Genomic DNA, 56,334 nt, shown 5'->3' with positions numbered 1-56,334 from the left:
CTTCGTCGTCCATCACAGCGATATCGCCGGTGGCCAGCCAGCCGTCTTTGATGATTTCGTCGGTGGCGTCCGGGCGCTGCCAGTAGCCTAACATCACCTGCGGCCCGCGGATGCACAGCTCGCCCGGCTCGCCGTGCGGCACTTCGTTGCCCTCGTCGTCGATAAGCTTCGCTTCCGTAGACGGCACCGGCAGGCCAATGCTGCCGCTGTGGTAGTCGATATCATGCGGGTTGACGCTCACCAGCGGCGAACACTCGGTCAGGCCATAGCCCTCCAACAAAAATTGCCCGGTGAGTTTCTCCCAGCGCTCCGCCACCGCCTGCTGAACCGGCATCCCGCCGCCCGCAGAGAGATGCAGTGTAGAAAAATCGAGCTGGTGGAATTCTTTGTTGTTCAGCAATGCGTTAAACAGGGTGTTAACGCCGGTCATGGCGGTGAACGGGTATTTCGCCATCTCTTTCACCAGCCCCGGAATATCGCGCGGGTTGGTGATCAGCAGGTTCTGGCCGCCGAGTTCAATAAACAGCAGGCAGTTCATGGTCAGCGCGAAGATGTGATACAGCGGCAGCGGCGTGATCACAAACTCTTTGCCCTGGAACAGCAGCGGCCCGTAGGTGGCCTTCACCTGCTCAAGGTTGGCGAGCATATTGCGGTGGGTCAGCATCGCGCCCTTGGCAACGCCGGTGGTGCCGCCGGTATATTGCAGAAAGGCCAGATCGTTGCCCGTCACTTCCGGCTTGATGTACTGCATCCGGTAGCCGTTGTGCAGGGCGCTGCGAAACGATATGGCATCCGGCAGATGGTATTTCGGCACCAGACGCTTGATGTATTTAACGACAAAGTTGACCACTGTGCCTTTAGCGGTGGAGAGTTGATCGCCCATACGGGTCAGGATCACGTGCTTCACCTGGGTGCGGTCGACCACTTTTTCCAGGGTATGGGCAAAGTTGGAAACGATCACAATGGCGCTGGCGCCGCTGTCGTTCAACTGATGTTCAAGCTCGCGCGGGGTGTACAGCGGGTTCACGTTCACCACGATCATCCCGGCGCGCAAAATACCGAACAGCGCCACCGGATATTGCAGCAGGTTAGGCATCATCAACGCGACGCGATCGCCCTTCTGCAATCCCAGCCCTTCCTGAAGATAGGCGGCAAACGCGCGGCTGCGCTCTTCCAGCTTACGGAAGGTCATCACCTCGCCCATATTAATAAACGCGGGCTGGTCAGCGTAACGCGTCACGGCCTGCTCAAACAGTTCTACCAGGGATTGATAACGATCGGGGTCGATTTCAGCCGGAACATCGGCCGGATAACGGTTAAGCCAAACCTTCTTCAATGCATCACCTCTGAAAGTAGTATTCGTCGTCATCGCAACCCCAGTAATAAAAACATGTCGTTAACATAATATTAACTCAGCGTACCAGTTTATTAATTAGGCTGATTTAAGGATGCGAAGCGCGTCACTATTTATTTTTCTTATGTCCTGAAAACGAACAAACAGCGGACCTGCCGCTGTTTGTTATTACCGCAAAACAAAGGTTTACTCGGTCACAATGGTCTGGACCTGAGCCGGGCCGGGATTATACCAGCCCCAGGGACCATATCCATAGCGCCACGGGTACGGGCCAAACCAGGGATCGATGGGCTGCGGCGGCATAATCACCTGCTGAGTGATATGCCAGCGCTTATACCCCGTCACGTCCAGGGTCATAAATTTGTAGGGCGTTGCGCCGACCTTACCGTCTACCGCGCCGGTGATGGTCCCAAGAACCGTCACCAGTTGCCCGCGAAAGTCCACCGGGTCGAGGAAGCCGTTTACGTCGGCATAAATGCGTCCGCGAGAAGGCTCGCCCAGCACCGGGCGCGCGCCGCTGTCGAGCGGCACAGTGGCGATTTCCAGCCGGGTTTTACCCTGCTGATTCTGGATACTCACCACTTTCCCGCCGAAACGCGCTTCCTGACCAACGTACAGGCGCGGCGCGTCCATCACGGCAGCCAGATCCTGCTGGGGCATCTGGCTGGAGCCTTTGATGGCATCCGGAATCGTGACGCATCCGGAGAGCGCCAGCGCACCGATGGCCACCAGCCATATGCGAAACATCGTTTTTTGCATCGCCATTGTTGACTCCTTAACCCGACGCGCGGCGTCAGGCGATTACGCTCTGCCTGGCAGTTTTTTCCAGGCGACTTCATTGCGCAGATAAACCGGCTCGGCCTGTTCAACCGGCACCGTTTTCTGTTGTTCAAAAGCCCTTGCCGCCAGCGGCAGCATATCTTCAGCGGCGGGCAGTTGAATGCCGCCGTCTACCAGGGTTACGCTGCTGCCGTTAGCCATCTCCGGCCAGGCCTGCCAGCCGGTACCGACCATCGCCCATTCTCCGCTTAATTCCATCAACCGGGCGTTAACCGCTTGCGGCGTTAACACGGCTTCAGTGTGTTCGCCATGCCAGACGCCGTGCGCATCGCGCTGGTACTCAGCCCAGTAGACTTCGCCCATGCGCGCGTCGATGGCGGCCAGGACGCGGGTTGCGCCAGTTTTGCGGTACGCGCCCTGCGCCATGGTGGCGAGGGTCGACACGCCGATCATCGGCAGTTCCGCGCCCAGCGCCAGGCCCTGAGCGATGCCGATGCCGATGCGCACGCCGGTAAAACTGCCGGGGCCGCGGCCAAACGCCAGCGCGTCAATCTGAGACAAGGAAACAGCGCACTGGTTCAGAAGTGTCTGAACCAGCGGCAAAATTCGTTGAGTGTGCTCACGTTGGCACAGCTCGAAATGAGCATGAATGGTGTCGTTATCCTGAAGCGCTACGGAACAGGCTTCGGTGGCGGTGTCTATGGCCAGAATTCGCATATCTTTTCGCACTCTCGCGAGGTGGGGTCATGTAAAAATGGCGCGCATCTTACCATAGTCTGGCACAAATTACTCCGTCACGGGGCGGCGAGAAACGCGGCGGCGCGGCTAATGTCGCGGGTGCGCGGCGCAGGCGGCAGGCTCGCCAGGAACACTGCGCCATAAGGACGCATCACCAGACGGTTGTCGCAGATCACCAGCACACCGCGATCGTCAACGTCGCGGATCAAACGCCCGACGCCCTGCTTGAGGGTGATAACCGCATCCGGCAGTTGAACTTCGTCAAACGGATCGCCGCCGCGCAGGCGGCAATCTTCCATGCGCGCTTTGAGCAGCGGATCGTCCGGTGAGGTAAACGGCAGTTTATCGATGATCACCAGCGACAGCGTATCGCCGCGCACGTCCACCCCTTCCCAGAAGCTGCTGGTCGCCACCAGCAGGGCATTGCCGGCCTCGACAAACTGTTGCAGCAGCTGGCCTTTACTGGTTTCGCCCTGCAGCAGCACTGGCAGCGTCAGCATGGCGCGGAACTGCTCCGCCAGATCGCGCATCATGGCGTGGGAGGTGCAGAGCATAAAGCAGCGCCCGTTGTTGGCCTCGATCATCGGTTTCAGCATTCTGGCCAGATGACGCGCCGCGCCGGGCTGGTTGGCCATTGGCAGGCCGCGCGGCACGCAGAGCAGCGCCTGTGTCTGGTAATCAAACGGGCTGGGCAGCAGCAGCGTTTCCGCTTCGCTGATGCCTAACCGGTCGGTAAAGTGGTGCAAATCGTCATTCACCGACAGCGTGGCGGAGGTGAAAACCCAGGTGCCGGATTTTTGCGCCATCACGTCAGTAAACTTATCCGCCACGTTCAGCGGCGTCAGCGCCAGGGTGAAATGGCGCGAATTACATTCGTACCAGTAACTGAAGCCCGGGGTGTTGATCTCTTTGAGCCGCTTCAGGCGGGCGCGGTACAGTGTGGCGCGTTCGAACGCCGCATCCAGCAGCGCCGAGCGCCCCAGCGACAGCTTCGCCACGTCGTAGCACAGCTCCAGCGCATCATCGAGCAGCACCAGCGCCCGCTGGATGGCGGGGTCCGCCAGCAGCTCGCGCAGATTGCCGCGAAAGCCCGGCTCCCCCAGCTGCAGACGGAAATCCTGCGCGCTCTGGGCCAGCCGGTCGGCGCATTTTTGCAGCTGCTGGGTATCTTTGACTTCGGTGCGGTAGGCGATGGTGATGTCTTTTGCCAGATCCTGAAGCTGGCGGCTGGACAGCGACTGGCCGAAATACTGACTGGCGATATCCGGGATCTGGTGCGCTTCGTCGAAAATAGTGACGTCCACTTCCGGGATCAGCTCGGCGAACCCGCTCTCTTTCACCACCATATCGGCCATAAACAGATGATGGTTAACCACCACCACGTCGGCCTCCATGGCGTTTTTACGCGCTTTCACCACGAAGCAGTCTTTATACAGCGGGCAGTCGGCCCCAAGGCAGTTATCGTTGGTGCTGGTGACCAGCGGCCAGACCGGGGCGTCTTCCGCCACGCTGGCGCAGGTGCTGATATCGCCATCAAAGGTTTGATTGGCCCAGCTGCGCAGCAGGATCACGTCGCTCAGGGTTTGTACCGGCAGATCGCCTCCGGCCAGCGCCTGTTGTTCCAGACGTTCGAGACACAGATAGTTAGAGCGCCCCTTGAGTAGCGCCAGTTTGCCTTTATAGTCCAGAGCGCGGGCGACGGTGGGCAGGTCGCGGCTGTAGAGCTGATCCTGAAGGGCCTTTGAACCGGTGGAGATAATGACTTTCTTCTCCGAACGCAGCGCAGGGGCAAGATAGGCGTAGGTTTTTCCGGTGCCGGTGCCGGCTTCGACCACCAGCGGGGTTTGCGTCTCGATCGCCTTCGCCACGGCCTGCGCCATCAGACGCTGGGGTTCACGCGGTTTAAAGCCCGGTATCGCTTTTGCCAGTTGCCCGTCGGTTGCGAAATCGTCCGTCACATTTTCTTCAGCCACACTGATGTCCGTCACACTACCCCCTGGATAAATTGCCAGTGATTATGTCAGGGGCGCGCGGCTTTCGCCAGCCAAAGAGATGACGCGACGCTCACGATATGGCAGTCTGGCACTCTTTGAAAACCATAAGGACATAACGATGACAATCCTTCGCATCAACCCGGAAGCCCGCTGGTCCGACGCCGTGATTTACAATCAGACCCTCTACTATACCGGCGTGCCGGAAAATACCGATGCCGATGCGCGTGCCCAGACCGCGGATATTCTGGCGCAGATCGATGAAATGTTGCAGGCCCAGGGCAGCGACAAAACCCGCATTCTCGACGCGACGATCTTCCTCGCCGACCGTGCCGATTTTGCCCGGATGAATGAAGCCTGGGACGCCTGGGTGGCGGCGGGACATGCGCCGGTGCGCTGCACCGTGGAAGCGAAACTGATGAAGCCGCAATACAAAGTAGAAATTAAAATTATTGCGGCGGTGTAAGTCTACTCGTCTTCATCTTCAAAACGGGCGACGATGCGGTCGCCCTTATGGGTCGCGCGAATTTCTTCCGCCACCTGGGCGATTGCCTGGCCGCTGCTTAATCCCTGCGCCATCAGTTCCTGAATCCGCTCGACCGCCTGCTGTTGCTGTTCATGGGTGAGTGAAGGTAATCCTGCAAACATGGTTGACTCCTGTTACATTGCTGGCGGTTATTATTTCACGTTGCCCGGATTGCGCCAACCACGGCGCGCGGGCAACCCGTGTTGATGAGTTTAGCGATGCAAACAATCCACTCCTCCGGCCTGAAAACCGTTACGCTGCCCTGGCAACCTGATGCGCTGTTGACCCGTTTTGCCCCCCTGCACCCTCAGCCCTGGGCGATGCTGCTGCATTCCGGTTTTGCCGACCATGCCCATAACCGGTTTGATATTCTGGTGGCCGATCCAAAAATCACCCTGCAAACCGTCGGTTGCACAACCGTTATCGATACTGGCGACGAGATCCAGACCTCATCTGAATGCCCGTTAGCGCTGCTGAAATCAGCGCTGGCGTCGCTGAATATCCATCCTGACGTTGTCCCTGACCTGCCCTTCCAGGGCGGCGCACTGGGATTGTTCGGCTACGATCTCGGACGACGCTTCGAAACGTTGCCGGTGATAGCCAGACAGGACGTTAACGCGCCTGATATGGCGGTGGGGATTTACGACTGGGCGCTGATTGCCGACCATCATCGCCAGACCCTGACGCTGCTGAGCTGGGGCGACCCGGAGGCGTGCCTCGCCTGGCTGGAACAGCAGTGTGGGCCGCAGCCTGCGCCGTTTGAACGCACCTCCGACTGGTCCGCTAATATGAGCCGCGAGGAATACGGCGCCAAATTCCGCCAGATTCAGGCGTATCTGCAAAGCGGCGACTGCTATCAGGTCAATCTGGCGCAGCGTTTTCAGGCGACCTATCAGGGAGATGAGTGGCAGGCGTTTTTGCGGCTCAATGCCGCCAATCGCGCGCCGTTCAGCGCCTTCTTGCGCCTGCCGGAACAGGCGATTCTCAGCCTGTCGCCGGAACGTTTTATTTTGCTGGAAGGCGACCAGATCCAGACTCGCCCGATTAAAGGCACGCTGCCGCGTCTGGCCGATCCTGAGCAAGATGACCTTCAGGCGCAAAAACTGGCCGCATCGCCCAAAGACCGGGCGGAAAATTTAATGATTGTCGATCTGCTGCGTAACGATATCGGACGCGTCGCGCTGCCGGGCAGCGTCAGGGTGCCGGAGTTGTTTGTGGTGGAGCCCTTCCCGGCGGTGCATCATCTGGTGAGCACCATTACCGCTACCCTGCCCGCCCCTCTTCATGCCACCGATCTGCTGCGCGCCAGTTTCCCCGGCGGCTCGATTACCGGCGCCCCTAAAGTGCGGGCGATGGAGATCATCGAAGAGCTGGAGCCCCAGCGGCGTAACGCCTGGTGCGGCAGCATCGGCTACATCAGTTTCTGCGGCAATATGGATACCAGCATCACCATCCGCACCGTCACCGCGCAGGACGGCACGCTGTACTGCGCGGCGGGCGGCGGCATTGTGGCGGACAGCGACGAAGCGGCGGAATATCAGGAAACTTTTGATAAAGTTAATCGTATCCTTAATCACCTGTGAAGGAGCCCCATGAGTAATCCGCCGATGACGCTGGACAGTTTTTTAGCCCGTTTTCAGTTATTACGCCCGGAGATCAGCCGCCATTCGCTTAATCAGCGCCAGGCGGCGGTGCTGGTGCCGATTGTCCGCCGCCCGGTGCCCGGTTTACTGCTCACCCAACGTTCAACGCGGATGCGTAAACACGCCGGACAAGTGGCCTTCCCCGGCGGCGCGCGGGATCCGGAGGACAGCTCTCTGATTGCCGCCGCGCTACGCGAAGCCCAGGAAGAGGTGGCTATTCCGCCGGAGTCGGTAGAAGTGATCGGCGTGCTGCCCACGGTGGACAGCGTCACCGGTTTTCAGGTCACGCCGGTGGTGGGGATTATCCCGCCTGACCTGCCCTATCACGCCAGCGAAGAAGAAGTGTCCGCGGTGTTCGAGATGCCGCTGGATGAAGCGCTGCGCCTTGGACGCTACCATCCGCTGGACATCCACCGGCGCGGAAACCATCACCGCGTCTGGCTGTCGTGGTATGAGCACTACTTTGTCTGGGGCATGACGGCGGGCATTATTCGTGAACTGGCTCTGCAAATCGGCATGAAACCTTAACTATAATGACAGCATAATCCCTGTTTTTTATGGGGTCTGGCGACACTTTATTAGGGAATATTGTCTGAGGCATTAGTTTTATTCATGTGAATAATTAACTGTGCCGAACAATAAACTCTTAAAATAAGCGTTGTTCTAACATCGTCACCCAAAAGGGTGCCCCTGGCAGGAGTTTTTACTGTGATTAGTATATTCGACATGTTTAAGGTGGGCATTGGTCCCTCCTCTTCCCATACCGTTGGACCGATGAAGGCAGGGAAGCAGTTCGTCGATGATCTGGTCGAAAAAGGATTACTGGAAAACGTCACCCGCGTAGCGGTCGACGTTTACGGCTCGCTTTCTCTTACCGGCAAAGGCCACCATACCGATATCGCCATCATTATGGGCCTGGCGGGTAATCTACCTGATACCGTTGATATTGACAGCATCCCGGCGTTTATCCGCGATGTTGAAACCCGCGAGCGCCTGCTGCTGGCTCAGGGCCGCCATGAAGTGGATTTCCCGAAAGACAACGGCATGCGTTTTCAAAGCGACAACTTACCGCTGCATGAAAACGCGATGCGCATTACCGCTTATAGCGGCGACAAAGAAATCTACAGCAATACTTACTATTCCATCGGCGGCGGATTTATCGTCGATGAAGCCCATTTCGGTAAAGACGCCAGCGGCGACGTTAGCGTCCCGTATCCGTTTAAATCCGCCCAGGCGCTGCTGGATTACTGCAATGATACCGGTTTGTCTGTCTCCGGTCTGGTGATGAAAAACGAACTGGCGCTGCATACGAAGCAGGAAATCGAAGACTATTTCGGCAACGTCTGGCGCACCATGCAGGCGTGCATCGATCGCGGTATGAATACCGAAGGCGTGCTGCCCGGCCCGCTGCGCGTGCCGCGTCGCGCCTCCGCGCTGCGCAGAATGCTGGTATCCAGCGATAAGAACAATAAAGATCCGATGACCGTAATCGACTGGGTCAATATGTTCGCGCTGGCGGTGAATGAAGAAAACGCCGCAGGGGGCCGCGTGGTGACCGCGCCGACCAACGGAGCCTGCGGTATCGTCCCGGCGGTGCTGGCTTATTACGATCACTTTATCGAACCGGTGACGCCGGATGTGTATATCCGCTACTTCCTGGCCTCCGGGGCGATTGGCGCGCTGTACAAAATGAACGCGTCGATCTCCGGTGCTGAAGTGGGTTGCCAGGGCGAAGTGGGCGTCGCCTGCTCTATGGCAGCAGCCGGTCTGGCAGAAATTCTCGGCGCCAGCCCGGAACAGGTTTGCGTGGCGGCGGAAATCGGCATGGAGCACAACCTCGGTCTGACCTGCGATCCGGTCGCGGGACAGGTGCAGGTGCCTTGCATTGAGCGTAACGCTATCGCGTCGGTTAAGGCAATTAACGCCTCCCGTATGGCGATGCGCCGCACCAGCGCGCCGCGCGTCTCGCTGGATAAAGTCATCGAAACCATGTACGAAACCGGTAAAGATATGAACGCCAAATACCGCGAAACGTCGCGTGGCGGGCTGGCGATTAAAGTCCAGTGTAACTAAGCATCCAGCGCCGCATTCGCGGCGCTTTTTTTATCTGTCGCGGTTTCGTCATAAATAATCCCCACTACACTTTCAATGTTCACTTCTCCACCCTCTGGGGAAGTCCTGAGAGGCTACGGAGATGCAAACAGCCCAGCGCATCATTTACCACTATCGGCGTAGACGATTCATTCTTTGTATAGTGCTTGCTATCCTGACCCTTATCGTGACGCTGGGCCTGCGTTATGTCACTGAGCGCAGCGATAACCGGCATGAAATAGTCGAGTACAGTCAACGCGCGATTGCCTCGCTGGAAAAAGTGTTAGAGCCTATCGAGGTCGCACGAAAATCGCTGGTGACACTGCCCGGCATCCCCTGTGATATGACGCAGTATCAGCTGCGCGAGCAGGCGGCGCGTCTGCAAACGGTTCGTTCTATCGCGCTGGTGAAAGATGGCACGCTGTACTGCTCCAGTATTTTTGGTCACCGCGATATTCCGATTAATCAGTTGCAACCCAAACTACCGTCGTCGTATCCGCTGATGACGTTATCCACTGCCGGTTCGCTGTTAAAGGGTTCGCCGATTTTGCTGCTGTGGGAGCCGTCGAGCCTGGATGGGCAAAGCGGCGTAATGCAGGTGGTGAATATCGAATTGCTGGCAGGGCTGACGCTTCAGCCGCGCCCGCCATTAATCACCCAGGCGGTGCTCAATGTGGCGAATCAATATCTGGTCGGGCAGACCATTTACGATAATCAACTGCCGCTCGCCAGAGGCCACGCTGAGCATCGCTATCACTCCAGCCGCTACCCGTTTGCGGTGATCGCCACCGGTCCGTCACCGGAAAGCGTGGCGCTGCGAAGCTTGCCCGCCCAATTGCCGCTGGCGCTAATGCTCAGCCTGCTGATCGGCTATATCACCTGGCTTGCCAGCGCGACGCGCATGAGCTTTTCCTGGGAAATCAATCTGGGCATCGCCGCCCGGGAGTTTGAAGTCTTTTGCCAGCCGCTGGTGCGGGCGCGCGACCGGCACTGCGTCGGCGTGGAGATCCTGCTGCGCTGGAACAATCCGCGCCAGGGATGGATCTCCCCGGAGGTGTTTATTCCCCTTGCCGAGCAGCAGGATCTGATCGCCCCGCTCACCCGCTACGTACTGGCAGAAACCGTGCGCCAACTGCCTCTCTTCCCGGCGTCGGAGCAGTTTCATATCGGCATCAACGTGGCGGCCAGCCATTTTCATAACGGGGTGATTATTGATGATTTACGCCGCGTCTGGTTCGCCAGTCAGCCTAAACAACAGTTGATACTGGAGTTGACTGAACGCGACGCGCTACCGGACATGGATTACCGCGTGGTGCGCGAACTGCATCAGATGGGCGTGGAACTGGCCATTGACGATTTCGGCACCGGGCAGAGCTCGCTGGCCTACCTTGAGCGCCTGCATCCCAATGTGCTGAAGATCGATAAAAGCTTTACCGCCGCGATTGGTACCGACGCGGTGAACTCTACGGTGACGGATATTATTATCGCGCTGGGTAAACGGCTGCGGATTAATCTGGTGGCGGAAGGGGTAGAGACAGAACAGCAGGAAGGCTATCTGCGCCGCCACGGCGTGGCGATATTGCAGGGATATCTTTATGCGAAGCCCATGCCGATTGCCGATTTCCCGCGCTGGCTGGCAGGTGGCTTACCGCCACCTGCCATTAACAACGATCGACATATGTCAGCGTTAACGCTGCGCTGATTACTCTTCTTCGTCGTGTTCGGGTTCGTCTTTGACGACCCGAACCAAATCCACGCGGTAATCGTTGGCTTCAACGATGGTGATGCGCAGCGGCGCAACGTCCAGCACGTCGCCGACGCGCGGGATCTGGCCGTTAACCGCAATCACCAGACCGGCCACGGTGGCAATGTCGTCTTCGTCATTGACCAGCGTAGACACGTTCACATGCTGCTGCAAGGCGTGCAGGTCGGTACCGCCTTTGACCAACCAACCGTCGCCATCCGCGACGATTTCCGGGGTTTCGTCCGCGTCCGGGAATTCGCCGGCAATCGCTTCCAGCACGTCCAGCGGCGTCACCAGACCCTGCACCACGCCAAATTCGTTAGTAACGATAACGAAGCTGCCACGGGCGCGACGCAGTACGCCTAACAGGTTGATCGGATCCAGGGTTTCCGGCACGACAATCGCCGGGGACTGCGCCGCGATCGCCGCCACGTCCACGCCCTCTTCCAGCGCCACCAGCAATTCTTTGGCGCGCACGATGCCGATAACTTCATCCAGCTCGCCACGGCACACCGGGAACAAACTGTGCGGGGATGACAGCAGTTGCTCGCGGATTTCATCCACGCTCAGTTCCGCATCCACCCAACTGATTTCGCCGCGCGGCGTCATGATGCTGCGCAGGGAACGCGACGCCAGAGTCAGAACGCCGTTAATCATATAACGTTCTTCATGGGCGAAAGCTTCTTCCGGGATCGGCACCATCGCGCTCCCTTCCGCTTCCGGCTGGACGTTGCCTTTCTTGCTGCCGCCCATCAGGCTCAGGATGGACTGCGCGGTTCTGGCGCGCAGCGGCAGCCGCGACTGATGCTTAACGAAGTTGCGACGGGCAATCTGGTTAAACAGCTCGATCAGGATCGAGAAGCCGATAGCCGCATACAGGTAGCCTTTCGGAATATGGAAGCCGAAGCCTTCCGCCACCAGGCTCAAACCGATCATCAGCAGGAAGCTCAGACAGAGCACCACTACCGTCGGATGCTGGTTTACGAAGCGCGTCAGCGGTTTGGATGCCAACAGCATGACCGCCATGGCAATAATTACCGCCGCCATCATCACCGGCAGATGGTTCACCATCCCCACTGCGGTGATCACCGCATCGAGAGAGAACACCGCGTCAAGGATCACAATCTGTACCACGACCACCCAGAAGCTGGCATAGCCTTTACCGTGGGCATCATCATGCTGCTTGTTCTCAAGCCTTTCATGCAGTTCGGTAGTGGCCTTAAACAGCAGGAACAGGCCCCCGAGCAGCATAATCAGGTCGCGGCCAGAGAAGGTGAAATCCATCACGCTGAACAGCGGGCGCGTCAGCGTGACCATCCAGGAAATCAGCGACAGCAGGCCCAGACGCATAATCAGCGCCAGGGACAAGCCGATCAATCGGGCTTTGTCTCGCTGCTTTGGCGGCAGTTTGTCCGCAAGGATGGCGATAAATACCAGGTTATCGATACCAAGAACGATTTCCAGTACGACAAGCGTCAGCAAACCCGCCCAAATCGAGGGGTCCATTAATAATTCCATAACAGGCTCCTGCTGAAGGAATGACTAAACGGCACCGCACAATTCGCGGGCGCAAGAACAGTAGCTAACATTAGGTGTGATGCGTCGGGATGACGAGTGGCCTGAGGACAGGCGGAAGTGAAATGACGTCGGTGACGGTCCATACGGTGGGCTGCTGCCCGCTACTCCTGATCGTTAATAGGAAGCATACATTAGCAAAGGGAATCAGCCTTTTGCAAAGATTTACCAGAATTTGCAATTTTGCTGACACAGTCAGGGTTCATCATTTTTTGCAGCCATTTTTACGGGCCGGCTTAAGCTAAATTACGGATCTTCATCACATAAATTATTTTTTCACTATCTAAAATAAATCACGGATTAGGAATTTGTCTTAATAAACCCCTTATCTGAATCGATTCGGTAAGCCAGTCATGATTCGCGATGCTCTCGTTATGAGGGTGTTAATACAATAAAGGAGGTAGCACATGACTATTGCTATTGTCATAGGCACTCACGGTTGGGCCGCTGAGCAACTGCTCAAAACCGCCGAGATGCTGTTGGGCGAGCAAGAAAATGTGGGTTGGATTGATTTTGTTCCCGGCGAGAACGCGGAAACACTGATCGAAAAATACACTGCCCAGTTATCGAAACTCGATACCAGCCAGGGCGTGCTGTTTCTCGTCGATACCTGGGGCGGCAGCCCGTTTAACGCTGCCAGCCGTATTGTCGTCGATAAAGAGCACCATGAAGTGATTGCTGGGGTCAACATTCCGATGTTGGTCGAAACCTTAATGGCCCGCGACGATAACCCCTCATTCGATGAGCTGGTCGCGCTGGCGGTGGAAACCGGACGCGAAGGCGTTAAGGCGCTGAAGGCGAAACCGGTCGAAAAAGCGCCCCCTGCCGCTGCGCCCACTGCAGCTGCAGCTGCGCCGAAATCCGCGACGCCGGCAAAACCCATGGGTCCGGACGATTATATGATCATCGGCCTTGCCCGTATCGATGACCGTTTGATCCACGGCCAGGTCGCCACCCGCTGGACAAAAGAAACCAACGTTTCGCGCATCATCGTGGTCAGTGATGAAGTGGCTGCGGACACGGTGCGCAAAACCCTGCTTACCCAGGTCGCTCCGCCCGGCGTGACCGCCCACGTGGTGGATGTCGCCAAGATGATCCGCGTCTACAACAACCCCAAATACGCCCGTGAACGCGTGATGCTGCTGTTCACCAACCCCACCGACGTTGAGCGCGTGGTGGAAGGCGGCGTGAATATTACCTCGGTGAATATTGGCGGGATGGCCTACCGTCAGGGCAAAACCCAGGTGAATAACGCAGTTTCCGTGGACAGCAAAGATATCGACGCCTTCAACAAACTGAATGCGCGCGGCATTGAGCTTGAAGTCCGCAAAGTCTCCAACGATCAAAAACTGAAAATGATGGATTTACTCCGCAAAGTGACGCCATAACCGCGGAACCGGAACGACGTTTTTCAGCTTTCACACTTAAGTCTGTCAATGCTATAGGAGAAGTACAATGGAGATTACCACTCTTCAGATTGTGCTGGTGTTCATCGTTGCGTGTATCGCGGGTATGGAGTCGGTACTCGATGAATTTCAGTTTCACCGTCCGCTTATCGCCTGTACCCTCGTCGGGGCCGTACTGGGCGATATGAAGACCGGTATCATTATCGGTGGTACCCTGGAAATGATCGCCCTCGGCTGGATGAACATCGGTGCGGCGGTCGCCCCTGATGCCGCGCTGGCGTCCATCATCTCAACCATTCTGGTTATTGCCGGCCATCAAAGCATCGGTGCCGGTATCGCGCTGGCGATCCCGCTGGCCGCGGCGGGCCAGGTGCTGACCATTATCGTGCGTACCATCACCGTGGGCTTCCAGCACGCGGCGGACAGCGCGGCGGAAAAAGGCAATCTCACCGCCCTGTCGTGGATCCACGTTTCCTCGCTGTTCCTGCAGGCCATGCGTATCGCTATCCCGGCGGTGATCGTGGCGGTGTCCGTGGGCACCAGCGAAGTGCAGAACATGCTGAACGCCATTCCTGAAGTGGTAACCAGCGGTCTGAACATCGCGGGCGGTATGATCGTGGTGGTAGGTTATGCGATGGTCATCAACATGATGCGTGCCGGTTACCTGATGCCGTTCTTCTATCTCGGCTTCGTTACCGCCGCGTTCACTAACTTCAACCTGGTTGCCCTGGGTGTGATTGGCGCAGTGATGGCCATCCTTTACATCCAACTTAGCCCGAAATACAACCGTTCCGCCGCCGCGCCTGCACCGGCCGCTGGCGCTAACGATCTTGATAACGAACTGGACTAACAGGTGAGCGAAATGGTTGATATGACAAAAAGTACAGCGACTACCGGTGAGAAAAAGCTCACCCAAAGCGATATTCGCGGCGTGTTTATTCGTTCTAACCTGTTCCAGGGTTCATGGAACTTCGAACGCATGCAGGCGCTGGGTTTCTGCTTCTCAATGATCCCGGCGATCAAGCGCCTTTATCCGGAAAACAACGAGGCGCGTCGCCAGGCGATTAAGCGCCATCTGGAGTTTTTCAATACCCATCCCTATGTGGCTGCGCCGGTTCTGGGCGTCACACTGGCGATGGAAGAGCAGCGCGCTAACGGTGCAGAAATTGACGATGGCGCGATTAACGGTATTAAAGTGGGTCTGATGGGGCCGCTGGCGGGCGTTGGCGATCCGATTTTCTGGGGTACGGTGCGTCCGGTATTTGCCGCCCTGGGCGCGGGTATCGCCATGAGCGGCAGCCTGCTGGGGCCGCTACTGTTCTTTATCCTGTTTAACGCGGTGCGCCTTGCGACGCGCTATTACGGCGTGGCTTACGGCTACCGTAAGGGGATCGATATCGTTAAGGATATGGGCGGCGGCTTCCTGCAAAAACTGACCGAGGGGGCGTCAATTCTCGGCCTGTTTGTTATGGGGGCGCTGGTCAACAAATGGACGCACGTGAACATTCCGCTGGTGGTGTCGCGGATCACCGATCAGACCGGTGCGGAAAAAGTTACTACTGTGCAAACCATTCTCGATCAGCTGATGCCGGGCCTGGTGCCGCTGCTGTTAACCTTTGCCTGTATGTGGCTGCTGCGTAAGAAAGTTAACCCGCTGTGGATTATCGTTGGCTTCTTCGTGATCGGCATCGTTGGCTATGCGATCGGTCTGCTTGGGCTGTAAGATACGGTTTTCCTGAGGTTGACAACCGGGGGCTTGCTCCCGGTTTTTTATTAGGGAGTTTGCATGACGCTGACGGACTGGGTTCTGATCCTGTTTATTCTGGTGCTGCTGGCCTTTGCCATTTATGACGACGTTATCATGGCGAAACGTAAAGGCGCCACGCTGTTAACCATCCCCCTGCTACGCCGCAGCCGCGTCGACGGCGCGATTTTCATCGGGCTGGTTGCCATACTGATTTATAACAATGTCACTTCAAACGGCGCGCCGTTAACTACATGGCTATTAGGCGCGCTGGCGCTGATGGCGATTTACCTTTTTTGGTTTCGCCAGCCGAAAATTATTTTCAAACGTCATGGCTTTTTCTTCGCCAACGCCTGGATAGAATATAACCGCATTAAAGCCATGAATTTATCGGAAGACGGCGTACTGGTGATGCAATTAGAGCAGCGGCGTCTGTTAATTCGGGTGAAAAATATAGACGACCTGGAAAGGATTTATAAATTTCTCGTTAATACTCAATAAGTTAAATAATAGCCTTGTCTATATTTACGGTGCTTTTTTACACGCAAACATAGCCACGGCTATATTATTTTGAACACAACGTAAAACTATTTATTAACCTTTTGATCACTAATACCATCAAATGAAAATCGTTATCAATTAGTTGAAAAAATAACAACTTTTGTGGGTTGTTTTATATTTCCTGAATATGGTACTGTTGCGCCCGTCATTGGGGAGTAGCTAATTTCCGCAGTTGCTGGAAATGTACGTGTCAACATACTCGTTGTAACAACGTGGCGCGTACGGACTGAGAGCCCTCTTAGTCAGGCGAGACCATAGGCACATTCACTGCTGATTACCGGGGCAGTGGCTGTGTATATGGAGATCCCGGTCAGGACGCTTTGATGAATCTTTCCGCAACCCTTCTGCTCGCATTCGGCATGTCGATGGACGCTTTCGCCGCATCGATTGGCAAAGGCGCAACCCTTCACAAACCCAGGCTCTCGCAGGCGATACGCATTGGCCTGATTTTTGGCGTTATCGAAACCCTCACCCCGCTGATCGGCTGGGCACTGGGCCTTTTCGCTTCAAAATTTGTGCTGGAGTGGAATCACTGGATCGCCTTCGCCCTGCTGATGTTCCTCGGCGTGCGTATGGTCGTTGAAGGCGTGCGCGGCGGTTCTGAAGAAGAGGCAACGCAGCTGCGCCGTCACAGCGTCTGGTTATTAGTCACCACCGCGTTTGCCACCAGCATCGACGCAATGGCCGTCGGCGTTGGTCTGGCGTTTCTCCAGGCCAATATCGTCTATACCGCACTGGCGATTGGCTGCGCGACGCTGATAATGTCCACGCTGGGCATTATGCTGGGCCGCTTTATCGGCCCACTGCTGGGCAAGCGCGCCGAAATCCTCGGCGGGCTGGTATTGATGGGTATTGGCGCGCAGATCCTCTGGAGCCACTTCGCCTAACTGTCGCGTTGCCAGACGCGGATACAGAAATCGGTTTCACAATCAAAGACTTCCACCGCGCTCAGCGTGGCCCATACCTCCGGGCGCGCTCGCCAGGCAAATGGCGTCATCTGCAACAGCGCGACGGCATGCTCCGCCTTCAGGGCCATTGCGTAAGCAAGCTGAACCTCTTCCATTAACGTAAATCCGGCGAGCGCTTCACGTTCGGTGGCGTGCAGTTTGATGTCATCGTAAATCAGCCCCTTCAGCTGCATCAGATGACGCGGACCGGGAACTACGGTAAGCACACATCCGCCAGGCTTCACGGCTCTTGCCAGTTCTTCCGCTTTGCACGGGGCGTAAATACGGATTACCGCATCCAGCGAGGCGTCCGGGAATGGCAAACGATGGCTGGAGGCAACGCAAAAAGTCACGTTCGGGTAGCGCTTAGCCGCGTAGCGAATCGCGATTTTTGACACATCCAGTCCGCAGGTTTTTGCCCCATGGGTTAACGCCACTTCGGCGAAGGCTGCGGTGTAATACCCTTCCCCACAGCCAATATCCAGTACAGCGTTGGCTTGCTCAGGAAGCGTCTTTTCGAGTAGTTCAGCGACCCGCTGACGCAGCGCCTGATAATGTCCGGCATCAAGAAACGCGCGGCGCGCCTGCATCATTTCGGCATTATCGCCTGGCTGTTTCGAGTGTTTAAACTGCACCGGCAGCAAATTCACATACCCTTCTTTGGCTTTGTCGAACTGATGGCCCTGCGGGCAGGCGTAACGGGTGGGCTTTTCGCTCAGCGGGGCGTGGCAAAGGGGGCAGGTAAACATAACAACTCCGGGTGATTTAAAGCGCGCAAGTGTAGCCTGAATTGCCACGCAGCGGTAAGAGCCAGAAACAAAAAAGCCTCGCTAAGCGAGGCTTTTTAGAGAAACGATGCCTGGGGCACCGCATCAGAAATTCGATCAGATAGCAGTAACGTTTACAGCTGCCGGGCCTTTCTGGCCGTCCTGAATTTCGAACTCTACGTTCTGGCCTTCAGCCAGGGTTTTGAAACCGTTACCCTGGATGGCAGAGAAGTGTACGAACACGTCTTTGCTGCCGTCAGCAGGAGTAATGAAACCAAAACCTTTAGACTCGTTAAACCACTTCACTTGACCTTTGATCTTTGCCATTTTGCAAATTCCTTAAATTGTATTCTTCGCCCGCAGGCTTCATTGAGATAAAACTGAGACATTACTGCATGAGGCACTAATAAAAGGTTCGGCAGAGAAGCAGTATTCAACGACAACGTGTTTACTCAGGACTTCTATACTGAAAATGCCACACATAAACAGAACTATACCTCGTTTGACCCAAAAAATGTTATCACACACAACGTATATAATGGCAAGCCATTTTTAAACGCGTATCGATCTGCCGCACAAATCAATAAGTGACTACGGCTGCCCCAGAGGCAACACGTAACACGCTGATATGATAAGCCTTGAGCACAGGGTCTTTCGGCAACCACACAGCGAGCAGACAACCTTTTTAACATAGCGTAAACCTGGAATGTCGTCCACGTCACAGGGCAAAATTTGCTATAAAAAAGAAGAATCTTGCGATAGAGAGCCAATTAACAGGTTCAGAACAAAGGGTATTGCCCAATCTGTGGGAATCATCACAACATTAACCAGATGTGCATTACAATCGCATTAACGAAAATACGTTAAATAATTGCACCAAAATAATGACAGGCTAATGACAATGTATGAGTAAAGTGCAGAAATAGTTTCCAGCTACTTTGTGCAGGATATATTTTCCCCTGAGAAATAACTTAATAATTATTCCTTATATGTCACGCTCTTTAAAGGGCACATAGTGACCAATCTTAACGGGCGTGAAAATACCCGGCTTCTCGCCGGCAACGTCTAACGCCGTAAGCAATTCTTCCGGCGGCCTGTCCAGCGACTCATCCGCCAGTTCGAACACGCCCCAGTGAATCGGCACCGCGAGCGGCCTGTCGAGGTGTTGCCATAGCTTAACGGCGCTGCCTGGATCCATATGATGCGGAGCCATAAACCAGCGGGGCTCATAGGCGCCGATGGGGATGGCGGCAAAATCAATGGATCCAAGGCGCTGGGTAATCTCGTGAAGGAACGGATGATAACCGGTATCTCCGCAAAACCAGGCCCGAAATCCGCTATGCTCAATCGCCCAGCCGCACCACAATGAGCGGTTGCGATCCCACAGGGTGCGCATACTCCAGTGCTGCGCCGGGACAGCGGTATACACCAGACCGTTTAGCGTGTACGCCTGCCACCAGTCGAGTTCAACCACCCGGGTAATTCCGGCACGGGTGAACCAGGCCTTTAATCCCAGAGGAATAAACCAGGTCGCATGGGGAGAATGGCGACGTAAAAAACGGACCGTCGCGCTATCCAGGTGATCGTAATGATTATGCGAGATGAGCACTGTATCGACGGGCGGCAGCGCTGTCAGATTAAACGGTAACGGCGACTTCCGCTGGGGACCATAAAAGCTAAACGGCGAGGCGCGCTTAAAAAAAACCGGATCGGTTAATACCCGTTGACCCTGTAAAGAAAACAGCAGCGAGGCGTGGCCCAACCACCATACGCCATCCCCTTGCTGATTAAATTCCGCAGGTTGCCACCACTGTTCAATAAAGCCGGCGTAACCCTTTTGCGGTGGGTGCGGATAGCCGTTAGCTTTGCGCTCTTTTTGCCAGCGCTGATAATCGCCCGCGCGAGGTCCTGCCGGATGCAGATTACGAAAGCCGCCCTTAAGATGATGGGGCTGCGAGGGATCGTACCAGGGATTTATCCAGACCACGCGGCATGACCTTGGGTAATGAAAAGAAAAACTTAACGTTCGGCGACCAGACGAATAAATCCGTCTTCGTCGTCTTTCCTGGACTGTGCTGGCGCTTCTTCAGCCTGCTGTTCTGGTTCAGTGGCTTCACAAATGCGGCGTAGCAGCACTGTCTGCCGCTTTTGCTGTTCGAGCAACGCTTCCAGCAGAGCGATCTGCTCATTTGCCTTGACGCTGGCGCGATTGACGAAAAACCACACCACTAACCCAACCACCAGAACCAGTAAAGAGAACGCCATCGATGCAAGATTAAGCGCACCGGAATTGATCATGTCATTCATAAAAACCACCTCAGTAAAGCGCAGTAGTGTAGCACCGGACGACCGCGATCACATCGGCAATGCCAAAACATTTACCAGGGAATATATTTGTTAATCACGCAAATTCCGCTGAAGAACTGAACATCCTGATCGCACATCACATTCAACATCTGCGCCCACAAAACCAGACCCAATAGCAACGCAACGATCAGCAATGCCCATTTCACTTTTTTCACTGACAACTCCAGTTTGACTCATATTCCAGCCAGATTAGCACGCGGATCTTAAACCAATCATCACGCTACTAATAACCCCGGCAATTAAGAAACATCAGATTGAGAATTACGCCTGCGCTGGCATGCTGTGTACCGCATGCTAACAAGGGGAAGTCTATGCGATTGATTATCCGTGCTATCGCCGTGGCGGCAATTCTGTGGCTTGCGCTGTTATTGAGCGGCTACGGGATCTTAATCGGCAGTCATAACAACGTGGCGGGTCTCGGGCTGCAATGCAAATATATAACGGCGAGGCAGATCGTAACCGCGCAGTTTATTCATTCGGAGAGTGGGATTGTCGGGATTTCGCAGTGCCCATTGCTGCGCAAAAGCGAAACTGTCATCGATAATTAACGAAACCGCAGCCTGGGCTGCGGTTAATCATCAGAACGGGTAGTCGTTGTAACCCAGCTGTTCGGAAATTTTCCGCGCCGCGCCGTGCAGCATGGCAACGTACTCGTGCAGACGCTCTTCAGAGAAGCGCAGCGTTGGGAAAGAGATACTCAGGCCGGCAATGACAAAACCAAAGCGGTCGAACACCGGTACTGCGATGCAGCGCAGCCCTTCTTCCTGCTCTTCGTTATCTTCGCCAAAACCCTGCTCGCGTACCATATCCAGTACCGGCAGCAGCGCTTCAGTGCTGGTCACGGTGCGCGGGGTGCTCTGCTTGTATTCCACTTCAGAGAGAATTTGCTTCACCTCTTCGCGGTCGCGCCATGCCAGCAAGACTTTACCGATCGCGGTACTGTAAAGCGGGTTGCGACGGCCCACGCGGGAATACATGCGCAGGTTATACATCGAGTCGATTTTGTGGATGTAGACAATGCTGTCTTCATCCAACGCACCCAGGTGAATTGTCTCTTTTGTCAGGTTAGACAGCTCGCGCATCTGGATATCCGCGCTGCGAATCAGATCGACGTTCTGCAACGCTTTCGCGCCTAACTCAAACAGTTTCAGCGTGAGGGAATATTTTTCGGACTCCCCTTCCTGGGCCACATATCCTAAGGATTTCATAGTCTGCAAAAAGCGGTAAACCGTGCTTTTTGACATCATTACGCGTTGGGATAACTCGGTGATGCCGATTTCACGCTCTTCGCCCAACGCCTGCAAAATACCGAAAACTTTCAACACAGATGAAACAGAATCAGGCTGTTTATCCAAATCTGCGATTGCCATTCATCACCTCAGATCGCATTTGTTTTATAAAAATTAGAACCGGTTTTTATTATAAGGAGCTGGCCCCGCCGCCGCAATGTATCTATGAGCTGGCGTTATAAATCTGCGACGCAACACTTAATTATCTCTGACGCCGCTTTTCAGGCTAAAGTAATCGGTTTACGGCTCCTGACTTTCTTTCTGAGCGGCACAGTTAATGGAAAAATCGGTTACTGATGGATTACCCATCCCCCAGCGCTACGGCGCCATTCTGACCATCGCCATTGGGATTATGATGGCGGTGCTTGATGGCACTATCGCGAACGTGGCGCTGCCCACTATTGCCCATGAGTTACACGCCTCGCCAGCCAGCAGTATCTGGATAATTAACGCTTACCAGATCGCCATCGTCACGTCGCTTTTGACGCTCTCTTTCCTGGGCGATATGTTTGGCTACCGCCGCATTTATCAGTATGGCCTGGTGGTTTTCACCCTCGCCTCACTGTTGTGCGCGTTGTCGCGCACGCTGGAAATGCTCACCGTCATGCGCATCCTGCAGGGGTTTGGCGGCGCGGCACTGATGAGCGTCAACACGGCATTGATCCGCGTGATATACCCACAGCGCTATCTGGGCCGGGGAATGGGGATCAACTCGCTGATCGTGGCCGCCTCCGCCGCAGCCGGGCCCACCATCGCCGCCGCAATTTTATCCGTGGCGACCTGGCACTGGCTGTTCTTAATTAATATCCCGCTTGGCCTGATTGCCCTGGTGCTGGCGCTGCGCTATTTACCGGCCAATACCCATACCTCTCAGCAGCGATTCGATCTGCCGAGCGCCGTAATGAACGCCCTCACTTTCGGCCTGCTGATTACCGCGCTGGGTAATTACGCCCAGGGCAATGTCAACTGGCTGCTTGCGGTACAACTGTTGGCCCTGCTGGTGACTGGCACCGCTTTTGTTCGCCGTCAATTACGCTTGCCGGTTCCGCTGCTGCCGGTGGATTTACTGCGCATCCCGCTGTTTTCACTCTCTATTGGCACCTCGATTTGCTCCTTCACCGCGCAAATGCTGGCGCTGGTATCGCTGCCATTTTTTATGCAAACCACCCTCGGGCTGAGCGAAGTGCAAACCGGTCTGTTGCTGACGCCCTGGCCGCTGGCAACCATGGTGGTCGCCCCGCTGTCCGGTTATCTGGTCGAGCGTATTCACGCCGGGCTGTTGGGCGGAATTGGCCTGGCGGTGATGGCGGCGGGTCTATTTGGGCTGGCGTATTTGCCGGCGAATCCGGGCGATCTGGATATCATCTGGCGCATGGTGCTGTGCGGTGCCGGGTTTGGATTGTTCCAGTCGCCCAATAACCACACCATTATCTCCGCCGCGCCGCGCAACCGCAGCGGCGGCGCCAGCGGAATGCTGGGCACCGCGCGTTTGCTGGGCCAGAGCACCGGGGCGGCGCTGGTGGCGCTGATGTTTACCCACTTCAGCGGCAGCGGCGAGCACGCTTCATTAATGCTGGCCGGGATACTGGCGGCGCTGGCCGCGCTGGTGAGTATGCTACGCATCCCGATGGGTAAATCCGGCGCATAAAAAAAGCGTGCCGCGGCACGCTTTTTTACCTTCTAAAAATTAATTCAGATACTGCCCGCTACGCAGGGCTTCAATACGTTTATCCAGCGGCGGGTGGGTCATAAACAGTTCGCTCAGCGATTTTGATTTGCCGTTGATGCAAAACGCCATCATGCTGCTGGCCTCCTGCGGTTCGTAGCTGGTTTTCAGGCGCTGCAGCGCGGCGATCATTTTCTCGCGGCCCACCAGTTTCGCGGAGCCCGCATCAGCGTGAAATTCACGGTAGCGGGAGAACCACATGGTGATGATGCTCGCCAGAATACCAAACACCAGTTCCAGCACCGTCGCTACCGCAAAATAGATCAGCGGGTTGCCGTTACTCTGTTCGCCGTCATCGCGGTTACCGGACAAAAAGCCCGACGCAATTTGCGCGATGATACGCGAAATAAAGATAACGAAGGTGTTCACCACACCCTGGATCAGCGTCATGGTCACCATATCGCCATTGGCGATGTGGCTAATTTCGTGGGCGATCACCGCTTCGGCTTCGTCACGGCTCATGTTTTGCAGCAGACCGGTGCTTACCGCCACCAGCGAAGCATCACGGCGCGCGCCGGTGGCAAAGGCGTTAATGTCCGGCGCGTGATAGATCGCGACCTGCGGCATCGCAATGCCCGCCTGGCGCGACTGCTGCGCGACAGTATCCATCAGCCAACGCTCGGTGGCGTTACGGGGTTGCTCAATGACTTCCCCGCCCACTGCACGCAGCGCCATCCACTTCGACATCAACAAGGAAACAAACGAACCGCCAAAACCAAATAACAGCGCCATAATCAGCAAGCCCTGAACGCTGCTGGACTGAATCCCTGTCAGGCTGAGCACCAGGCCGAACACGACCATGACCGCCAGGTTAGTTAACAGGAAAAGCGCGATACGCATCATAATTTTCTTTTAACCTCAATTTAACAGTCGCGTTATGCGATTACTCACATCGTATGGCTAAACGGGCTGTTTTCAAGCCTGAGACATCGCCAAGTTACTAAAAATACGTAACTTTACATTTTGTCGCATTCTTCTTACGGGAAACAGAGGCAGGTAAAAAAACAGGCACAATTTCTTGTGCCTGTTGGAGATTACTTACTTGCGGCGGGCTGTTCAGCAGGTTTCGCTTTATCCAGTTTCGCCAGGTCCAGCGCGATATGGACGGTTTCATCAAGATACGGATCCGGCTCCTGATAATCCTTCGGCAGGTCGTCCAGTTTCTTAAGCGGCGGTTTGCCTTCGCGTTTGTACCGGTCATTAATCCGCGCCAGGCGAGTCGCGTCGTCTTCGTCGTTCTCTTTCTCACGCTGCTGCAGGTTCAAAGAGATGAAGTTACGCTTCTCCTTCAGGGCATTGTAGCGAGCAATATCCTTGATGATGTACTGGAACTCAGGATCTTTGGCGATGCGTTCATCGTGCGCCTTCAGCAGTTCCGGGCCAAACGGCGTTAAGTCACCGGATTTGACGTAGGTTGCCGCATCAACGCTATCCCAGGGCAGCGCATTATCTTCAAACTTCTCGCCGGTTTCGGTCTCTTCATTACCGGTCGGCATGATGATATCCGGGGTCACGCCCTTACGCTGGGTACTGCCGCCATTCACGCGGTAGAACTTCTGAATGGTGTACTGTACTGAGCCGAGAGCAGGCCATTCCGGACGCAGCATCTGATCGTAAATGCGGTTCAGCGAACGGAATTGCTGAACGGTGCCTTTACCGAAGGTCGGCTCGCCGACTATCAGCGCACGGCCGTAATCCTGCATCGCTGCGGCGAAGATTTCCGACGCCGAGGCGCTAAAGCGGTCAACCATGACAACCAGCGGCCCTTTGTAATAAACCACGCCGTCGGTGTCGCTGTCTTCACGCACTTTGCCGTTGTTATCACGCACCTGCACTACCGGGCCGCTCGGGATAAACAGACCGGAGAGCGATACCGCTTCGGTCAACGCCCCGCCGCCGTTGGTGCGCAGATCGATAATCACCGCGCTGACGTTTTGTTTCTCAAGTTTCTGCAGCTGGACCTTGACGTCATCCGTTAAGCCCACGTAGAAACCCGGAATATCCAGCACGCCGACTTTCTGCTTGCCGACGGTTTTCACGGTCATTTTCACCGCGCGATCTTCCAGACGAATGCGTTCGCGGGTCAGCGTCACGGTGCGGGTTTTGGTGCCTTTACCCGCAGGTAAAATCTCCAGGCGCACCTTGCTGCCTTTCGGGCCTTTGATCAGCGCCACAACGTCGTCGAGACGCCAGCCGATCACGTCCTGCATCGCCTGACCGGTTTGCCCGACGCCGACAATGCGGTCGCCCACGGTAATGGCTTTGCTTTTCGCTGCCGGACCGCCTGCCACCATGGAGTTAATCACGGTGTAGTCGTCATCCATTTGCAGCACCGCGCCAATCCCTTCCAGAGACAGGCTCATTTCGGTATTGAACTGCTCGGTGTTGCGCGGCGAAAGGTAGTTGGTATGCGGATCGATTTCGTGCGCAAAGGCGGTCATCGCCAGCGAAAAGACGTCTTCGCTGTTGGTTTGCGCCAGGCGACGAATCGCGAATTTATACCGCTTGGTCAGGGTTTCGCGGATCTCTTTGTCCGTTTTACCGGTCAGTTTCAGGCTCAGCTCGTCATATTTGACTTTGCTGTCCCATAACCTGTCGAGCTCCGCTTCCGTTTTCGGCCACGGCGCTTTACTGCGATCCAGCTCGTAGGTGTCGTTGCCGGTAAAATCCATCGGGCGCTCAAGCACTTTCAGTGCGTACTGAAAGCGCTCGAAGCGACGTTTTTGCGCCAGATTATACAGATCGTAAAAGACCGTGAGCTTGCCGGTACGCAGCTCATCGCCCAGCACATTTTTCTGCTTCGCATACTCTTCGATATCGCTGGCCAGCAGCACGTTATGGCTGTAATCCAGCAAATTCAGATATCGGTCAAAGATTTTGGCGGAAAAGGCGCCGTCCAGATCGAACTGACGATAATGGGAACGGGTGAAGCGCGAGGTGACGCGCTCGCTCACCGTCGCGTGCTGCGTCTCTTCCTTCAATACCGGAATTTGCGACGCTTTGGTGATGTCTTCAACAGCCACCGCATGGCCTGCTAATAATAACAGGCCCGCAGCGGTAAGCTTAAGAAATGTGTTCATGCCCGGGTTGGCCTCCGTATCAGAACAATAAATGTTCTGCGCGTACAAGCATCGACATACCAGAAGTCAACTGTACACGGACGCCATCTTTGGTGATTTCTTGTACAGTGGCATCCATCGCATTATTCCCCGCTTTGACCTTAATCGCCTGGCCTACGGACAGGGCGGTAATGTCGGAAACCGGAGTATGACGCTCTTCACGAACGGCCTGAGGCGCTTTAGCGGCCGGTTTTGCCGGACGCGGTTTGCGCTCTGCATTTTCAGCGCGACGCGGCGCCGGGCGCGGTTTGCGCTCACGACGCGGGGCTTCAGGCTGCTCGCCGGCGGCAATCGCCGCTTCGCGTTTTTTGGCCTGCTGCTCGGCACGCTGTGCCTGGACGCGCGCTTTGGCTTCTTCAAGCTGTTTGCGCGCATGTTCGACGTGCTGTTCGTCAAGCTCGCCGCACGGATTGCCATCCAGGTCGACGCGGGTCGCGCCAAGCTTGATGCCGTACAGATAACGCCAGCTTGAGGTGTAAAGACGCAGGGCTGAACGCAGTTGGGTTTTACTGAGATTCATCTCCCCTTCTACGCGCGCGACCAAATCCTGAAAAATGCCGATTTTCAGCGGACGCGCTTCGCCTTCAGCGCTAAAGCACTGGGGAAAACGTTCGGCCAGAAAGGCGATAACTTCTTTACTGCTGTTCAACTTAGGTTGATTTTCCATGAAATTTCCTGATTACAACGGACGTTGCCAACGTGGCGCAGGCATGAACAGGCGTCATTATAATGACGCCATCAGCAATTGCCACGTTATCCGTTGCTTATCCTGCACGAGTCGCAAATAATTTTGTGTAATCCGTCCCGGCAAGCACCGTTTCAAGGCGCTTCACCAGCTCACGCAAGCCCTGCTCGTCTTCAGCGTCGAAGCGGCCAAACACGGTGCTGTCGATATCCAGCACGCCTGTGATTTGTTGATTAACGGTGACTGGCAATACGATTTCCGCATTACTCGCGGAATCGCAGGCGATATGGCCGTCAAAAGCATGAACGTCTTCCACGCGCTGAACGCTGTGGGTGGCGACCGCCGTGCCGCAGACGCCTTTGCCAACGGGAATACGCACGCAGGCGATTTTCCCCTGGAACGGCCCGAGTACCAGCGTGTCGCCTTCCAGCAGATAAAACCCCGCCCAGTTTACGCCGTCTAACCGTTCGAACAGCAGCGCGCTGGTATTGGAAAGCGTCGCCAGCGCACTGGTTTCCCCTGTCATGAGAGCCTGAAAATCACGGTTAAGGTCCGCGTAGAATTGTGTTTTGTTCATTTAATAATCACTTAACTGATAAATACAATAACCTGCCTGTTAAAATAAGCATTAAATGCGCTTATGCTCAAGATGAATCATTTCATGATTTAATATAAAGATATCTAAATATAACTCTGACCATTAAATGGCCCTGAAACCTAAAACGGCATTAAACAACGCAAAGCTCACGATTCATGCGATGAGCGAGCCTTTGCCCCAGGCACATTATCAGCGATGTCCGCAGTGCGACACGCTTTTTATGTTGCCGGTTGTGAAGTCCACACAAAGCGCTTACTGCCCGCGCTGCGATGCAAAACTGCGCGATGGCCGCGACTGGTCTCTGACGCGTCTGGGCGCGATGGCGATCACGATGATCGTGCTGATGCCCTTCGCCTATAGCGAGCCGCTGCTGCGCGTTATTCTGCTCGGCACCCGCATCGACGCCAGTCTGTTACAGGGGATCTGGCAGATGGCCAGCCAGGGCGACCCGGTTACTGCGGCGATGGTATTCTTCTGCACCGTGGGTGCCCCCGGCACGCTGGTGGCCGCCATCGCCTACTTATGGTTCGGCAATATTCTCGGCATGAATTTGCGCCCGGTCCTGCTGATGCTGGAAAGGCTGAAAGAGTGGGTAATGCTGGACATCTACCTGGTGGGCATCGGCGTGGCGTCGATTAAAGTCAGCGATTACGCCTATATGCAGCCGGGCATCGGCCTGGTGGCGTTCTTCCTGCTGATGCTGCTGAGCATTCTGACGCTGATCCACCTTAACGTGGAGCAACTGTGGGAGCGATTCTATCCGACGCGCCCGCCGCGCACGCCCAAAGCCACCCTGCGCGTCTGCCTTGGTTGCCATTTTACCGGCGAACCGGATGAGCGCGGCCGCTGTCAGCGCTGCCACGTACCGCTGCGCGAGCGCCGTCGCCATAGCCTGCAAAAAACCTGGGCTGCGTTGATTGCGGCGATGGTATTTCTCCTCCCGGCGAATTTGCTGCCGATATCTATTATTTATGTCAACGGCGGTCGTCAGGAGGACACTATCCTGTCGGGGATCGCCTCGCTGGCGAGCAGCAATATTGCGGTTGCCGCCATCGTGTTTATCGCCAGTATCGCGGTGCCGTTCGTTAAAGTGCTGGTGATGCTGACGCTGCTGATCAGCATCCATTTCAAATGCGAGCAAGGGCTGCGCACCCGTATCCTGCTGCTGCGCTTTGTCACCTGGATTGGCCGCTGGTCAATGCTGGATTTATTTGTGATTGCGTTAACCATGTCGCTGGTGAATCGCGATCAGCTTTTGGCTTTTACTATGGGACCTGCCGCGTTTTATTTCGGCGCAGCGGTAATATTGACTATTCTTGCTGTTGAATGGCTGGACAGCCGCTTACTTTGGGACGCACATGAGTCAGGAAACGCCCGCTTCGACGACTGAAGCGCGAATTAAAACGAAACGCCGCATTTCCCCGTTCTGGTTACTGCCGATCATCGCCCTGATGATCGCCGGATGGCTTATCTGGACCACGTACCAGGAACGAGGCACCACCGTCACTATCGACTTTGTCTCTGCCGACGGCATTGTTGCAGGCCGAACGCCCGTGCGCTATCAGGGTGTAGAAGTCGGTACGGTCCAGGATATTCGCCTGAGCGAAGACCTGAATAAAATCGCCGTGACGGTGAGCATCAAAAGCGATCTGAAAGACGCGCTGCGCACCGATACCCAGTTCTGGCTGGTCACGCCGAAAGCGTCGCTGGCGGGTATTTCCGGGCTGGACGCGCTGGTAGGCGGCAACTATATCGGCATGATGCCGGGCAAAGGCGAGCCGCAAGATCATTTCACCGCTCTGGATACTCAGCCCAAATATCGGCTGGATAACGGCGATTTAATGATCCACCTGAAAGCGCCCGATCTCGGATCGCTGAATACCGGCTCGCTGGTCTACTTCCGTAAAATTCCGGTAGGCAAGGTGTATGACTACACTATCAACAACAGCGCCCAGGGCGTCACTATTGATGTGCTGATCGAGCGGCGCTTCACCCATCTGGTGAAAAAAGGCAGCCGTTTCTGGAACGTCTCCGGGGTGAAAACCGATATCAGCCTGAGCGGCGCGCAGGTCCAGCTGGAAAGCCTGGCGGCGCTGGTCAACGGGGCGATTGCCTTTGATTCGCCGGAGGGTTCCAAAGAGGCGGATCAGGAGGACGAATACGGCCTGTATGAAGATTTGGCCCATAGCCAGCGCGGCGTACTGATAAAACTGGATTTGCCGAGCGGCGAAGGCTTAAAAGCCGACTCCACCAAATTGATGTACCAGGGCCTGGAAGTCGGCACGCTGACCAAACTCAATCTCAACCCCGGCGGCGCCGTCACCGGAGAAATGACGGTCGATCCTGGGGTAGTGAATTTACTGCGTGAAGGCACGCGCATCGAGCTGCGCAACCCGAAAATATCCCTGGAGAACCCCAGCATCAGCAGCCTGTTGACCGGCAGCACCTTTGAACTGGTGCCCGGTGAAGGGAAACCGCGCAACCACTTTGTGATCCTGCCGGGGGATAAAACGCCGTTGCAGCAGCCGGGCGTGGTCACGGTGGCGCTCACCGCGCCGGAAAGCTACGGCATCGACGCCGGCCAGCCGGTGATCCTGCACGGTATTAAAATCGGCCAGGTGCTGGAACGCAGCTTAACCGCCAAAGGCATCAACTTTGCGGTCGCCATCGACCCGCAATATCGCGAGCTGGTCAAAGGCGACAGCAAATTTGTGGTTAACAGCCGCATCGATGTCAAGGTGGGGCTGGACGGCGTGGAATTTCTGGGCGCCAGCGCCGGTGAGTGGATCAGCGGCGGTATCCGCGTGCTGCCGGGCAGTAAAGGCGAGCTGAAAGAGAGCTACCCCCTGTTTGCCAATCTGGAAAAAGCGGTAGAAAACAGCCTGAGCGACTTGCCTACCACCACCATGACGCTGAGCGCCGACAGCCTGCCGGATATTCAGGCCGGTTCGGTGGTGCTGTATCGCAAATTCGAAGTTGGCGAAGTGATCTCGGTGCGTCCGCGCGCCAACGCGTTTGATATTGACGTTCATATCAAGCCCCAGTATCAAAATCTGGTGACCAAAAACAGCGTATTCTGGGCCGAAGGCGGCGCGAAAGTGCAGCTGAACGGCAGCGGGCTTACCGTCCAGGCTTCGCCGCTGTCGAGGGCGTTAAAAGGCGCGATCAGCTTCGATAACCTGAGCGGCGCGTCGGCTAACACCGACAAAGGCAACAAGCGGACGCTGTTCCCGTCGGAAACCGCGGCCCGCGCCGTGGGCAGCCAGGTGACGCTGCACGCTTTTGACGCCGGTAAACTGTCGGAAGGAATGCCGATCCGCTACCTCGGGATCGATATTGGCCAGATACAATCCCTGAAGCTGATCACCGAACGCAACGAAGTGCAGGCCACTGCGGTGCTGTATCCGGAATACGTGAAGACCTTTGCCCGCAACGGCACCCGCTTCTCGGTGATCACCCCGCAAATATCCGCCGCCGGGGTGGAGCATCTGGATACCATCCTGCAGCCCTATATCAACGTGGAGCCAGGGAAGGGCAATCCGCGCCGTGACTTTGAGCTACAGGAAGCGACCATCACCGATTCTCGCTACCTCGACGGCCTGAGCATCGTGCTGGAAGTGCCGGACGCCGGGTCGCTGGCCATCGGTACGCCGGTGCTGTTCCGCGGGATGGAAGTGGGTATTGTCACCGGCATGGTGCTGGGTAATCTGTCCGATCGCGTAATGGTGGGCTTACGCATCAGCCAGCGTTATCAGCATCTGGTGCGCAATAACTCGGTATTCTGGCAGGCCTCCGGCTACAGTCTTGACTTCGGCATCATCGGCGGCGTCGTGAAAACCGGGACCTTCAACCAGTTTATCCGTGGCGGCATCGCTTTCGCCACGCCGCCAAGCACGCCGCTTTCTCCGAAAGCCCAGGCGGGGAAACACTTCCTGTTGCAGGACAGTGAGCCGAAAGAGTGGCGTCAGTGGGGCACCGCCCTGCCGCGTTAATCTCCCTCTGCCCCGGTGCGATGCCGGGGCAGTTATGCTACACTGCGCGCCCTTAATTTTACCCGTGGGGCCCGGCTGTGGCGCAAATCCGTTCCGTTTATCTTCCCGATGAATTTCTTTCCGTGATGCGTGAAGCAATGCCCGCCGCGCTGTCCATGGAGGGCTTTATCGCGTCCTGCCAGCGCCCGCTGCGCCGCAGTATCCGCGTCAACACCCTGAAAATCAGCGTCAGCGATTTCCTGGCGTTAGTTGCGCCCTACGACTGGCAACTCAGCCCGATACCCTGGTGCGAAGAAGGATTCTGGATCGAACGCGATGAAGAAGCGCTGCCGCTGGGCAGCACCGCCGAACATCTTAGCGGTCTGTTTTACATACAGGAGGCCAGCTCGATGCTGCCGGTGGCCGCGCTGTTCGCCGATAACGCAGAGATAACCCGGGTGATGGACGTCGCCGCCGCGCCGGGTTCGAAAACCACCCAAATCGCGGCGCGGATGGCGAATCAGGGCGCGATCCTCGCCAATGAATACGCCGCCAGCCGGGTAAAAGTCCTGGCGGCGAACATCAGCCGCTGCGGCATTCAGAACGTGGCGCTGACCCACTTCGATGGCCGGGTGTTCGGCGCCGCGCTGCCGGAATGTTTCGACGCCATCCTGCTTGACGCCCCCTGCTCCGGCGAAGGCGTGGTGCGCAAAGATCCCGATGCCCTGCGTAACTGGTCCGTCGCCAGCAATCTGGAGATCGCCGCCACCCAGCGCGAGCTGATTGACAGCGCGTTTCACGCCCTGCGCCCCGGCGGCACGCTGGTTTACTCCACCTGCACCCTCAACCGCGAAGAGAATGCGCAGGTGTGCCAGTGGTTGCTGGCGCGCTATCCTGATGCGGTATGCGTAGAGCCCCTGGGCGAGCTGTTCAACGGCGCACAGCAGGCGCTCACCGAAGAAGGTTTTCTGCACGTGTTCCCGCAGATTTTCAATTGCGAAGGCTTCTTTGTGGCGCGCCTGCGTAAAACCGCCGCTGTCCCGCCCCTCGACGCGCCGGGCTATAAAAACGGTAAATTCCCCTTCACGCTGATGAAACCCAAAGAGGCGCAGGAAGTCGTCCGTGCGGCCGCCAGCGTAGGGCTTAGCTGGGATGCGCATCTACACTTATGGCTGCGCGATAAAGAAATTTGGCTGTTCCCGGCAGAAATCGAGCCGCTGATTGGCCAGGTGCGATTCTCGCGCATCGGCCTGAAACTGGCGGAAACCTTCAACAAAGGCTTCCGCTGGCAGCACGAGGCGGTGATCGCCCTTGGGGACGTTGATACTCATGGATTCGCGTTAACCGCCGGGCAAGCCCAGGAGTGGTATCGCGGCCGGGATGTCTATCCGCAAACCGCGCCGCAGGCGAATGAAGTGATTGTGACGTATCAGGATCAACCGCTGGGTCTGGCGAAAAAAATCGGCTCGCGCTTAAAGAACAGTTATCCGCGCGAACTGGTGCGCGATGGCAAGCTGTTTGCTGACGAGATTTAATTCGCCCAAAAAATAATCGCGATAAACTTGCGCTTTTGCTGTTCCTTGTCCAGGCTAAAAAATGGCGACTTTACTGGTCGTACCACCTGCACTGTAATGATGATGGAGAGCATTATGACTAAGACCAGCGTTAAAATCGGCACCTTTGAAATCGATGATGCGGAGCTGAGCGGCGAGCAGCCGGGCGAGCGTACCTTAACGATCCCGTGTAAATCTGACCCGGATCTGTGTATGCAGCTTGATGCATGGGATGCGGAAACCAGTATTCCGGCGGTACTTAACGGTGAACACTCTGTCCTTTATCGTAAACACTATGACGAAAATTCCGATGCCTGGGTGATGCGTTTTGCCTGATCCCGACATGAGCCCGTCGCCTGAGACGGGTTATTCTTCCCCGTTTGGTTTGCCCTTCGCGCCCTGTCCCCTACAATTACTCTAAACCTTCTGACATTGGGGATGCGATGTTCGCACTGGTTTTATTTATTTGTTATCTGGACGGTGGCTGTAACGATATCGTCATTGACGTTTTTAATACTGAACAACAATGTATGCGCGCGATGGATGAACAACGGCTGCGGCACGGCGGCTGTTTCCCGGTAGAAGATTTTATCGATGGCTTCTGGACCCCGGCTCAGGAGTACAGCGATTTTTAACTACTGGACCCGCAGTAAGGTCAACCGGTTGCCGAAAACGGCGCCGGTGTCGATGTAGTGCAAATTCCCGCAGTCGAGGCAGTCATTTAACGGCGTATGCCCGAAGTAAAATGCATCCGCGCCGCTGATAGACTCATCCCGTCCTTTGATACACCGCGATAACCGCTCGCGGCTCCAGAGCACCGGCGTGCGCTTCACCGGCTGCTGCCAGGCATAGCGATCGGCGGGATAATCCGCGTGGGCGACCACGACGGTCTGTTCCGCACACTGCAATTCAATGATCAGTGGGAAATCGCGCAGCCGCAGCAGTTGCTCTTCAACACGCTTGCGCGCCGCGCTGTTGAGCGTGGTAAACCAGTTGCCGCCGTTGAGATACCACAATGCGTAATCCCCCGACTCCAGCGCGTCCAGCGCCATGGCCTCGTGGTTGCCCAACACGCAGCGGAACCAGCGCCGCTCGGTTAACGCCAGGCAGCCGGGGCTGTTATCCCCGCGGTCGATAAGATCGCCAACACCAATCACCAAATCCTGCCACGGGTCGAAATGCGCCTCGCGTAACGCCCGGGCAAACTGTCGCAGACAGCCGTGCAAATCGCCCACGATGTAGATGGCTCGCCATTCACTGGCGTCGATTCGTTGATACATATCTCCTCCTGTGAACAGCTAAAGTATAGTGTGCGACACACATTGCAGCCTGACAGGACGTACTGGCGCAGGGAGGCAAAGAAATCAGCGGCAAAAAATACACTTTTCTATACGTTTTTGACGATTACAGGAATCAATTGGCGTTCATCGGGTGATGAACGACGCGCAGACATAAAAAAACCTGCATTATGCAGGCTTTTTTATGTCCCTTCCGGCGCTTATCTCCGGCGCTCATGGTGATGGCGTTAGCTCTGTAAGGGATGAACCGCACAATAGCTGATAGGATTATTCCGATCAAGTTACGGCTAAATGAAGATTATTGTTATTTGATCCAGATTCCAGAAAATCGTCACAGGACAACACGCTGACAGCGAATTGAAACTTATTGGTATCATCTGGCTTACAGATTCTTAAAGACGGCAAAAAAGCTCTGGACGCTGCCGGGGTTGTCTGTGGTATGGTTTAAGGCGTTCACAGGCAGCGACATTAGCCATGGATAAAGGCGCAGTCGCAACTTGCTTATGAATCATAGGGATAAAAAAAGACCGAATACGATTCCTGTATTCGGTCCAGGGAAATGGCTCTTGGGAGAGAGCCGTGCGCTAAAAGTTGGCATTAATGCAGGCTGAAATCGCCTTGCCCTTTAAGAATAGATTACGATGTCAGGTTTTCCAGTCCGCGACAAAAGTGGTCCAAAAAAATTCCTCACGTAACGTAATCACTTAATAAAAAACCGCAGCCCGTGTTTCACGGTACTGCGGTTTTTTTATGCCCGTTAACGCTTAACAGAGCGTTCTGGCTTTCTCGATAAACGGCGCCAGGCTCTTTTTCTCGCCAGGCTTCGCCGGGTCGTCTACCTGTATCACGCTGATGGACTGGCCCGTGGTTTTCCCGGCTTTAACCTGCGCCATGGCTTCGTCATTGATCGGATATTGCATCAGGGTGGCAGGATTAATCACAAACAGCGCGTTGCCCGGACGGCAGGTGAGCATGACTTCTTCGCGGTTAAACGCCCAGTTGTCTTTGCCCATCTCGAAACGACTTACCGTAATAATCTGCGGCGCAGCGGCGGCCGATCCCGCGCACGCCAGTAATAGCAGTGAAAGTACTGTTTTTTTCATCGTAAACTCGCAAACATAATCACGGTTAAACAGGCTCCCAGGTTGCGAACAGGCTGACGCAGGCCACCACCAGTAAGCTTAATATCCATTCCACTTTCGTCAGGGTAATAAACTGACGTTGCGCCACGCCCGCGCTCTGGCTGAAGCGCGGCACCAGCGCATAGCGGTTGTACACGGCAATCGCCACCATCATCGCCACCAGCGCGGCCTTTACCCACAGCATGATGAGATAACGCGTGTCGACAGGCCAGGGGATCCCGGCAATCAGCAGCGTATTGACGATCCCCGTCACGATCGCCAGCGCGACCGCCAGATGACCGTAGCGCGAAAAACGCATCATGGCGAGGATTGCGCTCTCCCGCCAGCGCGGTTTGCGCGCCAGCCGCATACAGGCCAGTAACGGCAGTAAGCCGCCCATCCACCACGCGGCGGAAAGCAGATGAATGGCGTGGTTGAATTGCTGGAACGCGCCGCGCGCGCCTTCCGCCATCACCGCATGCCCTACCCCAGCCAGCAGCACCACCTGCCCCATCAGGAGCACCATCAGCAGCGCGCCAACGCGATAAGGTTTAAGCAGAAGCACTACCAGCGAGATTACGCTGAGCACGATCTGCCACAACCACACGCCGCCAAACTGGGTGGTTAACACCGCCTGCCAGATAGCCGGTGAAACGACGTCTGCCCAGCCGCCTGCCATCATTCCGCCCTGAATGGCGAGCATCAATGTCGTACTGACGAGGTTGGCGACCAACGCCATGCGCCACAACCGCCAGACGCGGCGCGCCAGTACCGGCTTAAACGCATCAGGGGCCAGCCAACAGGTGCTGATCGCACACCCCAGCGCCAGAATCAACGCGGCGAAATGAATAAACCGCAGCGTAACCCAGGTGGCAACCAGCATGTTATTTCACGCTAAAATGGTAGCTGCCTTTGGTTTTGTGGCCATCGACGGAAACCACATGCCAGTCGACCTGATACTGCCCGGCAGGCAGCGGCGCGTTGAGCGGCACAATCAGCTGTTTATTATCATCCGCCGCCAGTTTGGCTTTGCCGGTTTCCCGTTTTTGTTTCTCCGGGCCGGTCAGGGTGATGCCGCTGAATGCCGGTTCGATTCCTTCAGAGAAATTCAGGGTCAGGGCCTGAGGCGCAGACTCCATCACGGCATCCGCCGCCGGGTATTGATGTTTAAGATGCGCATGAGCCCAGACGGCGGGCGCGGCGAACAGTGAAGCGGTAACGGTCAGAGTACAAAGAAGACGGGATGCGGTGAATGCCATATAAATCATTCCTTTTCGTTATGACTGTGGCGCAAAGAATAACCCCGGTAACTCTTCAAGTCGAGTCAGCATGGCACACAACGACACAGAAACGCTTGTCATCCGAACGATGAGCAAGTACCTTTCCGCCAGTCACTACAGGAGTCATTTATGAAGCACAATCTTGCCCAACTTCCTCAGGACGAAATGGACAAAGTGAACGTCGATCTGGCCGCCGCGGGCGTGGCGTTTAAAGAGCGCTACAACATGCCGATCATTGCGGAGGCCGTTGAACGCGAGCAGCCAGAAGCGTTGCGCGGCTACTTTCGCGAGCGCCTGATTGCGCATCGACTGGCCTCAGTGAATTTATCGCGCTTGCCCTGGGAACCAAAAGCAAAATAAGCCTTACGGTCCGTTACGCTTCCTTACAATGAAAATGCTAATCTGTTTGCGCTAATCACTATATTCTCTGATCCATTGCGCTAAATATAGCGATTTCATCTACAAGGAAGCCAATATGCCAACATGGAATGTTGCCGCCGCGCAATACGCGCCACGTCCTGATGACGTAGCCGCGAATGTTTCTCATCATCTGTCGTTTATCGCCACCGCCGCCCGCGAGCAAATCGACGTTTTACTGTTCCCCGAGTTTTCCCTTACCGGTTTTCACTCCCCTGATTCATGCCTGGTCAGCCCTGATTCATTACTGTTCACCCCCATCAGTCTGGCGGCACAGCGGCATAAGATGATGATTATTGCCGGTCTGTCCCTGCCCGCGCCCGGAGGGATGATCTCTGCAGGATTGATTTTCCTTCCCGACGGGACGCGGCAGCTCTGTCTGCAAAACACGGCACAGGATATTGATGAAATCAGTGGATTACCGGTACTGCAGGATAAAATCATTGGCACCGGTTCGCAGCGCATCGCCCTTGCGGTAAACCGTTCACAGCCTGCGGATCTCTGGGCCCAGAAAGAGGCCAGCCTGTATATGTGCGGGCGGTTTATCTCCGAGCTATCATGGACTGCTGAAGTGGTCGATATGCAGTACTGCGCCTTTGAAAATCATATCGCGGTATTACAGGTGAACCACGCCATTGCGCCGGATAATCAAACCGCCGTAGGCCGTAGCGCCTGCTGGGATGAGCAGGGCCAGTTGATTGTGCGCGCCGAAGCCGGTGAACTGCTGGTGGTGGCCCGCCGCAAAGACAATGGTTGGCACGGCGAGGTCATTCCATTACGCTGGCGCTTTGGTTAAGAGAGTTTGACATGCTGCGAGTGATCGATACGGAAACCTGCGGGTTACAGGGCGGAGTGGTGGAAATCGCTTCGGTGGATATTATTGACGGCCAAATCGTTAATCCGATGAGCGACCTGGTGCGTCCGGATCGTCCTATCAGCCATCAGGCCATGGCTATCCATCGAATTACCGAAGCCATGGTGGCCGATAAACCGGAGCTGGAAGTGGTGTTACCCAGCTACCTCGGCAGCCCGTTTTACGTGGCGCATAACGCCGATTTTGACAGCCGGATGCTGCCCGACATGGGCGGCGAGTGGATTTGCACCATGAAGATGGCGCGCCGCCTGTGGAACTGGCCGGGCATCAAATACAGCAACATGGGATTGTACAAAGCGCGCAGCTTACAGGTCGAGACGCCGCCTGATCTGCACCATCACCGCGCACTGTATGATTGCTATATTACCGCCGCGCTTTTGCTGGATATTATGCAGCAAACCCACTGGACGCCAGAAGAGATGGTCACCATTACCGGTCGCCCGACCCTGATGACCGCCTTTACGTTCGGCAAATACCGCGGCGAAGCCTTCAGCGATATCGCGCAGCGCGATCCCGGCTATCTGCGCTGGATGCTTAAGAACATTAAAGAGATGACCCCACAGCTGCGCCTGACGCTGAAACACTACCTCGGGGAGGATTAATGCCCCGCTTTCGCCCCCAGCGTCCCCTGGGTCAGGCCGATTAAAAAGGCAAATTCCAGCGCCACGCCTTCGTAAGATTTGAATCGGCCCGATTTCCCGCCGTGTCCGGAGTCCATTTCGGTACACAGTAGCAGCAGGCTGTCATCAGTCTTGTATTCCCGCAGTTTAGCGACCCATTTTGCCGGCTCCCAGTACTGCACCTGGGAATCATGCAGGCCGGTGGTGACCAGCAAATGCGGGTATTGTTGACGCGTAACCTGGTCGTAGGGGCTGTAGCTCTTCATATAGTGGTAATAGGTTTCGTCCTGCGGATTGCCCCACTCTTCAAACTCCCCGGTGGTGAGCGGTATCGACTCATCCAGCATGGTGGTGACCACATCAACGAATGGCACCTGCGCGACCACACCGTTAAACAGTTCCGGACGCATATTAATGACCGCCCCCATCAACATTCCGCCGGCACTTCCGCCCATACCGAACAGATAGCGCGGATCGCCATAGCCCTGTTTAAGCAGCGATTCGCAGACGTCGATATAGTCGTTAAAGGTGTTTTTCTTGTGCAGGAATTTCCCCGCCTCATACCACATCTGGCCCAGTTCGCCGCCGCCGCGGACATGGGCGATAGCGTACACAAAGCCACGATCCAACAGGCTCAGGCGGCTGGAGCTGAAATCAGCATCCATACTGCTGCCGTAAGAGCCGTAGCCATAAACCAGCAGCGGGTTCGCGCCGCGCTGGAAATATTTTTTGTGATACACCAGCGAAACCGGCACCTCCACGCCGTCGCGCGCCTTGATCCAGACGTGTTCACTGCGGTAATTGGCGGAATCAAAGCCGTCAATTTCCGTCTGTTTCAGCACCCGCCGCTCGCCGGTATCCATATCCAGTTCGAACAGGGTATCCGGCGTGGTCATGGAAGAGTAGCCGTACCGCAGCCTGGCGGTTTCTGGCTCAGGATTGTAGGCAAGCCAGGTCACATAGGCCGGATCGTCAAAGGCAATGCCGGTCACTTCGCGCGTTTTGCGGTTGATTTGCCGCAGGCTGGTCAATCCGCGCTGGCGCTCCTCAACCACCAGCCAGTCGGTGAACAGCGTGAAGCCCTCCAGCATGATGTGCTCGCGCGCGGGGATCAGCGTTTCCCATTTTTGCTCGTTGCGTACCGTGCTGCGATACAGCCCGAAGTTTTTACCGTCGCGATTAGAACGCATATAAAAACGGTGCTGGTAGTGATCCACCGAATATTCGTGATCTTTGCGCCGCTTCAGGAAACAGCTGGGCTCGGCATCCGCCAGCTCCGCGTCCAGCAGCCACACCTCGCTGGTGGTGGCGCTGGAAAGAAAAATAGTGATGAAATGTTGGGACGTCGTTTTGTACAGGCTGACGTAAAAGGTTTCATCACGCTCTTCGTAGATCAATTCATCTTCGCTGGCGGGCGACCCCACGGTATGCCGCCACACCTGATACGGCAGCAGCGTTTTGGCGTGCTTTTTAACGTAATAGAGGGTGCGGGAATCGTTAGCCCATGCCACCTCAGGCGCGACATGTTCAATCAGTTCCGGATACCAGTTGCCGGTCTCCAGGTTGCGAAAGCGCAGACCATACTGACGGCGCGACAGATAATCTTCCGCCAGCACCATCGTGGTGTTATCCGGGGTGACGGCCAGCGCGCCCAGGGTGTAAAACTCGCTGTGCGACGCGCGCTGGTTGGCATCCAGTAGCACGTCCCAGTCATCCCACTCCGAGGACAGCACCGACTGGCGCTGGTAAACGGGGTACTCGCAGCCGACGTCATAGACCTGACGATAGCGGTAGCCGTTCTTAACGTAAGGGGCAGACGCATCGCGCTGCGGTATGCGCGCAATCATCTCTTTGAGGAGCTGTTCCTCCAGCGCCTGCTGGCTCGCCATGACCCGTCGCCCGTAATCGTTCTCTTTATGGAGATAATCGAGAACGTCGGGATCGGACCGGTCATCATCGCGCAGCCAGAAATAGTTATCGGTGCGCGTGTCGCCATGCAGGGTCATGGTGTGGGGTATTACTTTGGCTTTAGGTGGCATAACGCTCAACTTTCAGGTTAACACCCTTATAAGGTTGGCAAAAACCCCGCGCGTTGCAAGCGTAACGCCACCAAACCAGGCGTTATCCTGGTGAAACCTCCCGTTTGCTGACCGCGATATCACGCTCCACGTCGGTGCGGACATCTTCCGGGATCCCCAACGCATCCCCAAGCGCGTTCAGGTAACTGCGCTCCATAAAGTGATCGGGATTGATGGCGGCGCAGCTCAGGAAATAAAGTTCCAGCGCCTCTTCTTCATTCTGGATGCCGTCAGCAAGACGCGCCGGATCGAGGGGCAATTCGAGCGCCTGTTCCACCAGCGCGCGCCCTTCGTTTTCGATACCGGCGTCGCGCAGATGCTGGTCGATGGCCTGGCGCTCCGCATCGTCAATGTGCCCGTCGCTTTTGGCCGCAAACACCAGCGCGAGGATTAACCGCTCGGCGCGCTTATCAATCGGCGATGCCTGTTGACCATATTGCGGTTCGCCCTGATGGGCGGCGCGGATGCGATCTTTGTACTTGTTCCACAATACGGTTCCGGCCACCGCTCCGCCGCCCGCCAGCAGCGCGCCGCCACCGTATTTCGCCAGCAGCTTACGTGAGGATTTATTCGCCACCAGCAGTCCCGCCAGGCCGCCCAGCGCACCGGGGCTGAGCAGTTTAGATAGCCCCTGCCCCTGCGATAACCCTTTACCCTGTTCACCCAGCATTGTCTGGAGATGTTTAAGCCAGTTCGCCATATGCGCTCCCACAGTGAAAGTCCGTGTTGTGAGCGTAAGCGAGGGGATGTCAAGAAGTGTGGAGACAGGCTAAGGAAAGGAAAATAATCGGCAAGGGCAATGCCCTTGCACGCGATTAATGACGGTATTCCGCCGTCTGTTTTTTGCAGTCGACCTGCACGGTGTAATGAATGTCGGCGCGCATGCCTCGCACCGTCAGGGGGACGGTCCATTCATCATCGCCGCCTTTGACGGCTTCCGGGTTAACCCAGGCAACCGGATCGGCCTGGCCGAGTTTCTCCTGATCGTCCGCCCAGCGCGCAATACGGTTCTGCAGATAGTCGCGTTTCACGCTGGCTGAGATGCCTTTGGCATCCAGTCCTTCACAGCCGGTAAATTTCACACTGCGCGATTCCTGGGGCGCGGCATGCAGCCCCACAGAAAATAGCGCGATAAGCGCCAGTAGCCCTTTTTTCATCAGATGCCCTCCGTTGTGAATACCACAGAAAGCCTGGTACAAAACAACCGAAGCGCAAGGGGTTAGCCGGCGCGCGCGGGTGAAAACCCTGCTGAATCGACGGGTTTACGCCGCTTTCGGCTTACGCCCGCTGGCGATCGCTTCCACCTTCGGCCCGGCGTCCGGCTTTACGTCCGCTGTACCTTGCTGCGGCATTTGCCCGGTGCGCAGCACCTGCGCCAGGGTATCTTTATGTTCAGCCAGCCACAGTGACAGCGGCTCAAGCTGGGTTTCCTCAAGGTTAACCGGCGCGCTTTGCAGCCAGGACTCAAGGGTCTGCGCTAAGTCGAGCATCTTATCGTATGCGTCGGCTTCTTTTTTGTTGGCAAAAGACATTTTCTCTTTCCCTTCCCTGACCACAACGTAGTGAATTTCAACAGCCATCATGATGCCTCTTTAACTGGATATGCATACAGTATATCAGGACGGAAAAGAAAAATCAAAATGTCGCACCTGCCCGCGCAATCGTTTTCGTATATACTGGCCGCCTCATTTTTGGTGCAGGAATCTCGTTATGTTGACAGTAGGAACCGCGCTTCGTCCGGCAGCCACCCGCGTGATGCTGCTCGGCTCAGGGGAATTGGGTAAGGAAGTGGCGATTGAGTGCCAGAGGCTCGGTATTGAAGTGATTGCCGTAGACCGATATCCCGACGCCCCGGCGATGCACGTCGCCCACCGCAGCTACGTCATTAATATGCTGGACGGCGCGGCGTTAAAGACGCTGGTCGAGCAGGAAAAACCCGATTTTATCGTGCCGGAAATCGAAGCCATCGCGACCGACGCGCTGATTGAACTGGAACAGCACGGCCAGCGCGTGGTGCCCTGCGCCCGCGCCACCCAACTCACCATGAACCGCGAGGGCATCCGTCGGCTGGCGGCAGAAGAACTGGGCCTGCCGACATCGGCCTACCGCTTTGCCGACAGCGAAAGCGATTTCCTGGCGGCGGTGGATGAAATCGGCCTGCCGTGCATTGTGAAGCCGGTGATGAGTTCATCCGGCAAAGGCCAGAGCTTTATTCGCCAGCGCGAGCAACTGGCGGACGCATGGCAGTATGCCCAACAGGGCGGCCGCGCCGGCGCAGGCAAAGTGATCGTCGAAGGCGTGGTCAATTTCGATTTTGAAATCACTTTACTGACGGTAAGCGCCGTAGACGGCGTGCATTTTTGCGCCCCGGTGGGCCATCGTCAGCAAGACGGCGACTATCGTGAATCCTGGCAACCGCAGCAAATGAGCGAGCTGGCGCTGCAGCGCGCCCGGCAGGTCGCGGAAAAAGTGGTGCTGGCGCTGGGCGGCTATGGCCTGTTTGGGGTTGAACTGTTTGTCTGCGGCGATGAGGTGGTGTTCAGCGAAGTGTCGCCCCGCCCGCACGATACCGGGATGGTGACGCTGATTAGCCAGGATCTGTCAGAATTCGCCCTGCATGTGCGCGCGTTTTTAGGCTTGCCCGTGGGCGGCATTCGTCAATACGGCCCCGCCGCTTCGGCGGTGATCCTGCCGCAGCTGACCAGCGATAACGTGCGTTTCAGCAATATTGATGCCGCCGTGGGCGCCGGGGTGCAGGTACGGTTATTCGGCAAGCCGGATATTCAGGGCGCGCGCCGTCTGGGCGTGGCACTGGCCTGCGCTGAAGATATTGAAACCGCCATTGATCGCGCGAAAGCCGCGGCGTCGGCGGTGCAGGTGGAAGGCTAAAACAAAAAAGGCAGGCTTGCGCCTGCCTTCACTTCACGTCAGGCAATTACTGCTGCGCGCCTTCTACCGCTTCGCGCGCCAGTCTGGTGATGCGATCCCAGTCGCCCGCTTCCATCGCGTCTGCCGGCACCAGCCAGGAGCCGCCGATGCACAGCACGCTTTTCAGCGCCAGGTAATCGCGATAGTTCGCTGGCGTGATGCCGCCGGTCGGGCAGAAACGCACCTGAGAGAACGGGCCCGCAATGGCCTGCAGCGCTTTGGTGCCGCCGTTGGCTTCCGCCGGGAAGAATTTGAACTCTTTCAGGCCGTAGTCCATACCCAGCATCAGCTCAGATACGGTGCTGATGCCCGGGATCAACGGGATAGAACCTTCGGTTGCCGCTTTCAGCAACGGTTCGGTCAGACCCGGGCTGATGGCGAACTGCGCGCCCGCGTCGGTCACTTCTGCCAGTTGGGCAGCATTGATAACGGTGCCCGCGCCGATGATCGCGTCCGGCACGTCTTTGGCGATGGCGCGGATAGCGTCCATGGCGCACGGAGTACGCAGGGTCACTTCCAGCACGCGCACGCCGCCTGCGATCAGCGCTTTCGCCAGCGGTACGGCATGTTCCAGTTTGTTAATCACAATTACCGGTACAACCGGACCGGATTTCAGGATCTGTTCAGCACTTGTTTTCCAGCTTTTCATCAGAGCATCTCTCTCGCCATAGTGAATTCAGTGAAGCCTTTAAAAACGAATACAGGTTGCGCCCTGCTCGGCGCCGGACAAATTCTCACGCAGCGCGCCGAACATCTCACGGCCGGTGCCCACGCGTTGCGGGCTAAGATCCGGCTGGAACGGCGCGCGTTGGGCCAGTTCCGCCTCATCGACTAACAGCGTTAACTCGCCCGTCTGTCCGTTTACGCGGATCAGGTCGCCGTTGCGTACTTTCGCCAGCAAGCCGCCGTCGTAAGCTTCTGGGGTGACGTGGATGGCCGAAGGTACTTTGCCTGACGCGCCGGAGAGGCGGCCATCGGTCACTAACGCAATTTTGAAACGGCGGTCCAATAATACACCAAGCGGAGGCATAAGTTTATGTAATTCTGGCATCCCGTTCGCTTTTGGCCCCTGATGGCGCACAACCACCACGCAATCTTTATCCAGCAGGCCCGCTTCAAACGCCGGTAACACGTCATGCTGGCTTTCAAATACCACCGCAGGCGCTTCGATAATCTGGTATTCCTGCGGAACGGCGGAGGTTTTCATCACCGCGCGGCCCAGATTGCCGCTCAGCACTTTGGTGCCGCCGTGAGCGGAGAACGGATTGTCGATGCTGGCGATCACGTCATTATCCAGCGACGCCGACGCGCCCTCGCGCCACTGCAATTCGCCGTTGTTTAGCCAGGGTTCGAGGGTGTAACGATGCAGACCGTGGCCCACCACGGTTTCTACGTCTTCATGCAACAGGCCGCCTTTCAGCAGTTCACGCATCAGCACCGGCACGCCGCCCGCCGCCTGGAAGTGGTTGATGTCCGCCGGGCCGTTAGGGTACAGACGCGCCAGCAGCGGCACCACGGCGGAGAGATCGGAGAAGTCATCCCAGTTAATGATAATGCCCGCCGCGCGCGCCATCGCCACCAGGTGCATGGTGTGGTTAGTGGAGCCGCCGGTCGCCAGCAGCGCGACGATGCCGTTCACCACCACTTTTTCGTCGATCATTTTGCCAAGCGGCATCCAGCTGTTGCCGTTGCCGGTAAGGCGCGTCACCTGACGCGCCGCCGCAGCGGTCAGCGCTTCACGCAGTGGCGCATCCGGCTGAACGAAGGAGGAGCCCGGCAGCTGCATGCCCATAAATTCCACCACCATCTGGTTGGTGTTGGCAGTGCCATAGAAGGTACAGGTGCCCGGCGCGTGATAGGACGCCGCTTCCGACTCCAGCAGCGCCATGCGGTCGACCTTACCTTCAGCATAGAGCTGGCGAATGCGCACTTTTTCTTTATTCGGCAAACCGCTCGCCATCGGGCCTGACGGCACAAATACCGACGGCAGGTGCCCGAACGACAGCGCCGCCATCGCCAGGCCAGGAACGATTTTATCGCACACGCCGAGGAACAGCGCGCCGTCGAACATGTTATGAGACAGACCCACTGCCGCAGACATGGCAATCACTTCGCGGCTCAGCAGGGAAAGTTCCATGCCGTCCTGCCCCTGCGTCACGCCGTCGCACATCGCCGGAACGCCGCCAGCCACCTGGCCGACGGCATTGACCGAATGCAGCGCTTTGCGGATTTGGTCCGGGTAGGTTTCGTAAGGCTGATGGGCGGAAAGCATGTCGTTGTAAGACGTTATGATACCGATGTTGTTACGCAGCATGCTTTTTAGCGCGGCTTTATCTTCCGGCTGGCAGGCGGCAAAACCGTGGGCCAGGTTACCGCAGGCCAGTTCGGCGCGGTGGACGGTTTTGGCCTTCGCCGCCTCAATGCGCGCGAGGTAGGCTTCGCGGGTGGCTTTCGAGCGCGCAATAATGCGATTTGTTACCCGTAACATTTCCTGATTCATAACGGTCCTCATAAATTATTTGCATAGGGGGCCTGAATTATTCACTTTTCCGTTACGGCTAATTAACGGCAAACAGGCCCGGCAAGGGCATAATCGTTTCAGTCAGTGTAAATAAAAAAGCCCCGTGGGTGAATCCACACGGGGCTTTAAAATGCAAAAAAATATAAACCTGATGCCGCAGATCATGTTACCGGTAAAATAACCCTTAAGGATAAGCGATCCCGGTTATTCAAACTCGTTCCATGAACGACCATCACGGGTGATCATCGCCACCGAGGCAACCGGGCCCCAGGTGCCCGCCTGATACGGTTTCGGCGCGTCGTTATCCGCCGCCCAGGCTTCGGTGATGGAATCGACCCACTTCCAGGCCTCTTCGACTTCATCGCGACGCACGAACAGAGCCTGGATACCCCGCATGGTTTCCAGCAGCAGGCGCTCGTAGGCGTCCGCCAGATGCGATTCGTTAAAGGTCTCGGAATAGCTCAGGTCCAGCTTGGTGGTTTGCAGGTTGTGCTTGTGATCCAGGCCCGGCACTTTATTGAGGATCTGGATATCCACGCCCTCATCCGGTTGCAGGCGGATGGTCAGTTTGTTCTGCGGCAGATCCTGCCAGGAGTCTTTAAACAGGTTCAGCGCCGGGTTTTTAAAGTACACCACCACTTCTGAACATTTGGTCGGCAGACGCTTGCCGGTACGCAGATAGAACGGCACGCCCGCCCAGCGCCAGTTGTCGATATCCACGCGGATCGCCACGAAGGTCTCGGTGCTGCTCGACTTGTTCGCGCCCTCTTCTTCCAGATAACCCGGCACTTTCTGCCCCTGGGCGAAGCCTGCGGTGTACTGGCCGCGCACGGTTTTTTCGCGTACGTTGCTACGGTCGATGCGGCGCAGGGACTGCAGCACTTTGACTTTTTCATCGCGGATATGGTCAGCGGTGAGGTCGGACGGCGGCGACATGGCAATCATGCACAGAATTTGCAGCAGGTGGTTCTGGATCATATCGCGCATCTGGCCCGCCTGGTCGAAATAACCCCAGCGTCCTTCAATGCCCACCTCTTCCGCCACGGTGATTTCCACGTGATCGATGGTGCGATTATCCCAGTTATTGGCGAACAGGGAGTTGGCGAAGCGCAGCGCCAGCAGGTTGAGTACCGTTTCTTTCCCCAGATAGTGGTCGATACGGTAGACCTGGCACTCTTCAAAGTACTCGCCGACCTGATCGTTAATTTCCCGGGAGGTTTCCAGCGAGGTGCCAAGCGGTTTTTCCATCACCACGCGCGCCGGTTTGGCGTTGAGTTTGGCCTCCCCCAGCCCTTTGCAGATGGCGCCAAAGGTGCTCGGCGGCATGGCGAAGTAGTTAATGGTGACGCGGTTTTTCTGGTCAAGCAACTTGCCGAGACGGGTGAATGCGGCAGTATCATTGACGTCAAGATTGCAGAAATCGAGACGGCTGCTGAGTTTGTCCCACAACCCTTCGTTGATCTTCTCTTTCATGAAGGTTTCTAACGCTTCACGCACGATACCGGTGTAGGTTTCTTTATCCCACTCCGCGCGGCCAACCCCAAGAATGCGGGTATCCGGATGGATTTGGCCTGCTTTTTCCAGCTGGTACAGGGAAGGCAGCAGTTTCCGACGCGCCAGATCGCCTTTTGCGCCGAAAATGACCAGGTCACATGCCTGGGCTGTTTGCGTTACCGCCATGTCATTCTCCTCGTTTGAATGATCCTGGTTCTGAGCCAGGTTATCTGTAATTTTCTTACACCGCACTCTACTGCTTTTAACCGGTTTCTGAAACCTTTGCTGTGGCAACGTCGCTATACCGGGAGTCGCGGCGTGATATTTTCCGTATGGTGCCTGCATCCTGACCCGTTTTTACGCAATGAAACCGCTTAACAAAATCAGACACGGATCAAGATATGAAAAAAAACAACGACATTTTTGGTCATTTGTCTCTTCCCGTAACGGCTCAGGCGTATATTCTTGCTAATTCGCTTTCCGGTTTCATCACTTTTAGAAATCGCTTTTTTCCATGAGTTAATGATAAATCATGAATATGCTGGAAAAAATCCAGTCGCAACTGGAACAATTAAGCAAATCCGAACGCAAAGTCGCTGAAGTGATCCTCACCTCTCCCGCGCGGGCCATTCACCTCAGTATCGCCCGGCTGGCAAACACCGCTGGCGTCAGCGAGCCGACGGTCAACCGTTTCTGCCGTAGCCTTGATACCAAAGGTTTCCCCGATTTTAAACTCCACCTGGCGCAAAGTCTGGCGAACGGCACCCCGTACGTAAACCGCAACGTGGATGAAGACGACAGCGTCGAAGCCTACACCGGTAAAATCTTCGAGTCGGCAATGGCGAGCCTGGATCATGTGCGGCAATCGCTGGATATGAACGCGGTCAATCGCGCCGTGGATCTGCTCACCCAGGCAAAACGCATCGCCTTTTTCGGGCTCGGTTCATCGGCGGCGGTGGCGCACGACGCCATGAATAAATTTTTCCGTTTTAACGTGCCGGTGATCTATTCCGATGACATCGTGGTACAGCGCATGAGCTGTATGAATTGTAGCGCTGACGATGTCGTGGTGCTGATTTCTCACACCGGTCGCACCAAAAATCTCGTGGAACTGGCGCAGCTGGCCCGTGAAAACGATGCCATGGTTTTAGCGATTACCTCTGCCGGCACGCCGCTGGCCCGGGAAGCGACACTTGCATTATTGCTGGATGTTCCAGAAGATACCGATATTTATATGCCAATGGTCTCCCGTTTGGCCCAGCTTACGCTGATTGACGTGCTTGCAACCGGTTTCACGTTGCGGCGCGGGGCGAAATTCAGGGATAACTTGAAGCGAGTCAAAGAAGCGTTGAAGGAATCGCGGTTTGATAAGGAACTGTACGTTCCTGACAATAAATAGCGGTATTTCGATAACAAAGCTGTACTTATAAAACCATTCGGTTAAGGTTTTGGCTGCGCCAGCTGGCGTGCCCACCTGCCGAGTTTATGTTCACGCAACACCAAAGTTGTTTCAGTCAACGGAGTATTACATGTCCAGACGGCTTCGCAGAACCAAAATCGTTACCACGTTAGGCCCGGCAACGGATCGTGATAATAATCTGGAAAAGGTTATTACCGCAGGCGCTAACGTCGTACGAATGAATTTCTCCCACGGCACTCCTGAAGACCACAAATTACGTGCAGACAAAGTCCGCGAGATCGCGGCCAAACTGGGTCGTCACGTCGCTATCCTGGGTGACCTCCAGGGCCCGAAAATCCGGGTATCGACCTTCAAAGAAGGTAAAGTATTTCTCAATATCGGCGACAAATTCCTGCTCGACGCCAACCTGGGTAAAGGTGAAGGCGATAAAGAAAAAGTCGGTATCGATTATAAAGGCCTGCCCGCTGACGTGGTGCCGGGCGACATTCTGCTGCTCGACGACGGCCGCGTGCAGTTAAAAGTCCTGGAAGTTCAGGGCATGAAAGTGTTTACCGAAGTTACCGTTGGCGGCCCGCTGTCCAACAACAAAGGCATCAACAAACTCGGCGGCGGCCTGTCGGCAGAAGCGCTGACCGAAAAAGACAAAGCCGATATCCTCACCGCCGCGCAGATCGGCGTGGATTATCTGGCAGTCTCCTTCCCGCGCTGCGGCGAAGACCTGAACTACGCACGCCGCCTGGCGCGTGACGCAGGCTGCAACGCCAAAATCGTCGCCAAAGTGGAACGTGCCGAAGCGGTATGCGATCTGGACGCGATGGACGACATCATCAACGCCTCTGACGTGGTGATGGTTGCCCGTGGCGACCTCGGCGTTGAAATCGGCGATCCGGAACTGGTGGGTATCCAGAAAACCCTGATCCGCCGCGCCCGCAAGCTGAACCGCGCGGTGATCACGGCGACGCAGATGATGGAGTCGATGATCACTAACCCCATGCCGACCCGTGCGGAAGTGATGGACGTGGCAAACGCCGTGCTGGACGGTACTGATGCGGTGATGCTGTCTGCGGAAACCGCTGCGGGCCAGTACCCGGCAGAAACCGTTGCGGCCATGGCGCGCGTCTGCCTCGGCGCAGAAAAGATCCCCAGCATCAACGTCTCCAAGCACCGTCTCGATGTGCAGTTCGATAATGTCGAAGAAGCCATCGCCATGTCCGCCATGTACGCCGCAAACCACCTGAAAGGCGTGACCGCCATCCTGACCATGACCGAGTCGGGCCGTACCGCGCTGATGACTTCGCGCATCAGTTCCGGCCTGCCGATTTTCGCCATGTCCCGTCATGAGCACACTCTGAACCTGACGGCGCTGTACCGCGGCGTTACCCCGGTGTACTTCGACAGCGCAAACGAAGGTGTGGCGGCAGCGCACGACGCGGTGACCCTGCTGCGCGACAAAGGTTATCTGGTCTCCGGCGATCTGGTGATCGTTACCCAGGGCGACGTGATGGGCACCATCGGCAGCACCAACACCACCCGCATCCTGACGGTTGAATAAGTAATCCGTTCACTCAACGTAAGGGCTTCCTGAAAAGGAAGCCCTTTTCATTTCAGCGCGTTACGTTTGCATCTTCCCGCTGCACTTAAAATTTGTGACCTGTATCGCAAATTCTCTTCCTGTCGCGCCCGCTAAAACCCCGTAAAAACAACGTGCTGTGATTATCCAGTCCGCGACATGAATATGACAAATGTCACAAATTCACAATCAGGTCACTTTTTTTAAGAAAAGGTCTCTTTTTTGCTATACAAAGGCCGGGCGTAACCGTGAAAGATATAAGCAATACGACTATCCGCGCCGCCGTGGCGGGCTTCTGGAGTGAACGACGATGGAGATAACCTGGCAATGCGAACTGAGCGAGGGCATTCACGCCAGGCCTGCCGGGCATATCGCGCGCTTGTGTAATGCGTTTCAGTCGGAGATCCACTGGCTTAACACCCGCTCCGGCCTGTGCGGCAGCGCCAAAAGCGCACTGTCGCTGGTCGCGACCGACACCCTGGCTGGCGATGGCTGCCGGATAACGCTTCACGGACCCGACGCCGGGGCCGCCGCCGCGCAGTTGGTGGCGCTGCTGAAAAATCTGCCTTTCCTGGTAATTGCCCAGACCCCGGGCAGCGAACCCGCAACTGGCGCTCTTCCCCGCTGCTTGCAGGAGTTGAATCCCGATTACCTTCAGGGCACCCGCGTTTGTTCCGGTATCGCCATCGCCAGGCCCGTTATTATGCAGGGGCTGACATTTGAAACGCTGGCCGCGCGTAATCCCGGCACTGTCGGCTCGCCGCAAGATGAAAAGCAGCGGCTGGCGGAGGGGCTGGAGACGCTGCGGCTCGCCCTGGAATCGGAGCTCGGCGCGACGGAAGGCATTGAACATGATCTGACGGAAGCGCATCTTGCGTACATCTCCGATCGCGCGTTTCAGGAGGCGATAGCGGGCTATCTCGATAAAGGAATGAATTCATGGGCCGCCGTGATTGCCGCGGCGCTGGATTTTAGCGCCGTGTTCAAGCGCTCCTCCAGCCACTATATCCAGGAACGAACGCTGGATATTCTGGATATCGCCACCCGGCTGCTTTGCGCGCTCTATGGCGCGCCATCGCTCCGCCAGCCGCATCTGGCGCTCACCCGGCCATCGATCCTGTTCGCTACCACGCTGACGCCCAGCCAGTTTATCGCTATCGATAAACGGCATCTGGCGGGGCTGGTGCTGTCTTCAACCGGTAAAACTTCGCATACGGCGATTCTGGCGCGTTCACTGGGCATCCCGACGCTGGCCGACATTGACTTTTCAGCGATTGATTTTTCCGCGCCGCGCGACATGGTGCTGGACGGCGAGCCGGGGATTTTGGTGACCCGCGTCGATGAAAAAATCCTTCGCTACTATCGCCACGAGGCACAGCTCCTGCGGCAAACGCGCCTGCCGCTCACCGATTGCGCGTTGATGGTGCCTGAGGTGATTCAGTGGGGGCTGGACGCCCGGGATAAAAACGAAGTGATTAAAAAGATGGTGGATAATTTGTGGCTACTCCAGCGCACCGACGCGCGTGACGCGCTGTGTCAGGACATCTGGGCCCGGGAAGTGCCCTTCCCCACCGTCGTCGGCTCCGGATTCGCCATCCCCCATGCCCAGACCGACGCCATTAACGCCTCCACCATCAGCGTCGCCACGCTCAGCCAGCCGGTGGCCTGGGGCGGCGTGCAGGTGAATACGGTGTTTATGCTGACCATCAGCCGGTCCGCCGCGCGTAACGCGCACATGAAGTACTTTTCCTCCCTGGCGCGGATGCTGATGGATGATGAATTCGTTGAGCAGATCCAGCGGGCCGCGACGCCCGCCGCGCTGTACCACCTGCTCTGCAACGCGCTGGCGCTCTAGCGCGCCCATACCGGTAACGAGGCGGAAATGTTAAAACAATTAAAAAATACCAGACGACATTTTATGACCGGCGTGTCATACATGATCCCCTTTGTGGTGGCGGGGGGCGTGCTGCTGGCGCTGGCGGTGATGTTTAACGACCATGCGGCGATCCCGGACAGCGGATTCCTGAAAGCGATGTCGCAAATCGGCCTGGCCGGGCTGACGCTGTTTATCCCGATCCTCGCCGGGTTTATCGCGTGGTCGATGGTGGATAAACCCGGCCTCGCCCCCGGCGCGATTGGCGGGCTGATGGCTTATCAGATGGGGGCCGGTTTTCTAGGCGGCATGCTGGCCGGTATCTTTGCCGGGCTGGTTGTCTGGCTGCTGTTAAGCCTGATCGCCCGGTTAAACGTGCCGGGATTTCTGCGCATGATGCTGCCAATTTTTATTATCCCGCTGGTGGGGACGTTTATCACCGGGATGGCGGTTTATTACATTATCGGCGACCCGGTAGCCGGGCTGATGAAATGGCTGAGCGCGTGGCTCGGCAATATGCAGGGGGCGTCGTTTATTATTCTCGGCACCATTCTCGGCTGCATGATCGCCGTCGATATGGGCGGGCCGCTGAATAAAACCGCCTTTTTTTTCGCCGTCGCCCTGATCTCCACCAATCCGCAACTGATGGCGGCGGTGGCCGCCGCCGACTGCACCCCGCCGCTGGGGCTGGCGCTGGCGACCTTTTTATTCAAAGGCATTTTTAACGATGTTGAGCGCGAAGCCGGGAAACCGGCGGTGATCATGGGCGTAATGGGTATTACCGAGGGGGCGATCCCGTTTGCCGCCGCCGACCCGGTACGGGTGATCCCGGCGATCATGACCGGCAGCGCGGTGGCGGCGGTGCTGTCGCTGTGGTTCGGGGCCACCAACGCCGCGCCCTGGGGCGGACTTATCGTACTGCCGGTGGTTGGCAATCATGTCGGCTATATCGTGTCGGTGATCGCCGGCACCGTCACCACGGCGCTGATGGTGAAGGTGCTGAAAACCGTGATCAAACCGCAAGCGTAACGGGAGCAGACCGATAATGGCCGCCTTTATCCAGTCGATTTTAAGCGAGTTCAGTAGCCAGGGCTCTGCCACGGAAAGCGTGCTGGTCGCCAGCGGCAACGCGCAGCCGCCCGCGATGGCCTACCATCTGCACGTCCCGCGCATTGAGCTGGTGGTAAAAGGCGCGCTGACAATGCTGCTGCCCAGCGGTAGCGATCGGGTGATTAAATGCACCCGGCCCGTGGGCGCCGTCACCTATATCCCTGCCAACAGCTGGAATTTGCCGCAGTGGGAAAGCCCGGTGATCTGCATGTCGATTGTATTCTGGAAGCAGGACGTCGGGTTCAGCATCAGCAACTGGGACGGTACGCGCTTCAAAGAGGTGGAAAAATTTAACCTGCAAAATTCCAGCAGCACGGTGCGCGACCGGTTGCTGGAACTGGCGGAATCGCTGGCCTGGGCGCAGGATCGCACCGGCGAAACTTTCGCGCATATCGTCTATGCGCTGCTTAACGATCTGCTGTACCAGATCACCGAGGGGATGAACAATCACAAAGGCACGTTCACGCTGCTGGATGAGATCAAAAGCCATCTCGACAGCCATTACCATATGGAGATAAACCGGGAGAGCGTCGCGGAAACCTTTAATATTTCTCCCGGCTATCTGTCGCGGCTGTTTTCCCGCGAATCAGACATCAAATTCAACGAGTACCTGAAGTTAGTCCGGCTCTCACGCTCAAAGACGCTGTTGACCACGACCAACCTGAAAATTAACGAGATCTCCGGGAAATGCGGTTTCACCGATACCAACTATTTCTGCAAGGTGTTCCGGGACAGTAATGACTGTACGCCGCTTGAATACCGGCGTAAGAACAAGGGAGCTAGCCAATAATGGCCCGAATGATAAAAGAAGACGTGCAGCCCTTCTCCAGCGATCGCAACCTGCATATTGTGGCCGTCACCGCCTGCGCCACCGGCGTGGCCCATACCTATATGGCCGCCGAGCAGTTGGAAAAGCTGGCTAAAGCCTACCGTTTCTCGATCAAGATTGAGACCCAGGGCGTACTGGGGCTGAAAAACCCGATCGACGAGAAAGACATTATCAACACCGAACTGGTGGTGATCGCCTCGGATATCACCATCGATAACCCGTCGCGCTTTGCAGGGTGCCGGGTGTTGAACGTGTGTATCAACACGCTGCTGCTCAAGCCGACAGAGGTGATTGCCGCGATCCGCAAGTCGCTGAACCTGCCGCGCGGCACCGTTATCGACCTGTAAGCGCGTCAATCTCCGCAATCCGTTCCCCGCCGTGCTGTTCGAGAAACGCCAGCACGCGCCGCGGTGAGGCGTTGAGAATTTGCGCCTCGGGAAAATCGATCTCCTCCAGCAGATGCCGGCAGGCGCTAAAGTCGCCCAGGGTAAACGCGCTATGGGAATCCGAGCCGAGCGCGATCATCCCGCCGCTGTCGCGCACCGCCGCCACTATCTTCCGGCAGTTTGCCTCACTCCCCTTTCTTGAATGGACAAACGACGCGTTATTGACCTCCAGCGCCACGTTATGCGCTTTCGCCGCCGCGACCACCGCCGGGATATCGACAGGATACTCCGGATTGCCCGGATGACTGATGATATGCACCTTGCCGCTGGCGATCACCGCGATCAGCGCATCGGTATGGGTCACCACATCGGCAGGGGCAAAAACCTGCTTGTGAAACCCGGCGATGACCAGATCCAGCGCGGCGCGCATTTTGTCGCTACAGTCGGTTTCGCCGTTGGCTTTGATATTGGCCTCAATGCCGCGCAAAATCCCCACGCCGTCCACCACGCGCGGCAAAATACGCTGGTTGGTAAAGTGAAAGGTATGCGGCGCATCCACCATGTCAGGGCCGTGATCGGTAATGGCGATAAGCTGAAGATTTTTACGCGCGGCGGCGGCAATATACTCCTGCACTGTGCTGTAGGCGTGCGTGCTGGCGACGGTATGCATATGAAGATCGACGCGGTACATAGTGGCTCCTTCGGGGGTTACGCGGCCCCGCTGCGGGGGCCGTCAGGGTCAGGCCAGCAGCGCGGTTGACTGCTGGATAATGGTGTCAACGGTAATGCCGAATTCCTGATACAGCTGTTCCGCAGGCGCGGATTCGCCGTAGCGGCGCATGCCGATAATCGCGCCGTTAAGGCCGACGTATTTGTACCAGTAGTCGGTGATCCCGGCTTCAATCGCCACCCGCGCGGTGACCGCGTTCGGCAACACCGATTCGCGCCAGGCGGCGTCCTGCCGGTCGAAGGCGTCGGTAGACGGCATCGAGACCACCCGCACCTTCACGCCCTGCCCGATCAACTGTTCCCAGGCCGCTACCGCCAGCTCCACTTCTGAGCCGGTGGCGATCAGGATCAACTGCGGCTGACCGTCGCAGTCCCGCAGCACATACCCGCCGCGAGCGATATCCTGGATCTGCTGCCAGGTGCGTTCATGCTGCATGAGATTCTGGCGCGAAAAAATCAGCGCGGTCGGGCCGTCCTGACGCTCAACACCGTATTTCCACGCCACCGCGGATTCCACCTGATCGCAAGGCCGCCAGGTGCTGAGATTCGGCGTCAGGCGCAGGGAGGCAATCTGCTCCACAGGCTGGTGGGTCGGGCCGTCTTCGCCCAGA

The 56,334-nt window shown here is 56.5% G+C and carries 57 protein-coding genes and 1 riboswitch (1 of these 58 only partly in view); of the genes, 27 read left to right on the top strand and 30 right to left on the bottom strand.

Translation table 11 applies throughout. The features are described 5' to 3' along the window. The 4 genes from fadD to GV764_RS09815 all read right to left on the bottom strand — a co-directional run. A protein-coding gene (fadD, locus tag GV764_RS09830) for a long-chain-fatty-acid--CoA ligase FadD (RefSeq protein ID WP_161660211.1) crosses the window boundary here: on the bottom strand, positions 1-1,336 show its 5' portion. It extends 350 nt beyond the left edge of the window; 1,336 of the gene's 1,686 nt are visible here — the first part of the coding sequence; its start codon is at positions 1,334-1,336; the stop codon falls past the left edge of the window. 204 nt (positions 1,337-1,540) lie between these two features. Continuing rightward, entirely contained in the window at positions 1,541-2,119 is a 579-nt protein-coding gene (locus GV764_RS09825; protein WP_161659997.1) for a Slp family lipoprotein, read from the bottom strand. Positions 2,120-2,155: 36 nt separating this feature from the next. Further along, positions 2,156-2,851, bottom strand: a complete 696-nt coding sequence (tsaB, locus tag GV764_RS09820) for a tRNA (adenosine(37)-N6)-threonylcarbamoyltransferase complex dimerization subunit type 1 TsaB (protein WP_161659996.1) — start codon at positions 2,849-2,851, stop codon at positions 2,156-2,158. Between the two features lie 77 nt (positions 2,852-2,928). Continuing rightward, positions 2,929-4,830 carry a DNA repair helicase YoaA gene (locus GV764_RS09815; protein ID WP_161660210.1) on the bottom strand — a complete coding sequence of 634 codons (1,902 nt, stop codon included), beginning with the start codon at positions 4,828-4,830 and terminating at the stop codon, positions 2,929-2,931. A gap of 154 nt (positions 4,831-4,984) precedes the next feature. Between GV764_RS09815 and GV764_RS09810 the strand changes: the two genes are divergently transcribed. Further along, entirely contained in the window at positions 4,985-5,329 is a 345-nt protein-coding gene (locus GV764_RS09810; protein WP_161659995.1) for a RidA family protein, read from the top strand. A 2-nt stretch (positions 5,330-5,331) separates the two neighbouring features. On the opposite strand, the gene GV764_RS09805 is transcribed toward GV764_RS09810, so the two are convergent. Then, complete coding sequence (locus GV764_RS09805) at positions 5,332-5,511, bottom strand: YoaH family protein (protein WP_125291957.1); 180 nt, start codon at positions 5,509-5,511, stop codon at positions 5,332-5,334. Positions 5,512-5,607: 96 nt separating this feature from the next. Between GV764_RS09805 and pabB the strand changes: the two genes are divergently transcribed. The 4 genes from pabB to GV764_RS09785 all read left to right on the top strand — a co-directional run bounded on the left by pabB (position 5,608) and on the right by GV764_RS09785 (position 10,825). Beyond that, on the top strand, positions 5,608-6,972 hold the full coding sequence (gene pabB, locus GV764_RS09800) for an aminodeoxychorismate synthase component 1 (RefSeq protein ID WP_161659994.1): 1,365 nt from the start codon (positions 5,608-5,610) through the stop codon (positions 6,970-6,972). Between the two features lie 9 nt (positions 6,973-6,981). Next, on the top strand, positions 6,982-7,560 hold the full coding sequence (locus tag GV764_RS09795; protein ID WP_161659993.1) for a CoA pyrophosphatase: 579 nt from the start codon (positions 6,982-6,984) through the stop codon (positions 7,558-7,560). Between the two features lie 180 nt (positions 7,561-7,740). Further along, positions 7,741-9,105 carry an L-serine ammonia-lyase gene (sdaA, locus tag GV764_RS09790; protein ID WP_161659992.1) on the top strand — a complete coding sequence of 455 codons (1,365 nt, stop codon included), beginning with the start codon at positions 7,741-7,743 and terminating at the stop codon, positions 9,103-9,105. 121 nt (positions 9,106-9,226) lie between these two features. Beyond that, a complete protein-coding gene (locus tag GV764_RS09785; protein WP_161659991.1) occupies positions 9,227-10,825 on the top strand; it encodes an EAL domain-containing protein in 1,599 nt (532 codons plus the stop codon). Here GV764_RS09785 and yoaE read toward each other — a convergent pair whose 3' ends face one another. Then, complete coding sequence (yoaE, locus tag GV764_RS09780) at positions 10,826-12,385, bottom strand: CNNM family cation transport protein YoaE (protein WP_161659990.1); 1,560 nt, start codon at positions 12,383-12,385, stop codon at positions 10,826-10,828. Positions 12,386-12,849: 464 nt separating this feature from the next. On the opposite strand from yoaE, the gene manX reads away from it, so the two are divergent. The 5 genes from manX to mntP all read left to right on the top strand — a co-directional run bounded on the left by manX (position 12,850) and on the right by mntP (position 17,040). After that, positions 12,850-13,830: a PTS mannose transporter subunit IIAB gene (gene manX / locus GV764_RS09775; protein WP_161659989.1), complete on the top strand. Its 981-nt coding sequence runs from the start codon at positions 12,850-12,852 to the stop codon at positions 13,828-13,830. Positions 13,831-13,897: 67 nt separating this feature from the next. Further along, positions 13,898-14,698: a PTS mannose/fructose/sorbose transporter subunit IIC gene (locus GV764_RS09770; RefSeq protein WP_125291950.1), complete on the top strand. Its 801-nt coding sequence runs from the start codon at positions 13,898-13,900 to the stop codon at positions 14,696-14,698. Between the two features lie 12 nt (positions 14,699-14,710). Further along, positions 14,711-15,571: a PTS mannose transporter subunit IID gene (locus GV764_RS09765; protein ID WP_167509382.1), complete on the top strand. Its 861-nt coding sequence runs from the start codon at positions 14,711-14,713 to the stop codon at positions 15,569-15,571. 63 nt (positions 15,572-15,634) lie between these two features. Further along, positions 15,635-16,093, top strand: a complete 459-nt coding sequence (locus GV764_RS09760) for a DUF986 family protein (protein WP_161659988.1) — start codon at positions 15,635-15,637, stop codon at positions 16,091-16,093. 198 nt (positions 16,094-16,291) lie between these two features. Then, positions 16,292-16,475, top strand: a riboswitch (yybP-ykoY riboswitch). 1 nt (position 16,476) lies between these two features. Then, positions 16,477-17,040, top strand: a complete 564-nt coding sequence (gene mntP, locus GV764_RS09755) for a manganese efflux pump MntP (protein ID WP_161659987.1) — start codon at positions 16,477-16,479, stop codon at positions 17,038-17,040. Here mntP and rlmA read toward each other — a convergent pair. The 6 genes from rlmA to mgrB form a co-directional block, all read right to left on the bottom strand. After that, entirely contained in the window at positions 17,037-17,849 is an 813-nt protein-coding gene (rlmA, locus tag GV764_RS09750; protein ID WP_161659986.1) for a 23S rRNA (guanine(745)-N(1))-methyltransferase, read from the bottom strand. The genes mntP and rlmA overlap by 4 nt on opposite strands. 135 nt (positions 17,850-17,984) lie before the next feature. After that, positions 17,985-18,194: a transcription antiterminator/RNA stability regulator CspE gene (cspE, locus tag GV764_RS09745; RefSeq protein WP_001062678.1), complete on the bottom strand. Its 210-nt coding sequence runs from the start codon at positions 18,192-18,194 to the stop codon at positions 17,985-17,987. A gap of 39 nt (positions 18,195-18,233) precedes the next feature. Then, positions 18,234-18,350, bottom strand: coding sequence for a DUF2627 domain-containing protein (locus GV764_RS09740; RefSeq protein ID WP_161659985.1), 117 nt, complete (start codon positions 18,348-18,350; stop codon positions 18,234-18,236). A gap of 502 nt (positions 18,351-18,852) precedes the next feature. Continuing rightward, positions 18,853-19,854: an MBL fold metallo-hydrolase gene (locus GV764_RS09735; protein WP_161659984.1), complete on the bottom strand. Its 1,002-nt coding sequence runs from the start codon at positions 19,852-19,854 to the stop codon at positions 18,853-18,855. 32 nt (positions 19,855-19,886) lie between these two features. Beyond that, a complete protein-coding gene (locus tag GV764_RS09730) occupies positions 19,887-20,174 on the bottom strand; it encodes a YebO family protein (protein WP_161659983.1) in 288 nt (95 codons plus the stop codon). A gap of 71 nt (positions 20,175-20,245) precedes the next feature. After that, positions 20,246-20,389 carry a PhoP/PhoQ regulatory lipoprotein MgrB gene (gene mgrB, locus GV764_RS09725; protein ID WP_161659982.1) on the bottom strand — a complete coding sequence of 48 codons (144 nt, stop codon included), beginning with the start codon at positions 20,387-20,389 and terminating at the stop codon, positions 20,246-20,248. A gap of 156 nt (positions 20,390-20,545) precedes the next feature. Between mgrB and GV764_RS09720 the strand changes: the two genes are divergently transcribed. Next, entirely contained in the window at positions 20,546-20,782 is a 237-nt protein-coding gene (locus GV764_RS09720) for a YobH family protein (protein ID WP_161659981.1), read from the top strand. A 30-nt stretch (positions 20,783-20,812) separates the two neighbouring features. Here GV764_RS09720 and kdgR read toward each other — a convergent pair whose 3' ends face one another. Further along, positions 20,813-21,604: a DNA-binding transcriptional regulator KdgR gene (gene kdgR, locus GV764_RS09715; protein WP_125291941.1), complete on the bottom strand. Its 792-nt coding sequence runs from the start codon at positions 21,602-21,604 to the stop codon at positions 20,813-20,815. A gap of 196 nt (positions 21,605-21,800) precedes the next feature. Here kdgR and GV764_RS09710 point away from each other — a divergent pair, with 196 nt between their 5' ends. Continuing rightward, positions 21,801-23,171 (top strand): MFS transporter, encoded by a 1,371-nt coding sequence (locus tag GV764_RS09710; RefSeq protein ID WP_161659980.1) that lies wholly within the window; start codon positions 21,801-21,803, stop codon positions 23,169-23,171. A 39-nt stretch (positions 23,172-23,210) separates the two neighbouring features. On the opposite strand, the gene htpX is transcribed toward GV764_RS09710, so the two are convergent. The 4 genes from htpX to GV764_RS09690 all read right to left on the bottom strand — a co-directional run bounded on the left by htpX (position 23,211) and on the right by GV764_RS09690 (position 27,630). Then, positions 23,211-24,092 (bottom strand): protease HtpX, encoded by an 882-nt coding sequence (htpX, locus tag GV764_RS09705; protein WP_125291939.1) that lies wholly within the window; start codon positions 24,090-24,092, stop codon positions 23,211-23,213. A gap of 191 nt (positions 24,093-24,283) precedes the next feature. Then, a complete protein-coding gene (gene prc, locus GV764_RS09700) occupies positions 24,284-26,329 on the bottom strand; it encodes a carboxy terminal-processing peptidase (RefSeq protein WP_161659979.1) in 2,046 nt (681 codons plus the stop codon). A 19-nt stretch (positions 26,330-26,348) separates the two neighbouring features. After that, entirely contained in the window at positions 26,349-27,035 is a 687-nt protein-coding gene (gene proQ / locus GV764_RS09695) for an RNA chaperone ProQ (protein WP_125291937.1), read from the bottom strand. Positions 27,036-27,132: 97 nt separating this feature from the next. Next, a complete protein-coding gene (locus GV764_RS09690; RefSeq protein WP_161659978.1) occupies positions 27,133-27,630 on the bottom strand; it encodes a GAF domain-containing protein in 498 nt (165 codons plus the stop codon). 127 nt (positions 27,631-27,757) lie between these two features. On the opposite strand from GV764_RS09690, the gene yebS reads away from it, so the two are divergent. The 5 genes from yebS to GV764_RS09665 all read left to right on the top strand — a co-directional run bounded on the left by yebS (position 27,758) and on the right by GV764_RS09665 (position 33,810). After that, positions 27,758-29,041 (top strand): membrane integrity lipid transport subunit YebS, encoded by a 1,284-nt coding sequence (yebS, locus tag GV764_RS09685; protein ID WP_161659977.1) that lies wholly within the window; start codon positions 27,758-27,760, stop codon positions 29,039-29,041. Next, on the top strand, positions 29,010-31,643 hold the full coding sequence (locus GV764_RS09680; RefSeq protein WP_161659976.1) for a PqiB family protein: 2,634 nt from the start codon (positions 29,010-29,012) through the stop codon (positions 31,641-31,643). The genes yebS and GV764_RS09680 overlap by 32 nt, the downstream gene beginning before the upstream one ends. A gap of 77 nt (positions 31,644-31,720) precedes the next feature. Continuing rightward, positions 31,721-33,157: a 16S rRNA (cytosine(1407)-C(5))-methyltransferase RsmF gene (rsmF, locus tag GV764_RS09675; RefSeq protein WP_161659975.1), complete on the top strand. Its 1,437-nt coding sequence runs from the start codon at positions 31,721-31,723 to the stop codon at positions 33,155-33,157. 114 nt (positions 33,158-33,271) lie between these two features. Next, positions 33,272-33,511, top strand: a complete 240-nt coding sequence (locus tag GV764_RS09670; protein WP_125291932.1) for a YebV family protein — start codon at positions 33,272-33,274, stop codon at positions 33,509-33,511. 107 nt (positions 33,512-33,618) lie between these two features. Next, a complete protein-coding gene (locus tag GV764_RS09665; protein WP_125291931.1) occupies positions 33,619-33,810 on the top strand; it encodes a YdfD/YebW family protein in 192 nt (63 codons plus the stop codon). On the opposite strand, the gene GV764_RS09660 is transcribed toward GV764_RS09665, so the two are convergent. The 4 genes from GV764_RS09660 to yobA all read right to left on the bottom strand — a co-directional run bounded on the left by GV764_RS09660 (position 33,811) and on the right by yobA (position 36,853). Beyond that, positions 33,811-34,455, bottom strand: coding sequence for a metallophosphoesterase (locus tag GV764_RS09660; RefSeq protein ID WP_161659974.1), 645 nt, complete (start codon positions 34,453-34,455; stop codon positions 33,811-33,813). A 782-nt stretch (positions 34,456-35,237) separates the two neighbouring features. After that, complete coding sequence (locus tag GV764_RS09655) at positions 35,238-35,576, bottom strand: YebY family protein (protein ID WP_161659973.1); 339 nt, start codon at positions 35,574-35,576, stop codon at positions 35,238-35,240. 25 nt (positions 35,577-35,601) lie between these two features. Then, entirely contained in the window at positions 35,602-36,477 is an 876-nt protein-coding gene (gene copD, locus GV764_RS09650; protein ID WP_161659972.1) for a copper homeostasis membrane protein CopD, read from the bottom strand. 1 nt (position 36,478) lies between these two features. Beyond that, complete coding sequence (gene yobA / locus GV764_RS09645; RefSeq protein ID WP_161659971.1) at positions 36,479-36,853, bottom strand: CopC domain-containing protein YobA; 375 nt, start codon at positions 36,851-36,853, stop codon at positions 36,479-36,481. Between the two features lie 150 nt (positions 36,854-37,003). Here yobA and GV764_RS09640 point away from each other — a divergent pair, with 150 nt between their 5' ends. The 3 genes from GV764_RS09640 to exoX all read left to right on the top strand — a co-directional run bounded on the left by GV764_RS09640 (position 37,004) and on the right by exoX (position 38,767). Beyond that, positions 37,004-37,234 (top strand): DNA polymerase III subunit theta, encoded by a 231-nt coding sequence (locus GV764_RS09640; protein WP_161659970.1) that lies wholly within the window; start codon positions 37,004-37,006, stop codon positions 37,232-37,234. Between the two features lie 115 nt (positions 37,235-37,349). After that, positions 37,350-38,087 (top strand): carbon-nitrogen hydrolase family protein, encoded by a 738-nt coding sequence (locus GV764_RS09635; protein ID WP_161659969.1) that lies wholly within the window; start codon positions 37,350-37,352, stop codon positions 38,085-38,087. Between the two features lie 11 nt (positions 38,088-38,098). Then, on the top strand, positions 38,099-38,767 hold the full coding sequence (exoX, locus tag GV764_RS09630) for an exodeoxyribonuclease X (protein ID WP_161659968.1): 669 nt from the start codon (positions 38,099-38,101) through the stop codon (positions 38,765-38,767). On the opposite strand, the gene ptrB is transcribed toward exoX, so the two are convergent. The 4 genes from ptrB to GV764_RS09610 form a co-directional block, all read right to left on the bottom strand. Further along, positions 38,764-40,824: an oligopeptidase B gene (gene ptrB / locus GV764_RS09625; RefSeq protein ID WP_161659967.1), complete on the bottom strand. Its 2,061-nt coding sequence runs from the start codon at positions 40,822-40,824 to the stop codon at positions 38,764-38,766. The genes exoX and ptrB overlap by 4 nt on opposite strands. An 82-nt stretch (positions 40,825-40,906) precedes the next feature. Next, positions 40,907-41,563, bottom strand: coding sequence for a DUF533 domain-containing protein (locus tag GV764_RS09620; protein ID WP_161659966.1), 657 nt, complete (start codon positions 41,561-41,563; stop codon positions 40,907-40,909). A gap of 115 nt (positions 41,564-41,678) precedes the next feature. Further along, complete coding sequence (gene yebF / locus GV764_RS09615) at positions 41,679-42,020, bottom strand: protein YebF (protein ID WP_161659965.1); 342 nt, start codon at positions 42,018-42,020, stop codon at positions 41,679-41,681. Between the two features lie 105 nt (positions 42,021-42,125). Further along, on the bottom strand, positions 42,126-42,443 hold the full coding sequence (locus GV764_RS09610; RefSeq protein ID WP_161660209.1) for a YebG family protein: 318 nt from the start codon (positions 42,441-42,443) through the stop codon (positions 42,126-42,128). A gap of 130 nt (positions 42,444-42,573) precedes the next feature. On the opposite strand from GV764_RS09610, the gene purT reads away from it, so the two are divergent. After that, positions 42,574-43,752: a formate-dependent phosphoribosylglycinamide formyltransferase gene (purT, locus tag GV764_RS09605; RefSeq protein ID WP_161659964.1), complete on the top strand. Its 1,179-nt coding sequence runs from the start codon at positions 42,574-42,576 to the stop codon at positions 43,750-43,752. 46 nt (positions 43,753-43,798) lie between these two features. Here purT and GV764_RS09600 read toward each other — a convergent pair whose 3' ends face one another. The 3 genes from GV764_RS09600 to zwf form a co-directional block, all read right to left on the bottom strand. Beyond that, positions 43,799-44,440, bottom strand: coding sequence for a bifunctional 4-hydroxy-2-oxoglutarate aldolase/2-dehydro-3-deoxy-phosphogluconate aldolase (locus GV764_RS09600; protein ID WP_161659963.1), 642 nt, complete (start codon positions 44,438-44,440; stop codon positions 43,799-43,801). Positions 44,441-44,479: 39 nt separating this feature from the next. Continuing rightward, positions 44,480-46,291 (bottom strand): phosphogluconate dehydratase, encoded by a 1,812-nt coding sequence (gene edd, locus GV764_RS09595; protein WP_161659962.1) that lies wholly within the window; start codon positions 46,289-46,291, stop codon positions 44,480-44,482. A gap of 225 nt (positions 46,292-46,516) precedes the next feature. After that, entirely contained in the window at positions 46,517-47,992 is a 1,476-nt protein-coding gene (zwf, locus tag GV764_RS09590) for a glucose-6-phosphate dehydrogenase (protein WP_125291918.1), read from the bottom strand. A gap of 346 nt (positions 47,993-48,338) precedes the next feature. On the opposite strand from zwf, the gene GV764_RS09585 reads away from it, so the two are divergent. The 6 genes from GV764_RS09585 to GV764_RS09560 all read left to right on the top strand — a co-directional run bounded on the left by GV764_RS09585 (position 48,339) and on the right by GV764_RS09560 (position 54,955). After that, a complete protein-coding gene (locus GV764_RS09585; RefSeq protein ID WP_161659961.1) occupies positions 48,339-49,205 on the top strand; it encodes a MurR/RpiR family transcriptional regulator in 867 nt (288 codons plus the stop codon). Positions 49,206-49,335: 130 nt separating this feature from the next. Then, complete coding sequence (pyk, locus tag GV764_RS09580) at positions 49,336-50,778, top strand: pyruvate kinase (RefSeq protein ID WP_161659960.1); 1,443 nt, start codon at positions 49,336-49,338, stop codon at positions 50,776-50,778. Positions 50,779-51,106: 328 nt separating this feature from the next. Then, complete coding sequence (locus GV764_RS09575) at positions 51,107-52,651, top strand: PTS sugar transporter subunit IIA (protein ID WP_161659959.1); 1,545 nt, start codon at positions 51,107-51,109, stop codon at positions 52,649-52,651. 27 nt (positions 52,652-52,678) lie between these two features. After that, positions 52,679-53,698, top strand: a complete 1,020-nt coding sequence (locus GV764_RS09570) for a PTS fructose transporter subunit IIC (RefSeq protein WP_161659958.1) — start codon at positions 52,679-52,681, stop codon at positions 53,696-53,698. 16 nt (positions 53,699-53,714) lie between these two features. Further along, a complete protein-coding gene (locus GV764_RS09565) occupies positions 53,715-54,569 on the top strand; it encodes a helix-turn-helix domain-containing protein (protein ID WP_161659957.1) in 855 nt (284 codons plus the stop codon). Beyond that, a complete protein-coding gene (locus GV764_RS09560) occupies positions 54,569-54,955 on the top strand; it encodes a PTS fructose transporter subunit IIB (RefSeq protein WP_161659956.1) in 387 nt (128 codons plus the stop codon). Before GV764_RS09565 ends, GV764_RS09560 begins: the two co-directional genes overlap by 1 nt. Here GV764_RS09560 and GV764_RS09555 read toward each other — a convergent pair. Both GV764_RS09555 and GV764_RS09550 read right to left on the bottom strand, forming a co-directional pair. Beyond that, positions 54,942-55,685: a phosphatase gene (locus GV764_RS09555; protein WP_161659955.1), complete on the bottom strand. Its 744-nt coding sequence runs from the start codon at positions 55,683-55,685 to the stop codon at positions 54,942-54,944. The two genes, GV764_RS09560 and GV764_RS09555, sit on opposite strands and share 14 nt — an antisense overlap. 48 nt (positions 55,686-55,733) lie before the next feature. Next, positions 55,734-56,334 (bottom strand): transketolase-like TK C-terminal-containing protein (locus GV764_RS09550; RefSeq protein WP_328515163.1); only part of this gene is annotated, 601 nt, incomplete at its 5' end.

Source organism: Atlantibacter hermannii (assembly GCF_009907385.1).
GTDB lineage: Bacteria > Pseudomonadota > Gammaproteobacteria > Enterobacterales > Enterobacteriaceae > Atlantibacter > Atlantibacter hermannii_A.
The sequence above is the reverse complement of the archived record's forward strand: the minus strand, read 5'-3'. Positions and strand labels throughout refer to the sequence as shown.

Excerpts from the sequence above, each read along its gene's own strand:
- GV764_RS09825 (WP_161659997.1), bottom strand. The coding sequence starts at position 2,119 with ATGGCGATGCAAAAAACGATGTTTCGCATATGGCTGGTGGCCATCGGT.
- tsaB (WP_161659996.1), bottom strand. The coding sequence starts at position 2,851 with ATGCGAATTCTGGCCATAGACACCGCCACCGAAGCCTGTTCCGTAGCG.
- GV764_RS09810 (WP_161659995.1), top strand. The coding sequence starts at position 4,985 with ATGACAATCCTTCGCATCAACCCGGAAGCCCGCTGGTCCGACGCCGTG.
- GV764_RS09805 (WP_125291957.1), bottom strand. The coding sequence starts at position 5,511 with ATGTTTGCAGGATTACCTTCACTCACCCATGAACAGCAACAGCAGGCG.
- pabB (WP_161659994.1), top strand. The coding sequence starts at position 5,608 with ATGCAAACAATCCACTCCTCCGGCCTGAAAACCGTTACGCTGCCCTGG.
- GV764_RS09795 (WP_161659993.1), top strand. The coding sequence starts at position 6,982 with ATGAGTAATCCGCCGATGACGCTGGACAGTTTTTTAGCCCGTTTTCAG.
- GV764_RS09785 (WP_161659991.1), top strand. The coding sequence starts at position 9,227 with ATGCAAACAGCCCAGCGCATCATTTACCACTATCGGCGTAGACGATTC.
- yoaE (WP_161659990.1), bottom strand. The coding sequence starts at position 12,385 with ATGGAATTATTAATGGACCCCTCGATTTGGGCGGGTTTGCTGACGCTT.
- manX (WP_161659989.1), top strand. The coding sequence starts at position 12,850 with ATGACTATTGCTATTGTCATAGGCACTCACGGTTGGGCCGCTGAGCAA.
- GV764_RS09770 (WP_125291950.1), top strand. The coding sequence starts at position 13,898 with ATGGAGATTACCACTCTTCAGATTGTGCTGGTGTTCATCGTTGCGTGT.
- GV764_RS09765 (WP_167509382.1), top strand. The coding sequence starts at position 14,711 with ATGGTTGATATGACAAAAAGTACAGCGACTACCGGTGAGAAAAAGCTC.
- GV764_RS09760 (WP_161659988.1), top strand. The coding sequence starts at position 15,635 with ATGACGCTGACGGACTGGGTTCTGATCCTGTTTATTCTGGTGCTGCTG.
- mntP (WP_161659987.1), top strand. The coding sequence starts at position 16,477 with ATGAATCTTTCCGCAACCCTTCTGCTCGCATTCGGCATGTCGATGGAC.
- rlmA (WP_161659986.1), bottom strand. The coding sequence starts at position 17,849 with ATGTTTACCTGCCCCCTTTGCCACGCCCCGCTGAGCGAAAAGCCCACC.
- cspE (WP_001062678.1), bottom strand. The coding sequence starts at position 18,194 with ATGGCAAAGATCAAAGGTCAAGTGAAGTGGTTTAACGAGTCTAAAGGT.
- GV764_RS09740 (WP_161659985.1), bottom strand. The coding sequence starts at position 18,350 with ATGTGTGGCATTTTCAGTATAGAAGTCCTGAGTAAACACGTTGTCGTT.
- GV764_RS09730 (WP_161659983.1), bottom strand. The coding sequence starts at position 20,174 with ATGAATGACATGATCAATTCCGGTGCGCTTAATCTTGCATCGATGGCG.
- GV764_RS09720 (WP_161659981.1), top strand. The coding sequence starts at position 20,546 with ATGCGATTGATTATCCGTGCTATCGCCGTGGCGGCAATTCTGTGGCTT.
- kdgR (WP_125291941.1), bottom strand. The coding sequence starts at position 21,604 with ATGGCAATCGCAGATTTGGATAAACAGCCTGATTCTGTTTCATCTGTG.
- GV764_RS09710 (WP_161659980.1), top strand. The coding sequence starts at position 21,801 with ATGGAAAAATCGGTTACTGATGGATTACCCATCCCCCAGCGCTACGGC.
- htpX (WP_125291939.1), bottom strand. The coding sequence starts at position 24,092 with ATGATGCGTATCGCGCTTTTCCTGTTAACTAACCTGGCGGTCATGGTC.
- prc (WP_161659979.1), bottom strand. The coding sequence starts at position 26,329 with ATGAACACATTTCTTAAGCTTACCGCTGCGGGCCTGTTATTATTAGCA.
- proQ (WP_125291937.1), bottom strand. The coding sequence starts at position 27,035 with ATGGAAAATCAACCTAAGTTGAACAGCAGTAAAGAAGTTATCGCCTTT.
- GV764_RS09690 (WP_161659978.1), bottom strand. The coding sequence starts at position 27,630 with ATGAACAAAACACAATTCTACGCGGACCTTAACCGTGATTTTCAGGCT.
- yebS (WP_161659977.1), top strand. The coding sequence starts at position 27,758 with ATGGCCCTGAAACCTAAAACGGCATTAAACAACGCAAAGCTCACGATT.
- GV764_RS09680 (WP_161659976.1), top strand. The coding sequence starts at position 29,010 with ATGAGTCAGGAAACGCCCGCTTCGACGACTGAAGCGCGAATTAAAACG.
- GV764_RS09670 (WP_125291932.1), top strand. The coding sequence starts at position 33,272 with ATGACTAAGACCAGCGTTAAAATCGGCACCTTTGAAATCGATGATGCG.
- GV764_RS09665 (WP_125291931.1), top strand. The coding sequence starts at position 33,619 with ATGTTCGCACTGGTTTTATTTATTTGTTATCTGGACGGTGGCTGTAAC.
- GV764_RS09660 (WP_161659974.1), bottom strand. The coding sequence starts at position 34,455 with ATGTATCAACGAATCGACGCCAGTGAATGGCGAGCCATCTACATCGTG.
- GV764_RS09655 (WP_161659973.1), bottom strand. The coding sequence starts at position 35,576 with ATGAAAAAAACAGTACTTTCACTGCTATTACTGGCGTGCGCGGGATCG.
- copD (WP_161659972.1), bottom strand. The coding sequence starts at position 36,477 with ATGCTGGTTGCCACCTGGGTTACGCTGCGGTTTATTCATTTCGCCGCG.
- yobA (WP_161659971.1), bottom strand. The coding sequence starts at position 36,853 with ATGGCATTCACCGCATCCCGTCTTCTTTGTACTCTGACCGTTACCGCT.
- GV764_RS09640 (WP_161659970.1), top strand. The coding sequence starts at position 37,004 with ATGAAGCACAATCTTGCCCAACTTCCTCAGGACGAAATGGACAAAGTG.
- GV764_RS09635 (WP_161659969.1), top strand. The coding sequence starts at position 37,350 with ATGCCAACATGGAATGTTGCCGCCGCGCAATACGCGCCACGTCCTGAT.
- exoX (WP_161659968.1), top strand. The coding sequence starts at position 38,099 with ATGCTGCGAGTGATCGATACGGAAACCTGCGGGTTACAGGGCGGAGTG.
- ptrB (WP_161659967.1), bottom strand. The coding sequence starts at position 40,824 with ATGCCACCTAAAGCCAAAGTAATACCCCACACCATGACCCTGCATGGC.
- GV764_RS09620 (WP_161659966.1), bottom strand. The coding sequence starts at position 41,563 with ATGGCGAACTGGCTTAAACATCTCCAGACAATGCTGGGTGAACAGGGT.
- yebF (WP_161659965.1), bottom strand. The coding sequence starts at position 42,020 with ATGAAAAAAGGGCTACTGGCGCTTATCGCGCTATTTTCTGTGGGGCTG.
- GV764_RS09610 (WP_161660209.1), bottom strand. The coding sequence starts at position 42,443 with ATGGCTGTTGAAATTCACTACGTTGTGGTCAGGGAAGGGAAAGAGAAA.
- purT (WP_161659964.1), top strand. The coding sequence starts at position 42,574 with ATGTTGACAGTAGGAACCGCGCTTCGTCCGGCAGCCACCCGCGTGATG.
- GV764_RS09600 (WP_161659963.1), bottom strand. The coding sequence starts at position 44,440 with ATGAAAAGCTGGAAAACAAGTGCTGAACAGATCCTGAAATCCGGTCCG.
- edd (WP_161659962.1), bottom strand. The coding sequence starts at position 46,291 with ATGAATCAGGAAATGTTACGGGTAACAAATCGCATTATTGCGCGCTCG.
- zwf (WP_125291918.1), bottom strand. The coding sequence starts at position 47,992 with ATGGCGGTAACGCAAACAGCCCAGGCATGTGACCTGGTCATTTTCGGC.
- GV764_RS09585 (WP_161659961.1), top strand. The coding sequence starts at position 48,339 with ATGAATATGCTGGAAAAAATCCAGTCGCAACTGGAACAATTAAGCAAA.
- pyk (WP_161659960.1), top strand. The coding sequence starts at position 49,336 with ATGTCCAGACGGCTTCGCAGAACCAAAATCGTTACCACGTTAGGCCCG.
- GV764_RS09575 (WP_161659959.1), top strand. The coding sequence starts at position 51,107 with ATGGAGATAACCTGGCAATGCGAACTGAGCGAGGGCATTCACGCCAGG.
- GV764_RS09570 (WP_161659958.1), top strand. The coding sequence starts at position 52,679 with ATGTTAAAACAATTAAAAAATACCAGACGACATTTTATGACCGGCGTG.
- GV764_RS09565 (WP_161659957.1), top strand. The coding sequence starts at position 53,715 with ATGGCCGCCTTTATCCAGTCGATTTTAAGCGAGTTCAGTAGCCAGGGC.
- GV764_RS09560 (WP_161659956.1), top strand. The coding sequence starts at position 54,569 with ATGGCCCGAATGATAAAAGAAGACGTGCAGCCCTTCTCCAGCGATCGC.
- GV764_RS09555 (WP_161659955.1), bottom strand. The coding sequence starts at position 55,685 with ATGTACCGCGTCGATCTTCATATGCATACCGTCGCCAGCACGCACGCC.